This window comes from Solibacillus sp. NPDC093137, from assembly GCF_050280445.1.
Taxonomy (GTDB): domain Bacteria; phylum Bacillota; class Bacilli; order Bacillales_A; family Planococcaceae; genus Solibacillus; species Solibacillus isronensis_B.
Window position 1 is genome coordinate 1 of sequence record NZ_JBNNVH010000008.1, and the last position, 57,671, is coordinate 57,671.

58 protein-coding genes and 8 tRNA genes (1 of these 66 running past the window's edge) are annotated in these 57,671 nt (G+C 37.7%); 10 read left to right on the plus strand and 56 right to left on the minus strand.

The features are described from left to right. Window positions 1–165: 165 nt before the first annotated feature. From ACQKN3_RS18110 to acpS, 20 genes are all read right to left on the minus strand, one after another. Window positions 166–239: transfer RNA gene (locus tag ACQKN3_RS18110), tRNA-Gly, on the minus strand. 19 nt (window positions 240–258) lie between these two features. Next, a tRNA-Arg gene (locus ACQKN3_RS18115) sits at window positions 259–335 on the minus strand. 10 nt (window positions 336–345) lie between these two features. Continuing rightward, a tRNA-Leu gene (locus ACQKN3_RS18120) sits at window positions 346–431 on the minus strand. Window positions 432–485: 54 nt separating this feature from the next. Next, window positions 486–561, minus strand: a tRNA-Lys gene (locus ACQKN3_RS18125). Between the two features lie 4 nt (window positions 562–565). Beyond that, window positions 566–640, minus strand: a tRNA-Gln gene (locus ACQKN3_RS18130). 5 nt (window positions 641–645) lie between these two features. After that, a tRNA-Asp gene (locus ACQKN3_RS18135) sits at window positions 646–721 on the minus strand. 30 nt (window positions 722–751) lie between these two features. Beyond that, window positions 752–826, minus strand: a tRNA-Glu gene (locus tag ACQKN3_RS18140). Window positions 827–831: 5 nt separating this feature from the next. Next, window positions 832–907: transfer RNA gene (locus ACQKN3_RS18145), tRNA-Asn, on the minus strand. Between the two features lie 194 nt (window positions 908–1,101). Then, a complete protein-coding gene (locus tag ACQKN3_RS18150; protein ID WP_427713784.1) occupies window positions 1,102–1,575 on the minus strand; it encodes a SprT family protein in 474 nt (157 codons plus the stop codon). A 75-nt stretch (window positions 1,576–1,650) separates the two neighbouring features. Beyond that, window positions 1,651–3,822 (minus strand): Tex family protein, encoded by a 2,172-nt coding sequence (locus ACQKN3_RS18155; RefSeq protein WP_427713786.1) that lies wholly within the window; start codon window positions 3,820–3,822, stop codon window positions 1,651–1,653. A gap of 127 nt (window positions 3,823–3,949) precedes the next feature. Continuing rightward, on the minus strand, window positions 3,950–4,735 hold the full coding sequence (gene sigB, locus ACQKN3_RS18160) for an RNA polymerase sigma factor SigB (RefSeq protein WP_079523292.1): 786 nt from the start codon (window positions 4,733–4,735) through the stop codon (window positions 3,950–3,952). After that, complete coding sequence (rsbW, locus tag ACQKN3_RS18165) at window positions 4,713–5,183, minus strand: anti-sigma B factor RsbW (protein WP_014822539.1); 471 nt, start codon at window positions 5,181–5,183, stop codon at window positions 4,713–4,715. Before rsbW ends, sigB begins: the two co-directional genes overlap by 23 nt. Then, window positions 5,183–5,515 carry an STAS domain-containing protein gene (locus tag ACQKN3_RS18170; protein ID WP_251691320.1) on the minus strand — a complete coding sequence of 111 codons (333 nt, stop codon included), beginning with the start codon at window positions 5,513–5,515 and terminating at the stop codon, window positions 5,183–5,185. Before ACQKN3_RS18170 ends, rsbW begins: the two co-directional genes overlap by 1 nt. A gap of 68 nt (window positions 5,516–5,583) precedes the next feature. Continuing rightward, complete coding sequence (locus tag ACQKN3_RS18175) at window positions 5,584–6,579, minus strand: PP2C family protein-serine/threonine phosphatase (RefSeq protein WP_251691318.1); 996 nt, start codon at window positions 6,577–6,579, stop codon at window positions 5,584–5,586. A gap of 13 nt (window positions 6,580–6,592) precedes the next feature. Next, on the minus strand, window positions 6,593–6,994 hold the full coding sequence (locus ACQKN3_RS18180; RefSeq protein ID WP_427713791.1) for an anti-sigma regulatory factor: 402 nt from the start codon (window positions 6,992–6,994) through the stop codon (window positions 6,593–6,595). A gap of 272 nt (window positions 6,995–7,266) precedes the next feature. After that, window positions 7,267–7,617 (minus strand): type II toxin-antitoxin system PemK/MazF family toxin, encoded by a 351-nt coding sequence (locus ACQKN3_RS18185; RefSeq protein WP_008405778.1) that lies wholly within the window; start codon window positions 7,615–7,617, stop codon window positions 7,267–7,269. A 4-nt stretch (window positions 7,618–7,621) separates the two neighbouring features. Beyond that, a complete protein-coding gene (locus ACQKN3_RS18190) occupies window positions 7,622–7,909 on the minus strand; it encodes a transcriptional regulator (protein ID WP_251691314.1) in 288 nt (95 codons plus the stop codon). Window positions 7,910–8,075: 166 nt separating this feature from the next. Continuing rightward, window positions 8,076–9,194 carry an alanine racemase gene (alr, locus tag ACQKN3_RS18195; protein WP_427713795.1) on the minus strand — a complete coding sequence of 373 codons (1,119 nt, stop codon included), beginning with the start codon at window positions 9,192–9,194 and terminating at the stop codon, window positions 8,076–8,078. 181 nt (window positions 9,195–9,375) lie between these two features. Next, complete coding sequence (locus tag ACQKN3_RS18200; RefSeq protein ID WP_251691310.1) at window positions 9,376–10,368, minus strand: LolA family protein; 993 nt, start codon at window positions 10,366–10,368, stop codon at window positions 9,376–9,378. 65 nt (window positions 10,369–10,433) lie between these two features. Beyond that, window positions 10,434–10,787, minus strand: a complete 354-nt coding sequence (gene acpS / locus ACQKN3_RS18205) for a holo-ACP synthase (protein ID WP_251691308.1) — start codon at window positions 10,785–10,787, stop codon at window positions 10,434–10,436. A 90-nt stretch (window positions 10,788–10,877) separates the two neighbouring features. Here acpS and ACQKN3_RS18210 point away from each other — a divergent pair, with 90 nt between their 5' ends. After that, the gene (locus tag ACQKN3_RS18210) at window positions 10,878–11,501 is read left to right on the plus strand and encodes a rhomboid family intramembrane serine protease (protein WP_251691306.1); all 624 of its coding nucleotides are present in this window, start codon (window positions 10,878–10,880) and stop codon (window positions 11,499–11,501) included. A 45-nt stretch (window positions 11,502–11,546) separates the two neighbouring features. Here ACQKN3_RS18210 and ACQKN3_RS18215 read toward each other — a convergent pair whose 3' ends face one another. From ACQKN3_RS18215 to ACQKN3_RS18245, 7 genes are all read right to left on the minus strand, one after another. Continuing rightward, complete coding sequence (locus ACQKN3_RS18215) at window positions 11,547–13,025, minus strand: PH domain-containing protein (RefSeq protein ID WP_251691304.1); 1,479 nt, start codon at window positions 13,023–13,025, stop codon at window positions 11,547–11,549. Continuing rightward, window positions 13,018–13,497, minus strand: coding sequence for a PH domain-containing protein (locus tag ACQKN3_RS18220; RefSeq protein ID WP_251691302.1), 480 nt, complete (start codon window positions 13,495–13,497; stop codon window positions 13,018–13,020). The genes ACQKN3_RS18215 and ACQKN3_RS18220 overlap by 8 nt, the downstream gene beginning before the upstream one ends. Before the next feature lie 226 nt (window positions 13,498–13,723). Then, window positions 13,724–15,277 (minus strand): DEAD/DEAH box helicase, encoded by a 1,554-nt coding sequence (locus tag ACQKN3_RS18225; RefSeq protein WP_251691300.1) that lies wholly within the window; start codon window positions 15,275–15,277, stop codon window positions 13,724–13,726. Between the two features lie 365 nt (window positions 15,278–15,642). Next, complete coding sequence (locus ACQKN3_RS18230; protein WP_427713801.1) at window positions 15,643–16,338, minus strand: alpha/beta hydrolase; 696 nt, start codon at window positions 16,336–16,338, stop codon at window positions 15,643–15,645. 92 nt (window positions 16,339–16,430) lie between these two features. Further along, complete coding sequence (locus ACQKN3_RS18235) at window positions 16,431–17,801, minus strand: UDP-N-acetylmuramoyl-tripeptide--D-alanyl-D-alanine ligase (RefSeq protein WP_251691297.1); 1,371 nt, start codon at window positions 17,799–17,801, stop codon at window positions 16,431–16,433. 12 nt (window positions 17,802–17,813) lie between these two features. Next, window positions 17,814–18,887 carry a D-alanine--D-alanine ligase gene (locus ACQKN3_RS18240; protein WP_427713803.1) on the minus strand — a complete coding sequence of 358 codons (1,074 nt, stop codon included), beginning with the start codon at window positions 18,885–18,887 and terminating at the stop codon, window positions 17,814–17,816. Window positions 18,888–18,985: 98 nt separating this feature from the next. Continuing rightward, window positions 18,986–19,735 carry a hypothetical protein gene (locus ACQKN3_RS18245; RefSeq protein WP_427713805.1) on the minus strand — a complete coding sequence of 250 codons (750 nt, stop codon included), beginning with the start codon at window positions 19,733–19,735 and terminating at the stop codon, window positions 18,986–18,988. A 293-nt stretch (window positions 19,736–20,028) separates the two neighbouring features. Here ACQKN3_RS18245 and ACQKN3_RS18250 point away from each other — a divergent pair, with 293 nt between their 5' ends. Further along, window positions 20,029–21,219 (plus strand): FtsW/RodA/SpoVE family cell cycle protein, encoded by a 1,191-nt coding sequence (locus tag ACQKN3_RS18250; RefSeq protein WP_251691291.1) that lies wholly within the window; start codon window positions 20,029–20,031, stop codon window positions 21,217–21,219. Between the two features lie 95 nt (window positions 21,220–21,314). Here the strand turns inward: ACQKN3_RS18250 and ACQKN3_RS18255 are convergent, their stop codons facing one another. Next, window positions 21,315–21,452, minus strand: coding sequence for an Lmo0850 family protein (locus ACQKN3_RS18255; protein WP_176141992.1), 138 nt, complete (start codon window positions 21,450–21,452; stop codon window positions 21,315–21,317). A 484-nt stretch (window positions 21,453–21,936) separates the two neighbouring features. Here ACQKN3_RS18255 and ACQKN3_RS18260 point away from each other — a divergent pair, with 484 nt between their 5' ends. Continuing rightward, entirely contained in the window at window positions 21,937–22,737 is an 801-nt protein-coding gene (locus ACQKN3_RS18260) for a YwqG family protein (protein WP_427713809.1), read from the plus strand. 82 nt (window positions 22,738–22,819) lie between these two features. Then, the gene (gene cls / locus ACQKN3_RS18265; protein WP_427713811.1) at window positions 22,820–24,286 is read left to right on the plus strand and encodes a cardiolipin synthase; all 1,467 of its coding nucleotides are present in this window, start codon (window positions 22,820–22,822) and stop codon (window positions 24,284–24,286) included. Window positions 24,287–24,400: 114 nt separating this feature from the next. On the opposite strand, the gene ACQKN3_RS18270 is transcribed toward cls, so the two are convergent. The 3 genes from ACQKN3_RS18270 to ACQKN3_RS18280 form a co-directional block, all read right to left on the minus strand. Next, window positions 24,401–25,291, minus strand: coding sequence for a M15 family metallopeptidase (locus ACQKN3_RS18270; protein ID WP_427713814.1), 891 nt, complete (start codon window positions 25,289–25,291; stop codon window positions 24,401–24,403). A gap of 25 nt (window positions 25,292–25,316) precedes the next feature. Next, window positions 25,317–25,571 carry a hypothetical protein gene (locus tag ACQKN3_RS18275; RefSeq protein ID WP_079523311.1) on the minus strand — a complete coding sequence of 85 codons (255 nt, stop codon included), beginning with the start codon at window positions 25,569–25,571 and terminating at the stop codon, window positions 25,317–25,319. Between the two features lie 289 nt (window positions 25,572–25,860). Continuing rightward, entirely contained in the window at window positions 25,861–26,655 is a 795-nt protein-coding gene (locus ACQKN3_RS18280; RefSeq protein ID WP_251691284.1) for a helix-turn-helix transcriptional regulator, read from the minus strand. Window positions 26,656–27,242: 587 nt separating this feature from the next. Here ACQKN3_RS18280 and ACQKN3_RS18285 point away from each other — a divergent pair. Beyond that, entirely contained in the window at window positions 27,243–27,893 is a 651-nt protein-coding gene (locus ACQKN3_RS18285) for a LytTR family DNA-binding domain-containing protein (protein WP_008405802.1), read from the plus strand. 334 nt (window positions 27,894–28,227) lie between these two features. Next, window positions 28,228–29,748 (plus strand): succinate CoA transferase, encoded by a 1,521-nt coding sequence (locus ACQKN3_RS18290; protein ID WP_427713817.1) that lies wholly within the window; start codon window positions 28,228–28,230, stop codon window positions 29,746–29,748. A gap of 185 nt (window positions 29,749–29,933) precedes the next feature. Here ACQKN3_RS18290 and ACQKN3_RS18295 read toward each other — a convergent pair whose 3' ends face one another. The 12 genes from ACQKN3_RS18295 to ACQKN3_RS18350 form a co-directional block, all read right to left on the minus strand. After that, on the minus strand, window positions 29,934–30,341 hold the full coding sequence (locus tag ACQKN3_RS18295) for a 3-oxoacyl-ACP reductase (RefSeq protein WP_427713820.1): 408 nt from the start codon (window positions 30,339–30,341) through the stop codon (window positions 29,934–29,936). 348 nt (window positions 30,342–30,689) lie between these two features. After that, window positions 30,690–30,971: a GNAT family N-acetyltransferase gene (locus ACQKN3_RS18300; RefSeq protein WP_008405806.1), complete on the minus strand. Its 282-nt coding sequence runs from the start codon at window positions 30,969–30,971 to the stop codon at window positions 30,690–30,692. 97 nt (window positions 30,972–31,068) lie between these two features. After that, window positions 31,069–31,983 (minus strand): DUF1002 domain-containing protein, encoded by a 915-nt coding sequence (locus tag ACQKN3_RS18305; protein WP_251691278.1) that lies wholly within the window; start codon window positions 31,981–31,983, stop codon window positions 31,069–31,071. Between the two features lie 119 nt (window positions 31,984–32,102). Continuing rightward, the gene (locus ACQKN3_RS18310) at window positions 32,103–32,960 is read right to left on the minus strand and encodes a CvfB family protein (protein WP_427713824.1); all 858 of its coding nucleotides are present in this window, start codon (window positions 32,958–32,960) and stop codon (window positions 32,103–32,105) included. 26 nt (window positions 32,961–32,986) lie between these two features. Next, window positions 32,987–33,406 (minus strand): transcriptional regulator MntR, encoded by a 420-nt coding sequence (gene mntR, locus ACQKN3_RS18315; protein WP_251691274.1) that lies wholly within the window; start codon window positions 33,404–33,406, stop codon window positions 32,987–32,989. Between the two features lie 313 nt (window positions 33,407–33,719). Further along, window positions 33,720–34,007, minus strand: a complete 288-nt coding sequence (locus tag ACQKN3_RS18320; protein WP_427713826.1) for a late competence development ComFB family protein — start codon at window positions 34,005–34,007, stop codon at window positions 33,720–33,722. A gap of 249 nt (window positions 34,008–34,256) precedes the next feature. Beyond that, entirely contained in the window at window positions 34,257–36,668 is a 2,412-nt protein-coding gene (locus ACQKN3_RS18325) for a penicillin acylase family protein (RefSeq protein ID WP_427713828.1), read from the minus strand. Between the two features lie 78 nt (window positions 36,669–36,746). Further along, complete coding sequence (locus ACQKN3_RS18330; RefSeq protein ID WP_427713830.1) at window positions 36,747–37,505, minus strand: exodeoxyribonuclease III; 759 nt, start codon at window positions 37,503–37,505, stop codon at window positions 36,747–36,749. Between the two features lie 102 nt (window positions 37,506–37,607). Then, entirely contained in the window at window positions 37,608–38,519 is a 912-nt protein-coding gene (gene murB / locus ACQKN3_RS18335) for a UDP-N-acetylmuramate dehydrogenase (protein WP_251691267.1), read from the minus strand. An 85-nt stretch (window positions 38,520–38,604) separates the two neighbouring features. After that, on the minus strand, window positions 38,605–38,910 hold the full coding sequence (locus ACQKN3_RS18340) for a winged helix-turn-helix transcriptional regulator (RefSeq protein ID WP_251691265.1): 306 nt from the start codon (window positions 38,908–38,910) through the stop codon (window positions 38,605–38,607). A gap of 200 nt (window positions 38,911–39,110) precedes the next feature. Further along, the gene (locus ACQKN3_RS18345; RefSeq protein ID WP_427713832.1) at window positions 39,111–39,749 is read right to left on the minus strand and encodes an FMN-dependent NADH-azoreductase; all 639 of its coding nucleotides are present in this window, start codon (window positions 39,747–39,749) and stop codon (window positions 39,111–39,113) included. 213 nt (window positions 39,750–39,962) lie between these two features. Beyond that, the gene (locus tag ACQKN3_RS18350) at window positions 39,963–40,667 is read right to left on the minus strand and encodes a DsbA family oxidoreductase (protein WP_427713835.1); all 705 of its coding nucleotides are present in this window, start codon (window positions 40,665–40,667) and stop codon (window positions 39,963–39,965) included. Between the two features lie 165 nt (window positions 40,668–40,832). On the opposite strand from ACQKN3_RS18350, the gene ACQKN3_RS18355 reads away from it, so the two are divergent. After that, the gene (locus ACQKN3_RS18355) at window positions 40,833–42,209 is read left to right on the plus strand and encodes an FAD-dependent oxidoreductase (RefSeq protein ID WP_427713837.1); all 1,377 of its coding nucleotides are present in this window, start codon (window positions 40,833–40,835) and stop codon (window positions 42,207–42,209) included. Between the two features lie 21 nt (window positions 42,210–42,230). Here ACQKN3_RS18355 and ACQKN3_RS18360 read toward each other — a convergent pair whose 3' ends face one another. The 3 genes from ACQKN3_RS18360 to ACQKN3_RS18370 all read right to left on the minus strand — a co-directional run bounded on the left by ACQKN3_RS18360 (window position 42,231) and on the right by ACQKN3_RS18370 (window position 45,724). Continuing rightward, window positions 42,231–43,157: a manganese-dependent inorganic pyrophosphatase gene (locus ACQKN3_RS18360; protein ID WP_427713839.1), complete on the minus strand. Its 927-nt coding sequence runs from the start codon at window positions 43,155–43,157 to the stop codon at window positions 42,231–42,233. Between the two features lie 132 nt (window positions 43,158–43,289). After that, entirely contained in the window at window positions 43,290–44,135 is an 846-nt protein-coding gene (locus tag ACQKN3_RS18365; RefSeq protein ID WP_427713841.1) for a MurR/RpiR family transcriptional regulator, read from the minus strand. Between the two features lie 356 nt (window positions 44,136–44,491). Next, on the minus strand, window positions 44,492–45,724 hold the full coding sequence (locus tag ACQKN3_RS18370) for an MFS transporter (protein ID WP_427713844.1): 1,233 nt from the start codon (window positions 45,722–45,724) through the stop codon (window positions 44,492–44,494). 209 nt (window positions 45,725–45,933) lie between these two features. Between ACQKN3_RS18370 and thrC the strand changes: the two genes are divergently transcribed. From thrC to ACQKN3_RS18385, 3 genes are all read left to right on the plus strand, one after another. After that, on the plus strand, window positions 45,934–46,992 hold the full coding sequence (thrC, locus tag ACQKN3_RS18375) for a threonine synthase (protein WP_251691252.1): 1,059 nt from the start codon (window positions 45,934–45,936) through the stop codon (window positions 46,990–46,992). Further along, on the plus strand, window positions 46,989–47,918 hold the full coding sequence (thrB, locus tag ACQKN3_RS18380) for a homoserine kinase (RefSeq protein WP_251691250.1): 930 nt from the start codon (window positions 46,989–46,991) through the stop codon (window positions 47,916–47,918). The genes thrC and thrB overlap by 4 nt, the downstream gene beginning before the upstream one ends. Before the next feature lie 136 nt (window positions 47,919–48,054). Beyond that, entirely contained in the window at window positions 48,055–48,702 is a 648-nt protein-coding gene (locus tag ACQKN3_RS18385) for an NAD(P)-dependent oxidoreductase (RefSeq protein WP_251691248.1), read from the plus strand. A 117-nt stretch (window positions 48,703–48,819) separates the two neighbouring features. Here the strand turns inward: ACQKN3_RS18385 and zupT are convergent, their stop codons facing one another. The 10 genes from zupT to ACQKN3_RS18435 all read right to left on the minus strand — a co-directional run. After that, window positions 48,820–49,641, minus strand: coding sequence for a zinc transporter ZupT (zupT, locus tag ACQKN3_RS18390; protein WP_251691246.1), 822 nt, complete (start codon window positions 49,639–49,641; stop codon window positions 48,820–48,822). Window positions 49,642–49,788: 147 nt separating this feature from the next. Continuing rightward, the gene (locus ACQKN3_RS18395; protein WP_251691244.1) at window positions 49,789–50,382 is read right to left on the minus strand and encodes a phosphatase PAP2 family protein; all 594 of its coding nucleotides are present in this window, start codon (window positions 50,380–50,382) and stop codon (window positions 49,789–49,791) included. A 119-nt stretch (window positions 50,383–50,501) separates the two neighbouring features. Beyond that, window positions 50,502–50,834 (minus strand): antibiotic biosynthesis monooxygenase family protein, encoded by a 333-nt coding sequence (locus ACQKN3_RS18400; RefSeq protein WP_014822513.1) that lies wholly within the window; start codon window positions 50,832–50,834, stop codon window positions 50,502–50,504. Between the two features lie 64 nt (window positions 50,835–50,898). Beyond that, window positions 50,899–51,936, minus strand: a complete 1,038-nt coding sequence (locus ACQKN3_RS18405) for a siderophore ABC transporter substrate-binding protein (protein ID WP_427713849.1) — start codon at window positions 51,934–51,936, stop codon at window positions 50,899–50,901. Window positions 51,937–52,120: 184 nt separating this feature from the next. Continuing rightward, window positions 52,121–52,888 carry an ABC transporter ATP-binding protein gene (locus ACQKN3_RS18410; protein WP_079523338.1) on the minus strand — a complete coding sequence of 256 codons (768 nt, stop codon included), beginning with the start codon at window positions 52,886–52,888 and terminating at the stop codon, window positions 52,121–52,123. Then, window positions 52,885–53,841 (minus strand): iron chelate uptake ABC transporter family permease subunit, encoded by a 957-nt coding sequence (locus ACQKN3_RS18415; RefSeq protein WP_251691239.1) that lies wholly within the window; start codon window positions 53,839–53,841, stop codon window positions 52,885–52,887. Before ACQKN3_RS18415 ends, ACQKN3_RS18410 begins: the two co-directional genes overlap by 4 nt. Beyond that, window positions 53,828–54,784 (minus strand): ABC transporter permease, encoded by a 957-nt coding sequence (locus tag ACQKN3_RS18420; RefSeq protein ID WP_251691237.1) that lies wholly within the window; start codon window positions 54,782–54,784, stop codon window positions 53,828–53,830. The genes ACQKN3_RS18415 and ACQKN3_RS18420 overlap by 14 nt, the downstream gene beginning before the upstream one ends. Window positions 54,785–55,060: 276 nt before the next feature. After that, a complete protein-coding gene (gene menC, locus ACQKN3_RS18425; RefSeq protein ID WP_251691236.1) occupies window positions 55,061–56,170 on the minus strand; it encodes an o-succinylbenzoate synthase in 1,110 nt (369 codons plus the stop codon). A gap of 48 nt (window positions 56,171–56,218) precedes the next feature. Next, the gene (locus ACQKN3_RS18430) at window positions 56,219–57,052 is read right to left on the minus strand and encodes a GNAT family N-acetyltransferase (protein WP_251691233.1); all 834 of its coding nucleotides are present in this window, start codon (window positions 57,050–57,052) and stop codon (window positions 56,219–56,221) included. A gap of 408 nt (window positions 57,053–57,460) precedes the next feature. Next, window positions 57,461–57,671 carry the 3' portion of a peptide MFS transporter gene (locus ACQKN3_RS18435; protein ID WP_251691231.1) on the minus strand. 1,274 nt of this gene lie beyond the right edge of the window, so the window shows 211 of its 1,485 coding nt (coding positions 1,275–1,485); the start codon falls outside the window, past its right edge — the gene reads right to left on this strand; it ends in the stop codon at window positions 57,461–57,463.

Sequence of the window (57,671 nt, forward strand, 5' to 3'; positions counted from 1 at the left end):
TCCAACTTCGTTAGAAGTTGAAATCTATTGTTTGCTTCATTTAAGAAGCTTGTTTCATTAACGTTGCTTGTTCAGTTTTCAAGGTTCATTGTGTTGCCTTAAGTGACAACTTTTATATCTTATAACATCTTCTTTTAGATGTCAACAGTTTTTTTAAATAAAAACTGGAGCGGGTGATCGGAATCGAACCGACAACATCAGCTTGGAAGGCTGAGGTTTTACCACTAAACTACACCCGCATTATATTATAGTAAATTATGGCGCGCCCGACAGGAGTCGAACCCATAACCTTCTGATCCGTAGTCAGACGCTCTATCCAATTGAGCTACGGACGCCGGGAATTTTTGGTGCGGCCGAGAGGACTTGAACCTCCACGGGGTTGCCCCCACTAGGCCCTCAACCTAGCGCGTCTGCCATTCCGCCACGACCGCTTCATCCGACAATAATTATTATACATCTCTGAAATAATTTGTCAATATGAAAACTGGTGAGCCATGAAGGACTCGAACCTTCGACCCTCTGATTAAAAGTCAGATGCTCTACCAACTGAGCTAATGGCTCTAAATGGCTGGGGTACCTGGATTCGAACCAGGGCATGACGGAATCAAAATCCGTTGCCTTACCGCTTGGCTATACCCCAAAAAATGGCGGTCCCGACCGGGATCGAACCGGCGATCTCCTGCGTGACAGGCAGGCATGTTAACCGCTACACCACGGGACCATTAGTAAATCTTCATTATTAAAATATAAGTGGTGACCCGTACGGGATTCGAACCCGTGTTACCGCCGTGAAAGGGCGGTGTCTTAACCACTTGACCAACGGGCCAATATTGGCTCCGAAGGCAGGACTCGAACCTGCGACCTGCCGGTTAACAGCCGGATGCTCTACCAACTGAGCTACTTCGGAATAATTACTTCGTTGCGACATCATCTTGTCGACTTTTACTATTATAGAGAGCGATTTCCGTTTCGTCAACACTTTTCTTTTAAAAAAATAAAGAAAAAATCTCTTCCTATATATAGGGTAAAAAATTAATTCGTTTTTTTAAAAAACAACATAAATACTGTATACCATTATTCACTTATTTTTAAACATCATTTCTAAAAATATTTTTCACTGTGGAGAAATTTAATTTTCCCTTTGCACATGCTGCAGCAATATTTTTTTACATCCATTTTTCTTTTTCTTTTATATATTTGTCCGCAATTCGTACAGCTATATATATGTATTGTCTTTTGCTTCGGCTTTTCTTTTGGCTGTTCCAATGTAGAACAAAAACGTGGCGCGCCTACTTTTTTCAATAGATTCCGAAAATCCGCATCACCATGCCTATAACCCATCCCTAAAATATGTAGATGATAATGGCAAAGTTCATGTAAAATAATACCCTTTAACTCCTCTATACCGAAATGATCATATAGTTTTTTATTAAGTTCGATATTGTGGCTATTTAACATATACCGACCGCCCGTCGTTTTCAAGCGACTATTAAAATAAGCCTTATGAATAAACGGTCGATTAAAAAAGTCGTTTGATAACTGTTCAACTAATTTTTGTGCCTGTTCGTCCGTCATATGCCAACCCCCTTAAATTAATAAAAAGCGCATATACAGCTATGCGCTTTTTATTATAATTGAAAATCATGCTCTTTACACGCTAAGTTGATTTTCAGGAGTTAACATCGTTAAAGAAATACGACCTTTATTTGCTTCGACTTTTTCTACCCAAACCGTCACGATATCCCCCAAGGAAACAACATCTAATGGATGTTTAACACGACCTTTTTGCAATTTGGAAATATGGACAAGTCCATCCTGCTTTACTCCGATATCGACAAATGCTCCAAAATCAACGACATTTCGAACTGTCCCTTGCAGTTCCATTCCAACTTGCAAGTCATCCATTTGAAGTACATCTGTTTTCAATAGCGGTTGTGGGAAAGCATCACGAGGGTCACGGGTAGGTTTCATTAATGTATCGACAATGTCTTTCAACGTAACTTCCCCTACTTCTAATGACTCACCTAGTGTTGCTAAATTTAACTTGCTAATCGCTTCTTCGGCTTTTGCCGTTCCGACATCCTTTTTCGTTAACCCTGCTGCCTCCAATACTGCTTCGGCTAATTTATAGCTTTCCGGATGGATTCCTGTAGCATCTAACCGATTTTTGGCATCTGCAATACGCAAGAAACCGACAGCCTGCTCGTAAGTTTTAGCACCTAATCGCGGGATTTTTTTCAGTTGTGCCCGTGATGTAAATTGGCCGTTTTCACTACGCATCGACACAATATTTTCCGCAACCGTTTTTGAAAGTCCAGATACATATTGTAAAAGGGAGGCCGAAGCTGTATTTACATCTACCCCAACTTGGTTTACCGCTGTTTCTACAATAAACGTTAGTGATTCCGCGAGTTGTTTTTGTGAAACATCATGCTGATATTGCCCTACTCCGACTGCTTTCGGATCAATTTTCACTAGCTCGGATAACGGGTCTTGTATACGACGGGCAATTGATACAGCACTTCGTTGTTCTACCTGTAAATCCGGAAACTCCGCTCGCGCAACTTCTGAAGCAGAATATACGGAGGCCCCTGCCTCGTTGACAATTACATATGCAATGTTTCCGTCTACTTCTTTCAGCAGTTCCGCAATAAACTGCTCTGTTTCACGGGAGGCTGTCCCGTTTCCAATCGCAATAATACTAATCGGATATTTCTTTAATAATGCCTTCACAGTTGCTTTTGCTTTTGACGGATCCGACGTAGTGTGGGGATATATAACGCCAACTTCAATCATCTTGCCCATTTCATCGACTACCGCTAATTTGCATCCTGTTCTATATGCAGGGTCAACACCAAGAACCATTTTACCGCGCATTGGCGGCTGTAATAATAAGTTCCGTAGATTTTCCGAGAAAATATGAATCGCTTGTGTTTCTGCTTTTGATGAGAGTTCTGCTCGAAGCTCATTTTCAATAGACGGTTTAATTAACCGTTTATAGCTATCCGCAACTGCCATTTTCACTTCATTTACAGAAGGGCCAACAAAATTTCTTGGAATAAAATAATTTTCCATTAATGTTGTCGCTTTATCGATTGGAACTTCAATTGCTGCACGTATCACTTCTTCTTTTTCACCGCGGTTTACCGCCAGTATTCTGTGGGGTGCAATTCGATGAACGGGTTCTTCATATGAATAATACATTTCAAATACTTGTTTTTCATCTTTTTCCGCATTTTTTACCGTTGTTACAAGCTTCCCTTCACGCCAAGATAAGGTACGCAGCTTTTCACGAATTGCAGCATCATCGGCAAATCGCTCCGCTAAAATATCTCGTGCGCCAGCCAATGCATCTTCTATTCCAGTAACACCTTGTTCTTCGTTTATATAAGGCGACGCCATTTCTTCCAACGTACGCTTTTTAAGCTTTAACAGTTCTTCCGCTAACGGTTCCAAACCCCGTTCTTTGGCAATCGTTGCTTTTGTACGGCGCTTTTGTTTAAATGGTCGGTACAAGTCTTCTATGCGTTGAAGAACCGTTGATGCTTGGATAGCTGTTTGTAGTTCTTCCGTTAATTTACCTTGCTCATCGATTAAACGCAGCACTTCTTCCTTTCGTGTTTCTAGCTGTTGTATGTAATGGTAGCGGTCTTCCACTGCCTTTATTTGTACTTCATCAAGTGAACCTGTCATTTCTTTTCGGTAACGTGCGATAAAAGGTACTGTGTTACCTTCTTCCAGTAGTCCAATAACCGCTTGAGCTTGCTTTGGTTCCACTTTCGCGTCTTTCGCGATTATTTGTAACATTTTTTGTTGATCCATCATGCCACTCCTTTAAATTTCGAACTTTCTTTTAGTGTACCATTCCATTTGTATTGTTTCCCAAAAAAGCTTCGAATTTATGCATGAAAAAAGAGCCTACTAATTTATGCTAGTAGACTCTTAAACTTTATAATGAGACGCCGCCACTTGCTGTAATGGCGTCTTGTAATTTTTTAATTGCTTTACGTTGAATTCGCGAAACGTGCATTTGGGATATACCGAGTCTTTCTCCGGCTTCCTTTTGACTAAGCTGTTCCAAATAAGTTAATTGGATAATCTGTCGCTCACGTTCATTTAATACATTCATCGCATCTGCTACAATCATGCGGCGGTTTGTTACTTCATAGCCTGTGTCTTCTCGACCGACTACATCAAATAACGTTACCGTACTGCCATCAGAATCCGATTCGATCGAATGGTCCATCGACAATGCCTGATAGCTTCGACCCATCTCCATCGCTTCCAGTACGTCCTCATCCTGTACTTCTAAATATGTTGCAATTTCGGTAATGGAAGGGGAACGTTGTAGCGATGTCGTTAATGCTTCGACAGCCGCCTTGATTCTAGGTCCTAATTCTTTAATACGTCTTGGAACATGCACGTCCCAAGTCTTATCACGTAAAAAGCGTTTTATTTCTCCGACGATTGTCGGAACAGCAAACGCCTCAAAGCTTCTGCCAAAAGAAGGGTCAAATCGTCGGATCGCACCTAATAAGCCAAGCATCCCTACTTGTACAATATCATCATAATAAGATTTACCATGTGAATATTTGCGTGCAATCGACTCGACTAATTGCTGGTAATGGAGCACAAGATTTGTTTGTGAATCTTCACAGCCGCTCGCCTGATATTCTGCAATCCAATTTAGCACTTCTTCTTTTGATGTATTCTTAGGTAGTGATTCTTTCGACATTCCCTTTCACCTGCTCTCTCGAGACATACTTTGTCATGAAAACAGTGACGCCACCTTCGTTATTTAATTTCACTTCATCCATTAAAGTCTCCATTAAATAAATCCCTAATCCACCTTCACGTAATAATGCTACGTTTTCATTTTCATGATATGGACCAACTTTTGATTTGATCTCTTCAAAGTTAAAGCTTACACCGTAATCTGCGACCATTATTTCAATCTTGTCTTCAAATAATGCACAACCGATTACAACTTCGCCTTCCTCGTTTGCTTTATAAGCATGGTGAACAACATTTGTCACCGCTTCACTTGTAGCTATTTTTAAGTCTTCAATTTCATCATAAGTAAACCCAACTCGCATCGCTAATCCTGAAATTGTTAGCCGTATAACACTTACATATTGCGATTTGGCAGGCACTCGAATTTCAATATAGTCAAATGCTCTCATCATTTCAACTCCAATTCCTCATCAATCTCAATACTCATTAATTCACTTAATCCTGTAATTTCAAACAATCTTACTAAACGATTTGATAAATTCACTAATTTTAATGATGCATTTTCCTTCGTAACTTTTTTATAAAATGCTACAAATATCCCTAAACCCGTACTGTCCATATAATTTACTTTTGATAAATCCAATTCGATTTCTCGGCCTTCTACAATTTGAACAGTCTCTAGCTCTTCACGTAAAATCGGGGCTGTGTAAGTATCGATTTCACCCTCGATATAACCTTTTAATACGTTTCCATCTTCTCTAAATTGAACATTAACATTCATTATTAGACACCTCCATTATAAGCCTAATTACTTTTCCCGAATCCGCGGGAGCTCAAACATAAATTTTTTTATTTTTTAAAAATAACAACCGTAAAATCATCTTCCAATTCAAAATCAGACATGTTTTTCAAATAGGCGTACATTTCCTCACACATTTCCTGCGCCGAAAGATGGCTACAACTTAATGCCAAATTCTTAATCACATCCCGAGGATCCAACTCTCCTTGCTTACGAAAATCCGTTACACCATCTGTAATCATAATGATAAAATCACTTTCTTCCAAACAGATGTCGTACTGCGGGTATGTCACTTCCGGCATAACACCTAATAGTAAACCTTTCGATTCCAAATCAAAGAAAGTTTTTTTACGAGCATTATAATATATAGCAGGCTCATGCCCAGCCGACCCATATGTAAATTTGCTTTCTTCAATATTGTATGTCCCGTAAAACATCGAGACAAACATACTATCATCAACACTTTTTTCGATAATACGATTTAACACTTCTAAAATGTAAGATGGATCTTTCGTTGCGTACTCAAGTGTATCAAGCCCATATTTGACCATAGACATACAAAGGGCTGCTGGCACACCTTTTCCAACAACATCTGTCACAGCTACACTGACAACTGAATCATTGTTGTTTAAGAAGTGAACATAATCACCATTCATTTTGCGGATTGGTACAGATAGCATCCCAATATCAATCTGATCAAGCCTAGGTACTGTTGTTCTGAGAATCATATTCTGGATCTTTGTAGCGACATTCATCTCCATACGCAGTTCTTCTTGCTGTTCCAGTAAACTTTGATGCTCCTTTAAAGTTAAACCAAAGTGTACCATAATCTCAATTAAAAAATCATAGCTATGCGAAATATCTTCTGGTAGATCTGGATAAATTTGCTCTATCGCATACTTGTGGATATTGATGACTTCTTCTGGAGCTACTTTTTTTTGAATTAACTGTCGAATAAAGTTTTGTCCTATATATAAATTTCGCTCAGTTTGGTTTGCCAAAAAATCAGATAAGATTTTTTGATATTGTGTTTGCAGCTCTTTCAAATTTTACCACATCCTACTTTACCCATTTTTCGATAACTATCGTCGTCCCACTTCCTACTGTGGATTGGATGTCCATTTTATCCATTAGTCTTCTGACTCCCGGCAAGCCCGCTCCAAGGCCGCCAGAAGTTGAATAGCCGTCTTCCATCACTTTTTTCAAATTGCTTATTCCCGGTCCTTTATCTGCCGCTATTATGCGAAGGCCAACTTTCTCTTCATTACTAATACGCTCTATTGTCACTTCCCCGGCACGGGCATATAAATATATATTTCGAGCCAGTTCACTTATCGCCGTCGTAATTCGAGCTTGATCTACCGCGCCAAAGCCAATTGCTTTCGCCTCGTTACGTCCAAGTTGGCGTGCAGCTACAATATCCCATTCTGTCACAATCTCTACGGTAGATTTCGTATTCATCATAGTGCCCCCAATTTCCTACTTTTTCTTTCTATGGAGTTAACGTACAGTATCAGTTTTTTGAATTATTAATTTATATATTATACCATATGTTATCCTTGTAGTTTAGTTGGATATAAGTTTTCAGCCATATTTTTGCTATATTTATAATTTTAAGTAAAATATCACAATTTTGCATGATTACAGTTTACTATTCACCTAAAATTTACAGGGGACTTTGATTCATAATAATAAAAAACACCGAAACGGTTGTTTCGATGTTTTTTTATGTATTAAAATTTTACGAGTCCTAAACTAATATTTAGAGCAATATCTACTTCTTGCATTAGTTTTGCATCTAGCTGAGTAATACGATCTGTTAATCGTGATTTATCAATTGTACGCAATTGTTCAAGCAAAATTACCGAATCACGCTCAAAACCATACTTTTTTGCATCGATTTCAACATGTGTAGGCAACTTTGCTTTTTGAATTTGCGCAGTTATTGCAGCTATTATGACAGTTGGACTAAAGCGATTTCCAATATCATTTTGAATAATAAGAACGGGTCTAGTCCCGCCCTGTTCTGACCCTACCACCGGTGATAGGTCAGCAAAAAAAACGTCTCCACGTTTTACAATCAAATTGTCATCCCCCGCTTACGAGACGCTCCACCATATGTTCCGCTTCATACTCTGCATGCAAGCACTCACTGCAAATTGTCAGATTAATTTGCGACATTTCCACATAGCCCTTTATTAAAGCTTCCCGTATTTGATTTGGTTGCATATGCTTTGTATAATTTTGAGTCGCCAAATACGCCATCATATAACCATTCTCAGTATTACGCCCAAACGTTCTTTCGAATTGCGTTACTAGCTCATTTGGTATGTCAATTACTACTTCTTCTACTTCTGCTAATTCCTTCGCGTACAAAACAAGCACCTCCACCGAACATCCCATTTCCCATTCATTCTATCATTGATTGACTACAATGAAAAGACAGGAAAATTAAAAAACTGACAATTCTCGCAATAAAGGAATAAATATGGACACACTTGTTTTGTATATTTGAAGTTATTTACAGTAATATTACATCGATTTATTTATATACCCTAGGAACTCTGGCCGTTATTACACATGGCACTTCGTAATTGATTGTTTGGAGTTTATGAGCCCAATCATCTATTGTGATTTCCTCTTGCTGTTGGCAGCCTATCAGTACAACTTCTTCCCCAATATTATATGCTTCCGGAAGTAAAATCATACTTTGATCCATACAAATTCTGCCGACAATTTTCGCTCTTTTTCCTCCAACAAGCACTTCTTGGCCTGAAAGCTTACGAATCATACCATCTGCGTAGCCAATCGGTACTGTACCGATATAGCAGTCCTCTTCTGCTGTATATGTTGCACCATAGCCTACCGATTGACCAGCTTTCATTTTTTTAATATGTACAAGTTCTGTCTGTAGAGAAAATGCCGGCTTAATCGGAAAAGGCAATTTTGTACCTACATAACCTGAAGGCAGCAATCCGTACATGGAAATACCGAAACGTACCGCATCATAACGCAAAGAAGGATCTTTTACTAATGCGGTAGCTGTATTGGCAACATGAACAAGACGAGGCTTTTGTGGCAGTGCGCCTAAAAAGTCCTTGAATAGGGTAGCTTGATTGTCAAAGTACATTGAATCTTCTTCATCTGCAGTAGCAAAATGCGTAAAAATTCCATCCACTAAAAAATCATCTGAAGAATTAATCATTGTATATAATTCCAATAGTTCTTCTTTAGTAGATACACCGATACGCCCCATACCCGAATCAACTTTAATATGAAGTCTTAACTGATTCAGCAGCGGTGTATACTGCTGTGCTTCTTTCAGCCATTCTGTCGAAAAGGCAGTAAGGATAATATTTTCTGCTGATGCATACGGAATAAAAGCGTGCGGTGAAGCACCTAACACTAAAATATCGATATCCTTAAAATTCTCTCTAATATGTACTGCTTCGTCAGGTGTTGCGACAGCAAGCATTGTTGCACCGGCCTCAATTGCCGTTTTTGCAACTTCCACATCTCCATGACCATATGCATTTGCTTTTACGACAGCAATAACTTGGATATTCGGTCCTATATAATTTCGCAATGAAGTAATGTTATGTGTGATTGCTTGCAGATCAATTACTGCTTTTGTTGATCTGTAATAAATTGGAGTATCCATTTCGATTTTTACCCTCTTTTTATAAGTTTAAACTTACTGTTATATATGTAATTTTCAGTCAACCATTTTTAAATCTGTATACGAAAGAAATCATCTTGCGCTAGTATGCGCAAGATGTCTCTTCTTAAATATAACCATAAAATATAAGTTAAAAACAAGTTTAGAAAGACATAATTATAATTTATTTTATACTACTTTCCTGCACACTTGCAGCTACTTCCAGTAATTCATCTTTTGTTAATTTCGTGGAAGCGATAAAGAAGGTCATGCCATCTTTGTCCCATTGAATTGAGTTGTCAGTAATAGCGCCTATTGTATACCCTAAATCCGCCGGGTCCCCGGATACAGGTAATATTGTTTCATCAGATTGGATCGGCTGCTGCATTAATGTAAATGGCTTTTCCCCTTCGAATGTCAAAATAACCCGTGTGTTTCCATCTTCCTGCACTTCAAACTCATCTGTCAGCTTAGTATGTGCCCAGTCAATTGTAGGGTAATATACACTAAATTCTGTGTCTGCGACTTCTGCTGATGCGGCTTTCTTTTCTTCTTTTTCAGTGAATTTCTCTACTGCATATTCTTCCGCAGTATGCTTCACACCTAATTTAATGTCGGCAAATGTAATCACAACTTGTTCTTGTAAAGATTCATCCATCACACTTACTTTTGTCGGAAGCATCGTTTTCTTATCAATTACAATTTGCTGTACCGGCAGTGCTGTTTGATCTACATTTCGTGTTGCTACTTCAAAAGTATAGCTCGCATCATCTTCAGTCATTACCGCTTTTGAATCTGACACCAAATCATCAGCCAATGCACCAATTATATACGCCTGACTGTTTTGCTTTGGCCATTCACTTTGGAACTTATGCGTTTTACGTAATGATGGCGTGACAACAAAGACACCTTCTTCATTTCGAACGATTAACTGCTGTTCTGACTCACCTTTTGGATTAACTGCCACTCGGTAAAAATCCGGTTTTGTGTGCCAAACTTTTACATCGTAAACACGTGGCTCTGCGCCTGTCCGAACTTCCATCGAAGCACTTAATTCATAACCTTTTGCGTCATTCCACTTCTTGTTAACATCCTCAATCACTTCATCCTTTGTAGCTTTTCCACACGCCGCCAAAAAGAGACAACAAACGACAACTACTAGCAGTCGGAGTTTCAAAGATTCACCCTTTCGATTATCTATTTCGATAAATTACTATATGAGCCAAGGTGTCCATGTATGTATTATTGCATTAAGATTACTTGGGCAGCTGCTGTTGTCCGGGTATGAGTAATGGAAATAAACCCGTTCACCCGTTCACCATCAAAGTATAATTCAGGTTTTCCTTGCTCCGTTTTTAAAATTTCTATTTGGTGGAGTTCACAGCCTTTACCGATTCCTGTGCCGTTTGCTTTTGAATAGGCTTCCTTTGCAGCAAAGCGACCTGCCAGAAACTCAACTTTGCGCATATCCGATAATGTATTAAAAATGGCAAGTTCCCTATCCGTTAAAATTCGTTGAGCAAATTTTGCTGAACGGCCTATCATTTTTTCAATTCGGTCCAATTCTACTAAATCTAAACCAATCCCTTTTATCATTTAATAGCTCTCCCTTTCTTTTAATCATTACTCCAATGTATAATGAATAAAAATACGTTTTATTTTGTATCGACATAATTGAGGTGGAACATGTTTATTCGTAGAGAAAATTTTAAACAGTACATTACGTTATATCCGGTCGTATCGTCAATTATAGCAATTAATTTAATTGTTTTCGTCCTAACATTATTACCGGGATTCGGCGAAGATTTGCTTTATGCCGGGATGAGCGTCAATGGACTCATTGCAGCCGGTGAATGGTGGCGTATTATTACGTCCATGTTTTTACATGCAGGTTTTATGCATGTTCTTTTTAATATGTTCTCTCTATTTTTATTTGGCCCGGAACTTGAGAAAATCGCCGGCAAAATGCGCTTTTTAACAATTTACTTTTTAGCCGGAATTTTTGGTGTTGCTGCTACTTACGCAACACAAGATGCCTATTATGCAAGCGTTGGTGCAAGTGGAGCACTGTACGGAATTTTCGGGGCGTTCGGGGCCCTTGTTTATTACACAAGACATTTATTCCCGCAGTTACGACAAATAATATTGCCATTAATAGTGATTAGTATTATTATGACATTTTTAACACCAAATATTAATATTGCTGCACATTTAGGCGGTTTGGTTACAGGCTTTATTTTAGGGGTTGTTTACTTTAACCCTAAAAATATGGGACGCTGGCGTAAACAGCCCATTAGACGGGTAAAATAAAAACAGGATTCGCGAAAAGTAAAAAATTTTCGCGGACCCTGTTTTTTAATGTTCATACCAAGACAGTACGCTTTCGATTTCCTGTTGCTCCATATGACGCGCTGTCGCTGAAGCCCCGTGCATACCTGACATCACTACAATCTTAACAGACCCTATATCCCGTCGCTTCTGGAAATAGGTTTGACTACCTTGCGTAATTTGTACACGCTTTTTCAATGCATAAAATGTCACACGGCTTACAAGACGCGAGACAATCGTAATTTGCTGATCTTTCACCGTATACCCAGTCGTCTTAAATTGCCATCTTCCAAGTAGAATGATTGGAACGATTAGCAATATTGACAACAGTCCATATGGATAGAAAAAGTACGAAATAGCGCCGATTAACGGGACTAGCCATACAAAATCAATCCGGTAGAAAAAAGGCTGTGCTTTTCTTGGCGGCTGAACAAGTTGCGTAATTTGAAAATCATATTCAGGAAACAGTTCTGCCAAAGGTGCAAACAATTCTTTTTTTGCAATTAACGGAAATAAAATGATTTTCTTATCATTCTCTCCGCTAAATCCTCCACCAGCACTTTCTACCGCAACAGATGCTAAGCCAAGCATTTGCTGGAAAGGGTTTTCCGCCAGTTTAATTGCCTGCACCCGGTTTAACGGAATTGTCACACGTTTTTTTTCGATTAATCCTCGCGTAATAATCAGCCGGTCATGTTGCTTGCTGACCGTAAAGTTATAATAATTTAAAAACGTCAAGCCGACAGAGACTCCCCATGCCAGTATTAGCGCAAGCGCAATTAAAATCATGACCACGATAAAGCCGTATTCCACTAAAAATGCCAATTCATCATAAATCAAATCAAACGGGATAAACTCCGCAAATTGTGAAAGGACAGCAAAAACTCCGGCAAGTACTACTCCCACACCGCTTGAAGTCGTCGCTAACAGTAACAGCTCCGGGATTTTCATTTTGTGTAAAACTACTGATGCCGGTTCTTGTTTTTCATCTTCAGCCGTTTGCCCTAGTTCACTTTCAATCGGCAGTTTCTGTTTCGCTTTTTTCATTTGAATTTCCACTTCGTCTGCCGCAGCTTTTGTTACTGCTGTCAATTCCGCTTCCGGTTTACCATCTTTACTTCCCGCCGTTTCCACTTGTACTTGTACAAGCTTGAACAACCGGTGAAAAATACCTTCTTTATAATTCAAGTTTTGAATACGATCAAATGGAATGTAGCGTTTTTTCTTTATAAACAGACCGTATTCCACACGGAGTTCACTATCTTCAAACCAATATACAAATGTCCACCACTTAATCAAACTGCTCACTACCGTTACCGATAAGACGATTACTAAAATAAAGAGTGGAATCATTTCGCTGAAAAATGTTTCGCTTCGATAATCCAAATTAATATTAAAGCCGTTCGCCGCCACAATGATAATGATTGGGATAAGGAGATCTTTTAATGCTTTTACAACATTGATGATTGCCGTTACAGGATGAAGTTTATATTTCTCTTTAGACATCATCTTCCGCCACCCTTGCAAGTTCAGAGATTTTTGTCCTCAATTCATCAGCATCTTCAACTTTCAACATAGGAATCGTATGTACTGTTGCCGCCGATGAAATCGATATATTCGCTAACATGTATTTTTTTAATATCGGTCCCTGCTCTGTATCAACATGTTGAACACGTACCATCGGTATTAATGTCCGTTTTACGACAAACAGGCCACTTTGAATTTCAATTTCCTGTTCTCGTACTTCATAACGCCAAATTCCCCAACGGATGCTCGGGAATACGATAACTGAAAATGCAATGGATAACAATACGAGCGCGATGGCAATCCACATAATCCACTGCGGCCAATCAAATCGAACTGTTAAAAATACGATGCCGCCTGTTATAAGTGCGATAATAAAAGTTTGAATGATTCCATATAATCGCCACACTGTTTGCGCTTTTTTTGGTAACTGAAACTTTGGTTGTTCTCTCACTAGCCCTACACCTCTTTCTCTATACTATGCTATACGTATTAACAGCTTAAATGTTTCGTTCTGTTCTAACTAGGATGATAAACTAATCCCCTTCCCTCATAGTATAGTTATTTAGTAAATTTGTTAAATAATTTATAAAAATTTTATTTCCCGGAAAATATATTTATATAAAATTCCCCATAAAAAAACACACCAACGAGAAAATCGTTGATGTGTTGAAATAGTATTAGTCTTCGCGACGTGGACGTGGACGACGATCACGAGAGCCTTCACGACGAGCACCGCCTTCACGACGACCTCCATCACGGCTTCCGCTACCAGAACGGCTTCCGCCTCCGCCACCTTCACGACGACGATCTCCTCCGCGACGGTCACCACCGCCACGGTTGCCACCACCACGGTTACGGTCATTACCGCCACGGCCGCGGCCTCCGCCACCTTGTGAACGGTCACGACGCATTGGTAATGGACGTTCTTCAGATAATGATACTGGTGTAGCATCAGGTTCTTTAGTAATTGATTTAAGAGCAGCTGCTACTAAGTCAAGCGCTTCATTATTTTCCAATAACTTAGCTGCTAACTCACGGTAAGTACCTAAATCATTATTTTGAACTAATTCCACCAATGATTGCATTGCATCTTCTTGTAAGCCTACTAATGCTTCTTCAGATGAAGGTGGACGTAAAGGAGTCATACGTTTTTTCGTAGTTTCTTCTACGATGCGTAAGTAACCCATTTCACGAGGTGTTACGAAAGTTACTGCAACACCAGATTTACCTGCACGGCCTGTACGACCAATACGGTGAACGTATGATTCTGGATCTTGTGGAATGTCAAAGTTGTAAACATGCGTTACACCTGAAATATCCAATCCACGAGCTGCAACGTCTGTTGCGATTAAAATATCGATTTTACCTTCTTTAAACTGACGTAAAACAGAAATACGTTTCGCTTGAGATAAATCACCATGGATACCTTCTGCTAAGAAGCCACGTAAACCTAAAGCTTGGCTTAACTCATCAACACGGCGTTTCGTACGACCGAAGATGATTGCTAATTCTGGTTTTTGTGAATCCAATAGACGAGATAAAGCATCGAATTTTTCACGCTCTGTTGCTTTTACAAAGAACTGTTCAATGTTTTCCATTGTTAATTCTTTCGCTTTAATTTTTACGATTTCAGGATCTTTCATGAATGTCTCTGCAATTTTACGGATTGCTGGAGGCATTGTCGCTGAGAATAGTAATGTTTGGCGGTTTGATGGCACGTTTTCTAAAATCGCATTAATATCATCGATGAAGCCCATGTTTAACATTTCGTCCGCTTCGTCTAAAACTAAAGTTTGCACTTCGTCTAAACGTAATGTACGACGGTTAATATGGTCTTGAATACGACCCGGTGTACCCACAATAATTTGTGGTTTGTTTTTTAATGCGCGGATTTGACGGCCAATTTCTTGACCTCCGTATACTGATAATAATTTTACGCGCTTATCATAACCTAATTTATAAAGTTCTTCTGAAACTTGGATTGCTAATTCGCGAGTCGGAGCAATTACCAAAGCCTGGATATTTGGATTTTTTGGATCGATTTTCTCGATTAAAGGAATACCAAATGCAGCTGTTTTACCAGTACCTGTTTGTGCTTGGCCTAAAACGTCACGGCCAGCCATTGCAAACGTTACTGTTCCTTCTTGGATTGGTGTTGCTTCTTCAAACCCCATACGCTTAATAGAACGTAATGTCGATTCACTAATGTTTAATTCTGAAAAATTTGTCAAACTCTTCATTCTCCTTTTTCCTGTATAAGTTGACAAATGGTTACATTTTCAGATGAAATGGCGGCAAATTTCGAGCCATTGTATGTGGAACGTTTCCGTTACTTAAAAATTCTCTCTGCTTCATATGCAGAGTCTCTTATATGAAAAGGAAAGCCCGGTCATTGCCGAGCGGTTCAATTCTACCGTTTCTAATTGGTTGTTACATTTGTAAAAAATAGAATAAAACCGTTTATCAAAAAAAAGCACTCTTCACCAATAAGTCTGAAGAGTCTTCGCACAAAATGTATCCATTGCTTTTATTAGTCTAACATGGGTTGTAACGGTATGCAATGATATTGCTTTGTATCAAAATAGTCAGATATTTATTACTCCATTAAAAATTGATACACTTGATCAAACCATTGCTCACAATCATCACTGTAACAAATATGATGTTTTCCACAATCTGAAATATACATTTGCTTTTGTTGCGACTGAATTTGTTCAAATAAAATCTGGGCGGTTGCACTTGGCACAATTCCATCCAGCTCCCCTTGTACAATAAAGGTAGGACACTGAATGTTTTTTATATAAGGCTCCGTTTTTTTAACGACCTTCATAAATTCAATCGTTGCAGTTAACGGGACATTTTTAAATTTAAATTTGTACCGTGCAAACAATTCGTTTTCTTCCAACTTTTTATGCACCATATCTTGGGCAATTGCTCGAACATCTTTTACTAACTGCGTAGGACTCACATACTTTGCTGCAGCACTTAGGAGTACCAACTTTTTTACTGGGTAACGTATAGATAAGTACATCGCAATGACACCACCCATTGAAAAACCGACGACTATGACTTCATCGACTTGCTTTTTCAACTGCCGATATTCGATTTCCGCTTCCATCATCCAATGCTCCGCTTTATAGCCTTTCATTGCCAAATGCTCTGCATCACCGTGACCGGAGAACGTCGGAATGCTTACGACCCAATCTATTCGTTGCTTTATATAATGCGCAAAAGGCTCTACTTCATACGGTCCGCCTGAAAATCCATGTAAAAATAGGACGCCGATTTTCATCCAATCACCTGCTTCCATTAAGCTGTTAGTATCTATAATAAGCGACATTTAGAGTCGAAAAAAGTTTTTGCGCTAAAAAAAACGAGCTAGCACTAGGCTAGCTCGATAGAATGGATAACTTTCTCCAACTGCATTCCACGAGAACCTTTTACTAACAGGATGGACTCGTTTGTTGCATGAGATTGAATTTTTTCGATAATCGGTGCGTACTCATTTTCGGAATACACTAAATGCTCAGCATCAAATGTTTCTTGCAGTTTATTATAGAGCCACTTCATGCGCGGGCCATACAAGCAAACATAGCGTATTTCTTCAGGATGAATATGTGCGGCAATTCCTTCATGCATCTGCATTTCATCGTTTCCAAGCTCCAGCATATCACCAAGTACAAGCCACTTTTCATTGCGGATTGTCGTTTGCTCGACAAATTGGATCGCTGCATGCATCGATGTTGGTGCAGCATTGTACGCATCGTTAATAAATAATAAATCACCTACCGGAACAAGCTGCATCCGCATATCAGTTAAAACTACTTTCTTTAATGCTTCGCGGATTTGTTCGTCAGACAAACCTAATGCTTTACTTACCAGCATTGCACTTAATGTATTCTTCACTTGGTGCTCGCCTAAGACCGAAATGAAGAACTCCCCTTGGATTACTCCATCTACATGGAAACTGCTTCCTTGTGCTGTCGCTTCTATTTTGGAAGCCGCTAAACTCTGCGCTTGGCTAAAGCCAAATGGCTGTGTTTTTAACTGCGGTGTTTTTGCAACTAAGTTTTGAAGTAACGGTTCATCACCATCATAGAAAAGAATTCCTTCTTCAGATAATCCTTTTACAATTTCAAACTTCGCCTTCGCAATCCCTTCCCGTGATCCTAAATCTTGCATATGGGCTTCACCAATATTCGTAATAATGGCATAATGCGGTCGTGCAAGCTTCGTTAAAAATTCAATTTCACCGAAACCGCTCATTCCCATTTCCAATACGGAAACTTCTGTATCCTCATCAAGCTGTAAAATCGTAATTGGCAAACCAAGCTGATTATTAAAGTTCCCAATCGTTTTTTGTACTTTAAAGTATGGAGAAAGAGCTCCCGCCAAAATATCCTTTGAAGACGTTTTCCCGTTTGAGCCGGTAATCCCGATAAATGTCGCTTGATGCTCATTACGGTAACACTCTGCCATTTTTTGAAGTGCAAGCTCTGGGTCTTCCACGAAAATTAATGGCAAATGTTCCGGGGGATTTGGCTCATCGATCATCCATAAAGAAGCTGCCGCGCCTTTTTCAAATGCCTGCTCAACAAAACGGTGCCCATTTACGGCTTCTCCACGGAAAGGAATAAATAAATCCCCTTTAGCAATTGTCCGTGTATCAATGGAAATACCTGTGACAATCGTTTCAGGAAATGACTGATTTTCTATCGTTAACCATTCTGAAATCTGCTGTAAACTTTTTTTCACTTTTTATCCCACTCAATCTCTGTTGTATTGAAGCTGTTGTTTTTCTGTATAACGTTCCAGTGCAAAACCAATCAGCTCTTTAATAAGCTGTGGATACGTTACATCTGTATGCTGCCACAATAAAGGATACATGCTTACCGGTGTAAATCCGGGCATTGTATTTACTTCATTGATGAAGATCTCGTTGTTTTCAGTTACAAAGAAATCAGCGCGCACTAATCCGGCTCCGTCTATCGCTTTAAACGCTCTTTTCGCCATATCTACTAAGTCTGTATAAACATCGTTTTGCAATGGTGCCGGAATAATTAATGCTGTCGAGCCATCTTTATATTTTGAATCATAATCATAAAACTCAGTCATTGGCTTAATCTCACCTGCTACTGAAACGTTAGGTGTATCATTCCCTAACACAGCAAGCTCAATTTCTCGAGCCGTTACACCTTGTTCAATCACAATTTTGCGGTCATATTGCAGCGCAAATTGGACAGCTTTTTCTAGTTCCGGCGCATTCGTCGCTTTGCTAATTCCTACACTTGATCCTAAGTTAGCCGGTTTAACAAACATCGGATAGCCTAAAGACTGTTCGCATCTTTTGATCCAAGCTTCTTTTTCCCGTTCCCATTCACTTCGAATAAAATATTCATAAGGTAGTTGCGGCAATTTTGCCATTTCAAACAACTGCTTCATAACTACCTTATCCATGCCTGCCGCTGAACCAAGCACACCGTTACCTACATAAGGAATGTTCAGCACTTCCAAAAAGCCCTGTACAGTACCATCTTCACCGTTCGTGCCATGCAGTAAAGGGAAGATTACATCAAATGGGCTTTCCATATGTTTTGCAATAAATTGCGTAATATTATTTTCAGACTGGTCTGATGCCATTGTAAATTGCAATTGTTCAATCGTTTGAGCGGGTTCTGTTAACTGAGGTCCAACACGCCATTCACCCTTTAATGTTATAAAAATCGGGAAAACGTCAAACTCATTAAAATCCATTGCTTGTGTTACTGCCTTTGCAGTTGAGAGTGATACTTCATGCTCGGCTGACTTACCACCATATAATAAACCAATTCTTTTTTTCATTTTTTTGACCTCCAGTTTTCACTAACCTTATTTTATCACGAATACACTAAACGCTGAAATCGGATAAAAAACACCCACTGCCCTGTTCGCTGTGAGTGTCAACTAATTTGTATTAATTCATCATAGCCTTGTTTTAATATTTCATCTAAATCATCCCAAACTTCATCCGGATAATCATAATCACTCAGCACTCGGATTTCGACTGCATAATGGGAATTTGGCTTTTCTAGTTTATATAATGAAAGCAATGCACCTTCCTTAACAAAAGGCCGATATTGTCTTAATGTAGAAGGATCGATTGTCGGTGAGTTGTTTTTATTCTTTCTTCTCCAAAAGCTTCCAACACCTTCTTTATCTCTTATCATTCGATTAAATAGATTTGAAACAAGTAATTCAGAATCGCCTATAAAACGATAATATACTTTTGTCATTTTGTCAGTTACAGATGAGTAATAAGCATAGCGATTTTGTAATTTGTTGAAAAATGGCGATGCAAGCGGTTCACGCTTATGACTTAAATACAAGAGCTCTGCCTGTTCAAGGGGAGTTAACGTATTAATGTTTTTCTCTGTCGTAAAATCTACCCAGCATAAATCTTTCTTTAAGTCGCTTTCCTTTTTGAGAAAATCGCGCATATCTTCATTTGTTACAAAATCAAATTGTGTATGCATATTAAAAGAGCCGTTGTCGTACGCGTGCTTTAATAACAGAACATTTTTTACGGGCTCGACCGAAACCATAAATTCCTTCAGTGTAAGACCACTATAAATAACAAAATGTTCGACATCGTTCATATGAATATATAAATGATGCATAAAATCTTCAGCAGATTTCATTTTCTTCGCCACGTTTTGCACGCCCCTTTAATATGAATAATATGATTATTATATGACTTCTCATTCAAATTTGAAACATTTTCTCACCTGTTTCGTCCAACTTTTAAATTAGTCTTACTAAAGTAATTTTTATAAGAATATGATAAAGTAAATAAAGCTTAAAACATTACAGCAATTTCCGCGAAAACTTTCCTATATCTGCAATTCTTTTACCGGGAAATGTTGTGCCCATATTAAGAACCTTCAATTTGTTGGTATCTTCTGGCCCTTTAACGGGTTAAATTTAATAATTTAAGGTGAATCGAATGGATACAAACAATTATAATTTTAATAAACGGTTCGACTGGCCGCTTACAATAATCTTAATTTTATTTTTAGGAGTAAGTTTACTTGCCATCGCTTCTGCCCAGACATCTGGGCAATACGGCCAAAACTACGTACCTAAACAAGTCTTAAACTATGCAATCTTTGCCTTTATCGTTGCATTTGTCATGTACTTTGACCCAGATCAATATAAAAAATTAGCATGGCCACTTTTTGGTTTTGGGATTTTGTTATTAATCGCACTTGTCATTATTCCAACTTCAACTGGCATAACAGTTGAGAGAAACGGGGCAAAAAGCTGGTTCCAAACACCAATTGGTAATATTCAGCCTGCCGAATTTATGAAAACATTTTATATTTTGGCCGCTGCCTATTTAATCAGTAAGCACAATGAAAATTACCAAATTAAAACGGTCAAAACCGATTTATTGCTACTCGGCAAAATTGCTTTAACTTTGGCAGTACCGCTTGGCTTCATTATGCTCCAGCCCGATTTAGGATCTTCTTTAGTATTTATCGCCATTACTGCTGCACTTGTAATCGTGGCAGGTGTAACTTGGAAAATTATTTTACCGTTATTCGGCGGAGCTTTCCTTGTAGGCGGATCGTTATTATGGATGGCCCTTTATATGCAGGATTTCCTTGAAAAGACATTTGGTTTCCAGCCATACCAATTCGCTCGTATTTACTCATGGCTTGATCCCTATTCGTATGCAACATCAGACGGCTATCATTTAATTACTTCTCTAAATGCGATTGGCTCCGGTGAGGTTTTCGGGAAAGGATTCCTGGCGCGTGAAGTATATGTGGCGGAAAACCATACAGACTTTATCTTTGCTGTAATTGGCGAAGAATGGGGTTTTATCGGCGCAAGCGCTGTTATTTGTCTATACTTCCTGTTAATCTATCACTTAACGAAAATGACATTATTATTAAAAGATCCGTTCTGTACTTATGTATGTGCAGGAATTATCGCCATGATTACATTCCATGTATTTGAAAACATCGGCATGACGATACAATTACTGCCAATTACCGGTATTCCGTTACCTTTCATTAGCTATGGGGGTAGTTCGATGATGGGGAATGCCTTAGCAATCGGTCTTGTCTATAGTATGAAGTTTCATTACCGAACATATATGTTTACAACAAATGATCCTGACGATGAATAAAACAAAAAGGACCCGTGCATTCCGCGGGTCCTTTTTCTATTGCTTCAGATGAAAATAAGGTATGAAAAACAGGGTTTCATCACACCTGATTTTCATTAATTTTGCGTTTGTGGAGTTTGTGTTGGTGGTGTTAAAACTTTTAAAAGCTCAAGACGAGATTTCGTAACTGTCGCCGTAACACCTAATTTTGATAAGTTTGTAACAATACGCTTTAAATCAATCTCTTTCGCCATTTGATTACACCTCAAACTTTCCTTTGTTAATATATATAACGATTTTTCATGTTAAAAGTTTCAAATTAATAAGGTCAGACCTTCTAATACTTCATATATTACCACGTAAAATCTTATTTTTCTTTCCTGTTTTGTGACAAATCTAAAACATAATTAAACTTAACCGTTTATTAACAATAATAAACCTGGATAGATTTATTTTAGAGAAAAAATTTTTTCTTGTAAATTTTATAATTACTTTTGAATTAGTTTACATAATCTTCTCAAATACATGTTATTTAATAATTTTATTTTTCGCGTGTAGTTAAATTGAATTGCATTATATTTCCCCACTACGTTTAACAAAAATTACAAGTGGAAATATTGAAAATATCATAACCATTTTTGTGAAGTAATTCCGATTAGGAATAAACAAATTTTCGTCCTTACGGGCCTTTTAGTTCATCATTTCAAATAGATGTTACTTCAGTAGGAGGAACTTCAAATGTCACATATAGAAAAAAATATTTATATCCCAAAAGAATTGATCCATTTTCATACAAGTTTAAGTCATTCTGCTGAACAAGTAGCAATTTTAAAACCGGTGAAACAACCTGCGTTTTTACACGAAAGTAAATTTGCCGGCCTTCCTTTTCTAACAAATAAAATGGAACACCCTAAAGACAATCAAAATCGCTATATGCTATTTTTGGCACAGCTTAACTTTGCGGAGATTCAGCTTGACCATCCATTTCCACAAGATGGTATATTGCAATTTTATATTCCACAACAATGTTATGAAAGGGAAAAATTACATTCGGAATGTCGTTATTTTAAAGTCCAATATATACCTGATCAAGTTCACTATAATGAATTTATTCATGATTTCACGTATTTAGAAGACGTAAACATCGGCAGTTTCCCGATTCAGCAGGAGATGAAGCTCATTTCAAAAACAGAGTTTGAACCGGTGTCAGCAATGGATTACCGTTTAAATAATTATTTTAAACCTGAAATAATGGATGCACCCATTACATTGGATGACCGTTCATTTCAGGATGTATATTTGGAAAGTTATTTAGCGGCAGAACATAAAATTGGCGGCTATCCATATTTTATACATCAGGACTTCAGAAAAACGTCGCCCTATTTACAGCACTACGACACATTATTACTGCAAATCATTTCAAACGATGAGCAAAATATTATGTGGGGAGATAGTGGGATTATCAGCTTCTTCATTAACTCAAAAAAATTAGCACAATGTGATTTCTCGGATATTTACTTCCATGTTGAGGAATATTAAAACAGTAAGAAGCACTCGCTTGAAGTGTTTCTTTTTTTGTTTTGCTTCCATAGGCTATAATGAAAAGAAAGAAGGAAAGTAGGTGAATCTTTTGGGCGCAATTATTCAAAGTTCCATTCTGGTACCACTTATTATGTTTATAAATATTCTATTTGCCCTGACCGTCATCTTTCTTGAGCGCAAAAAGCCTTCATCGACTTGGGCATGGTTGCTCGTTCTTTTTTTCTTACCGTTTGTTGGATTTTTCCTCTATTTACTATTAGGAAGACAATTGAGAAGAAAGCACTTATTCCGGTGGGATGGCAGAAAAGATATCGGTATTGAACAACTGATTAGTTATCAGATTGAAGCAATTGAGAATAATGAACTGGAACTACGTGCAGAACATATTAAAAGTTATAATCATCTCATTTATATGAATTTAAAAACAAATAACGCTGTCCTGACACAGGATAACGATGTGAAGATTTTCGATGATGGCAGTGACAAGTTCGAAGCACTTATAAATGATATTCAACATGCGAAAAACCATATTCATATTCAATACTATATTTTCAAACTGGATAACTTGGGGCAACGCATTGTAAATGCTTTAATAAAAAAAGCGAAACAAGGTGTAAAAGTAAGAGTACTATTTGATGAAATGGGCTCGCGCGGAGTGCGGAAGCGGCATTTTAAAGACCTGATCGAAGCTGGCGGTGAAGTAGAAGTATTTTTCCCTTCGATTTTACCACTCATCAATCCACGCTTAAACTTTAGAAATCATAGAAAAATTTCCATAATAGACGGTCGTATCGGCTATATCGGAGGATTTAACGTTGGGGACGAATATTTAAGTTTATCGGATCGATTCGGCTACTGGCGCGATACACACTTACGTATTGAAGGAAGCGCAGTCCACCCCTTACAGACTCGCTTCATTTTGGACTGGAATCAAGCAAGTGCAAAAAATGATATTTGCTATGCAGAGCGTTATTTTCCGATTATCCCTCAAAAAGGAACGGCAGCTCTCCAAATTATTTCAAGTGGTCCTGACACAGAATGGGAAGTAATTAAAAACAACTATTTGCATTTAATTACGAATGCAAAAAAATACGTGTACATACAGTCCCCGTATTTCATTCCAGATGAATCTTTCTTTGACGCTATTCGAATCGCAGCCCTATCCGGCCTCGATGTGCGGATTATGATTCCAAATAAACCTGACCATATGTTTGTCTATTGGGCGACTTATTCATACGTAGGGCCACTCGTTGAAGCAGGTGCAAAAGTGTATCATTATGAGAAAGGCTTTATTCACGCCAAAATGATTGTTGTGGATGATGAAATTGCATCAGTCGGTACTGCAAACATTGATGTGCGGAGCTTTAGTTTAAACTTTGAAGTGAACGCCCTTCTTTATGACAGAGTATTGGCACACCGTCTTGCCGAGATATTCGAAAGTGATATATTAGACTGCTCAGAGCTCACATTTGAACTGTACAAAAATCGTTCCAGTTTTATTAAGTTCAAAGAATCCATTTCCCGTTTATTATCACCGATACTATAGGGAAATGAAATTGAGCTGAAAGTATATCAGGTGAATTGAAAGCCCTTTTGCACACAATAAAAAACCAATTTTCTCTAGGGAGAAAATTGGTTTTTTTATTTATAAATCAGTTTATTATTGTATCCCTAAGTATTCTTCCAACGTTACGCCTGCTTCAAATACCTTTGTCGCAAGTTCGCCTTCCAAATAGCGGAAATGCCATGATTCATGCATGAATCCTGTAATTTCTTCTTTTCCTTTTGGATATCGTAAAATGAACCCGTACTTATGGGCATTTTGTGCCAACCACTGCCCTGCTTCAGTGTCGCCGAACTCATTTGTCAGCCACAAATCTTCACGACCCTTTTCCCCAATATCAAAAGCGAGTCCAGTTTGATGCTCGGAATACCCTGGTCTCGCACTATAGCGATCTGCCGCTTCCTTCCCATCTCGCTTCACATACCGATCGTATAGTGTTTGTTGATATTCGTAAGAACGGAAACCACTAAAAGCAACGAGCTCTATTCCATTTTCCATCGCAGCTTTTGCCATCTTTTCAAAAGCGGCACGCGCCTTTGGATTTTCCCCTTTATTGTACGTAGCAGGAAGGGGGTTTTTCTTATTCGCAATTAAAACCCCTTTTACAAAAGTAGGTTCTGTTGCAGGCTTTTGGCCAACAATGTATCCATTTTCCAGCGCTACTTCTTCCGTAGCGGGTGGTGTTTCTTGAGCAGGTTGTTTAATTGGCTGCTCCCCGGAATTTGCCGAAGGATTTTCACCGTTTTGTTCTGAAGAAGCCAGATCATCAACATTTTCATCTTGTGGCTTCACCGGTTCTTCCGTTTCGTTTGTTTTATTTTGCGTCTCTTCATTTTCCAGTTCAGTTGGTTCAACAGATTTTTCTTCTGTAGCAGATTGTGCTACTTCAAATTTATAATAAATAGACCCTAAGATCGCGATTAAAATAACAATTGAAATGGATACAATCATTGCGATCGGACTTTTTCTGTTTGCTTTTCTGTTCATTCCATTTCGCCTTCTTTTTCTATTTTTATCCTGTGACAATAATAAATAAAACAATAATTGATAAAACCGCAAAAATCATCGACATCTTCTGCATCCATTTTGCTTCTTTTTCATGACCCTTTTCTTTAAAGGTACGTGAACGGAAAAAATTCGTAAACGTAAACATAATCGTCATAGCTAAAATGGCCGCTTCCATATTTTGTTTCACAATGAAAAATAATGCGGTTAAACTAGCTCCTGCAACTAAAACGAGTGAGATCGCTCTCTCATATTTTTTCATTTTTCTCTCCTTACATACTGATTGCATGTTCTCATTAAATGCAATCTATTTTCCAACCTTTGTTTAGTATAAAACTAGCTTAATTGATAATGCAATTTTGAAAATCTTAAAGGCACAAACTAGTTATAAAATAAAAAACTCTACATGTAATAATATATACCATGCAGAGTTTTCATATATTATTCTTTTTTTTCTGAAACTTTCAGCTGAACGAAGAATAAAGAATTTAAATTAACTAATCTGCCCTACATTCAAGGGATTATTATACGCACTATTAGGCTTGCAAGTATTAAATACTTTGGTACTCTACTTCAGGAATTTCAAATCGGAAAAACTCATGATGCAGTTCATCACGGAAATGTTTAGGTGTTACACCTGTGTATTTCTTGAAAATTCTAGTGAAATAACTCTGATTGCAGAAATGGAATTGATCTGAAATTGACGTAATACTTTTATTCGTATGGCGTAAATAATATTGAGATTCCTCTACACGGCGGACATTTAAATATTCAACTAAAGTGATACCTACATGCTCACGGAAAATACGCGATAAATGACTCGTACTAATATGGAAGTTTGCTGCAATACTTTCAACTGTTAAATCATTTTCCAGCTCATCATTTATGTACATAATTACTTTGTTTACTGTTTGGTGACGGAACGTAGGCTGCTTTCGGTCCGCAATAAAGTACACATAAAAATCGATTAAGTCATCTGCAAATTGCAGAAACTCGGCATCCTTCATCTTGTTTTCAATCATATCTGCACATGCTAAATTGAAGGCAAATGCTTTTTTAGAAGGGACTTGATTATCTAAAAGCTTACGCGCAACAATTGAGGATAACGTAACAAAATACGAGCGCACTACTTTAATGACCTGTTTTCCGAAGCGTGCGGATAATATGTCTATAATTTCGTGTAATGTCTTCTTTGCTTTTGCTACTTCTAAATGATAAACTTCAAAAATTAATCGAGATTCCAGAACAAAAAAATCTTCGATACCAGCATATTGATTGATATTGTCAATCTCTTGAAAATACCGTTTTGAAATTGTTTCCGAGATTGAATATTGATGTAGTTGCATAAGTTACCCCATCTTTCTTCAGAATGACCTTCTATTACTTATCAGAAAAACAAGCCTAATACAAATGTACAAGAAATTGTCATAATTCTGCAGATTGGTTATATTCCTTACATCTGCCAGACTGCATTTCATAATAAGTAATAACATTATATTAATCATAAGAAATTTCTATAGTAGAAATTCTTTTATTAAGCAAAGTAAATATTTATTCATTTTTATATTTATACTATTATAGTATGCATTGTTTTCCGCATATTAGTACATTTTATTAGTAACTATAGTGAATATTACCATATTACAAGTTTTGCTTTCAACCTAATTTTAACAATTAACCTAGGACAAAATTATTAGGTTACTTCCAATTATAGAAATAAAGGAATTTAAAAAATGCTTATTTCACCTAATCATACTCTTTTACCATAGTAATTTTCACGCTATTTTTTCATTATATTTCCCATAAAAAAAAGCCCTTTTTAAATCCACAAAAAATATTTTTCATTTTAAAAAATCTTCCCAACCCAATTTCTTTAAATATGTAGTAAAATAGTTCATAATTGTATAAAATGCTTATAAAGAGGTGTTATAAAGTGGATCCAAGACAAATAGAAGAAATTATGGAAGTCATTAAAGAATTTTTCCCTGAGAATACATCAATTGCTATTTCAGATACAAATGAGTATTTATATTATCAGCCAAGCAAAAAAGTAGACTTAAAAATCAAACCAGGTGACCCGATTAAAGAAGGTTCAGCTGCATACAAAGCTTTAACGTATGGTCAAAAAATCAATTCATACATTGAATCGGATGTATTCGGAGTTCCTTATTACGGAATGAGTATTCCTCTCATTGAAGAAGGTGAAACAAAAGGTGCTATTACAGCTATCTTCCCTCAAAAACCTTCTCCATTTTTAACTAATTATATTACAGTAAAAATTGATGACTGCTGGTACCCAATTAAACACAATCAAGTAATTTATCTTGAGACACAATTGCGTAAAACATTTGTAAAAACGATGCACCGTGAAGGATATCACCGTTTGAACTTAAGTGACTTAGAGTTATTTTTAGCTCCTGATTCGTTCATCCGTTGCCACCGTTCTTATATTGTTAATATCGATTACATTGATGAAATCCAACCAGATTCACATTCAACTTTCCTATTAATTATGAAAGACGGCACACGTATTCCTGTAAGCCAACGCTATGCTAGCTACTTCCGCCGTTCTTTAGGATTCTAAAATCATTTAAAAGCGACTCGTACATATGAGTCGCTTTTTTACTTCCTGCCTCTCCACCTGGCCTTTTGACCTATTCTCCCTTCCTTAATTGTGTATATTTGCTAAACGAGTAACTAGGTGACTTCACACGCAATCTACTTTTTATCTCTTTTTTACGTTAAATTTCTCTAATAATCACCTTTTAAGCGCTTTTATGTTGGGCGTGAAGTAAATGTGACAATTTGATGATAATATTAGCATAAATGCCGGTTTACTACCTGGTGAAAAACACAGAAAATTACAAAATTTTCTGTTTATCAAACGATTAAATAACTTATTAGGGGAGGATTTATTCATGGATCCACGAGTTGAGAAACGTTTAGGTTTAAAACAATTAGTAGATAAAGTTGTATCTGCTGAAGAAGCTGCTGCTTTAATCCAAGATGGCACAGTTGTAGGGATGTCAGGATTTACTCGCGCAGGTGATGCTAAAGTTGTACCAATGGCATTAGTAGAGCGCGCTAAAAACGAAAAATTTAAAATTGATGTATATACAGGGGCTTCATTAGGTCCTGAAGTTGATAACTACTTAGCTGCTGCTGGTGTTATTAACAAACGCGGTCCTTTCCAAGGGGATGCGGTAATGCGCGGTTTAGTAAACAAAGGCGAAATTTCTTATGTAGACGCACACCTTTCTCACAATGCTGAGTTAGTACGTCAAGGAATTATCGGTCCTATTAAACACTTAATTTTAGAAGCAGTTGCAATTACAGAAGACGGCTTAATTATCCCATCAAACTCTGTAGGTAACTCACCAATCTTCGCTGAATATGCTGAGAACATTATTATCGAATTAAATATCTCTCATCCAGAAGCATTGATCGGTATTCATGATATCTATGTTCCAGGTGAACAAGGTAAGCGTGACGCGATTCCAATGACAAATGCTGAGCAACGTATCGGTGAAATCGGTATTAAAGTAGATCCAGCTAAAATTAAAGCAATCGTTATCTCTGAAGAGCCAGACGCTCCTTCATTAATCGTTCCTCCAGATGAGGAAACACAAACAATGGCAAACATTTTATTAGATTTCTTCCGTTCTGAAATCAAAGCGGGTCGTTTAACAAATGAATTAATGCCATTACAATCAGGTGTAGGTTCTGTGGCAAACGCAGTATTAGACGGCTTTGCTGATGCAGAATTCGAAAACTTGGTAGTTGCTTCTGAAGTATTACAAGATGCAGTATTCAACTTAATTGATGCTGGTAAAGTACGCTTTGCTGCTGCAACTTCTATTACACTTACAGAAGAATTACAGAAAAAAGTTTACGGCAACTTAGAAAAGTATGCTGATAAAATTTGCTTACGTCCACAAGAAATCTCTAACCACCCAGAGCTTATCCGTCGTTTGGGCTTAATCTCAATCAACACTGCTCTTGAGTTGGATATTTATGGTAACGTAAACTCTACACACGTTTCAGGAACTAAAATGATGAATGGTATCGGCGGTTCTGGTGACTTCGCACGTAACGCTCGTCTTGGTATCTTCGTAACGAAATCATACGCAAAAGGCGGCGCGATTTCTTCAATCGTACCAATGGTTTCTCACGTAGACCACACTGAGCACGATGTAGACGTAATCGTAACTGAACAAGGTATCGCTGATTTACGCGGACTTGCTCCAAAAGAGCGCGTAAAATTAATCATCGAAAACTGTGCTCACCCAGATTTCAAAGATCAGTTATGGGATTACTATAACCGCGCTTACGAAGCAACTGGCGGCGCGCACACTCCTCATATCTTAGAGGAAGCTCTATCTTGGCACGTTAACCTTGCTAAAAACAAAACAATGAAAAAAGAAACAGCTAACGCTTAATCTTTATACATGTTAAAGGATTTGTCTGAAACGATTTAAAAACGTTTCAGACAAACCCTTTTTTTATCGTTTTGAAGTTTAATTCCTTATTCAAAGTGTTTTCTAGACATTACCAAGCCCCAACATCATAAAAAAAGGAGGCTAATTTCCCGCCTACCTTGTTTTTATAACACTCATCGGTTTGCTTATGCTCTTTTATCCTGTTCATGATTATAATAATCAGTTGTTGTTTGAGCGCCTTCTTCGACCATTTGGTTACCTTCTAACGTATGGTCTGCAACCTCTCCTGCTGTCACTGCAACATCTTCCAATGATTCTTCTTTGTAATCATCTTTTCCGACAGAAGCCGATTTCGCCATATTTGTATCTAAATCTCCTGTCGATGATGGATGCGCATTTTCGTTACTGTAACCAGCTGATTTGTCTTGTACTTTTTGCATCAAGCCCTGAACTCCACCGCTTTCATTTACTTTACCTTTTGCTTTATTAAAATAGTCCATTGCTTTATCACGGTTTTCCTTTTTACTTAAAAATGAAGCGGCACCTGCTAATAATCCTGCAACTACAACGCCTTTACCTTTTAATTTAGCCATAATAATATTACCTCCTAATTCCGAATTTATTTTACCTTTTCATATAAATTAATATACCCTGCGAAATTCTTTTAAAACATTGGCTGTTATAGGAGTAAAAACTACCTGAACTGGGTAAATATATATAAATAAGGGAAATAAAGGAGTGTTTAACATGTTCCAAAACAAAGAAATTACATATAAAGGTACGGAAATTCTTACTCTTCTCGGTGTTTCAGGAGTTATTACTGCTTTGATTTTATTATTGGTAGGATTTTAAATAAACATGACAATAAATCAAAAGAAAATTATAATTCCATAATAAAACACGATTTTCTAAAAAATGAAAATCGTGTTTTTTGTATATTGCTATACTTTTACATCGTCATACGCGTCACTTTTTTGGAATGAAGAAACGACATATGAACAAATGGCATTCATTTTGTAATTGTTTTCTCGAGCGTAATCCGCAGCGGCATCTAAAAGCTTTTTAGCTACCCCTTGACCGCGTAACACATCAGATACATACGTATGATCCATATTCATGACCCCGTCACGTAAAACCCAAGTAATCTCAGCAACACGCTGACCGTTCAATTCGTATTCCAGAGCACCATAGTTGTTCCCTTTGTCTTTATAAATAAATTCCATATTTCTCCCTCCTTCTATACTTCACAATATACCATAATTTGAATTTTCAATAAAAATAAAAGCACCCGATTATGAGTGCTTTCATTGAATGACTATTTTATTTAAACCAAGATGAAATTGTATCGATTAAATTATTGAAGAAGTTTTTGACGCTTTGCCAAAATCCTTCATCCTCTAATATTGCACCGAACTTCTCATCGAACTTTGCAGTCAAATCTGAAAGCTGTGAAGATAATTTACTGAAGTCGATATTCAAATTACTGATTCGGTCCATTAAATCCACTAAAAGCTGACGGTCTGTTTCACTTAAATTGATTTGCAGTTTGTTCAACTGTTCTTCAACAATTTGCTGAACTTCTTCTTTTGTTGCCGGTTTATTTTCAGCAATTGCTTTCTTAATTTCTGTTAATAATTCCGAAACTTGTGCATCTGAAACTCCTGCCGATTCAGCAATTGATGTTGCAACAGATAATTCGTCATTCGCTACATCTGTACGCTCAATATCTAATGTCTCACCTGTTTTTGCTTCATATGCTTTATATATCCCAACTAATGCCGAGTGACCTGTTACCGGTTTAGGTGCTGCAATTTCCACAATCGCATCTTCAATACCTGCTGTTAACATGGCATTTGCATACATTTCCGATGTTACCTGTGTAATATTATCTGGTGTTACAATACTAATTGTAAGTCCCTTGCCTGCATCTTGACGTGTAATTTTAGCAGATGAGAACATGCGTGAACTTGGGTTACTATCTTTTATATATTTTGCTAAATCCTGTCCTGAAATTGTAATTTCATCTATTTCTGTTTCCTGATCCACACGCAAAGCAGTTTTTACTGTTTCTTTTTCATCAGCAGATAAATTACCTCCGTAAACAACGATTGGTACGCCGAGCTTTTCATTGATTGGATTTTTTTGTTCTGTAGTTGCCGCAGAAGCGCTCATTGGTAAAACAAAAGAAATCAATAACGCGAATGCTGCAATAACACCCATCCATTTTTGTCTCATTTATAAATCCCCCTTTACGAATGTATATGTTGTCCAATTCTACTATACATTCTCTAATTAATACGAATAAAAAAAGTAAAAGGTTTCATATACATTTCCCCTTTTACTTATAGTTGTATCTAAACGATTTCTGTCCAGCCGTCTTTTTGCGTAATTTTGCGCGCTTTCATTAAAGTACCTAGTGCACGCTTAAACGAACCTTTACTCATCTTGAACATTTCAGAAATTTCCTCTGGCGTTGATTTATCGCCAAACGGCATTTTTCCGCCGACACTTTCCAAATATGCAAAGATTCTCTCAGCATCATCACCTAAACGCTCATGTTTTCGAGGTAAAAACGAGCCGTTTAACGAGCCATCTTCCTTCACATCAATAATGCGCACTTGCAATTCTTGTCCTAAACGCGGCTCAGCTTTCATTTCCGATTCGTGGACGAAAATACGATAAGGATTTTCAACCCCTAATAAAAACGATCCTACCGGTAATAGACGGTATGGTCGAGCTGTAATGTTTTTATTGAACATGTCTTCCGCTGCGCCTTCATACATGTCATTAACTTTTTCTTCTGTAATTAAACGACCGAATAAATCTCCGTTGCGATCTGTACGTAATGTAATATACAAATGATCTCCTGCTTCCGGCCATACCTCTTCAATCACCGGCAAGTCTTCAGCACGTACTAATACTTCGCGGGATGTACCAATATCACAGAAGGCACCTTCTTTTGTTACTTTCAATACACGTGCCCAACCGTAATCCGCTTCTGTAATATGCGGAATGGCTGTCGTTGCCTGCAGGTCTCCACGGCGATCCGTATAAAGGAATACTTTTAAAACATCGCCTATCGCAATTGTTTCAGCTACATCTGATGCATTTAAGGGAATTTCCAACTCACCATTTGTTAAAATATAACGTGACCCTTGTTCTTCCAATACCGTTAATTCCACTACTTGTCCTGATTTTATTAATTGATTCATCATATTCTCCTTTTTCTTGTCAATCATTACATACTATGATTTGATTTCATTTCTTCCAGCTTCTTCGTCATTTGAGGCTGTTCTTCTAAAAGCTGTACAAGATCCGCAATGCGATCAATGGAATTCCAGCTCAAGTGATGTTCAATACCTTCAACGTCTTCATATATACGTTCTTCATCAACCCCTATTAAACGCAAAAATTGCTCCAGCAAATCATGTCGCTGAACAAGTCTCTTTCCTAACTTTTGCCCTTTTGGCGTTAATGTTAAGCCTCTATATTTTTCATATATTAAATAGCCGTCTTTATCTAATTTCTGCACCATTTTTGTAACGGAGGAAGGTAGAACAGATAAAGCTTCCGCAATATCGGACACACGTGCATACCCTTTATGTTCAATTAGTAGATAAATTTGTTCAATGTGGTCCTCCATGCTAGGTGTTGGCATAGCTGTTCCCTCTCTTTCCAATTGCTTCTTTCAGTTTACTACAATTTCACGCAAAAAGTTAACTGAAAACAGTAAACGCTTAAATTACATAGGCTCAGTTTCATAACAATTCGGCTATGGTTACACAGGAAGCAATTTAGTCAGCCATCTACGTGAATAGTGGCAATTTTAAAGTCTCCCTACGTTAAAAGGCATTAAAAGAAAAAGGCTATTGCAATTAGTATGCCCCTAATTGAATAACCTCTTCATTTTATCTTTTACAAAACTTGATCATGACTGCTTATATACATAATGAACGCATTGAAATCATTTCTTATGGATGCTTAGGATATTGTTTTACGATGTGAAGTGCATGGATAATTTGTTTATTGATTTCCTCAAGATATTCCGGGGTGCTCATTTGTTTAAATACAGCATCTCTCGTCTCATCCGATGTAACATAACGAGCAGGCAATACATTTAAAACAATTGCATTCACATCCATCTCACATTGTTCACAATGGCAAAATGTTTGATATTCAACGCCATGCAGCAGAAAACTAACAAGCCCTTTTACAATTTCTTCTGTTACATTTATTAATTTAATACCTGACATTGTCATCTTTCGCCCCATTTATAAAACCAGATTATCTTCTCTAATCATATAACGCCAAGTAATTTAACTCAAACATTTCGATTAGCATATGTGACTTTTTTACTTTAAATTAGTAATTTTCACCTCTGCATTTTAACTCATTTTATTAATATTTACTGCACTACTATTCTCCTTATATCAAAACTTAAACGTCAAAGTAACATTTAAATATAAAAAATCCCCCCTTTTTAAAAAGGGAGGACTGATTCAATTTTATTACTCAGCTTTTAATATCAATTCATAACCATGATCGATATCGCCATTGATTTTCGTTTTATGATAGCGCCCGTAAACCCAGTTTGAAGTCTGGTTGTCATACCATTTAGACTTCACATGTCCGCTCTGTCCTGGACCGACAATATGATATGCTGATTTTAAATTATCCAAGTCAGCTACAAAGCGCCACGATGCACCGTGATTTACATTTCCGTTGCCATCTTCAGAAGCTGCTTGCACGGTAACACTAGAACCGCCAACCGGTAGCTTTTCAGGGTTGACATAGTCCGCTAAAAAGTCCGATGCGCTTGCTAATGGATGATCAAATGTCAGCTGATTATAGCTGCCCCATTTCCATTTTGAAACAGACGTCCCAAATTCACCTTTAATCTTTGTTACAGCATCCTCGAATGCAGTATAAACAAACTTATCCAGTCCGCCTTCTTCTGTAATCCAGACACCCGGATTGCCTGCATATGCATCACGCAGCATTTGGTCTGTAATTTGCGATTTGCCAGGCATTAATTTGTAAACATCTTCCGGCATTGCATCTTGGAATAATGCTTTTTCCATATTTTCAATTAAGAAGTGGTACACAAGTGGTGCACCTTGATCTTTGTCATCATAATACTCCCATTCTTCCAGGAGAGTAATGACACTCTTATACTTGTCTTCTTTATCTTGAGCTTTAATCGTTTCAAGCAAGCCCGGTAAAAATTCTGCGGCATGCAAATTCTTTTTATCCATTTGCATACCTTTCATTTCTGCAACAGAAAGCTTTAATAATTCACCTGTTTCCTCATCATACATCGGTGTTTTAATCATTTCTACGATTCGCTCAAATCGATAAGGCTGTGCCCAAAGATTTGAAATATGGTAAGGGTATTCATCACCTACAACTTGATTGTTCGCTGTTGCAATATAGCCTTCTTCCGGATTAATAACAGTTGGCAGCTCATCAAATGGGATATAGCTTTCCCAGCCGTATTCCGACGAATTACCTGGCACCGGTAATGAACCTGTACCTTGTTTACGGATTGGTACTAGGCCATTTGCTTTGTAAGCAATTGTTCCATCAGTTGAAGCAAACACAAAGTTTTGTGCCGGTGCTTTAAAGTCCTCTAGCGCAACTTCAAACTCTTCCCAATTTGTCGCTTTATTGAAGCCTAATACTGCTTTTAATTCTTGTGTTGATTGCAGTGCTGTCCACTGCATAGAGAACTGCTCTTTCATTTTTGTATCTTTTAACATAATGTTAGAAATGATTGGACCATGGCGTGTTTCCACAACTTCAAAGTCCACCGTTTCACCGTCTTTTACTTTGATCGGCTCTTGTCGGACAGTTGCCTCTTCCCATTCACCGTCATATTCAAATTCATATGGGTTTTCAGGGTTTGGTTTTTCAATATATAAATCTTGTACATCCGGGTTCACATTCGTTACGCCCCATGCAATTTGTTCGTTATGCCCAAGAATAATTCCAGGGATCCCTGCAAAAATTACACCACTAACATTTTGTTCAGGTGATTCCAGATGCATTTGATACCATACAGATGGCGTGCTTAATCCTAGATGTGGATCATCTGCAAGTAATGGCTTACCCGATTTTGTCAGCTCGCCACTTACAACCCAGTTATTACTGCCGTTATGTTCTGACGGTAAGTAATCTGTCGGAATGGCACTTGCAATATCCGTTTCCAGATTTAAATTTGCTTCAATAATTGATTGAGCATTTTCTGGGTACTCTACAAATAATTCTTCAGCTTGTTCTTGTGTATAGTTTTGCATTGCCCATGATCGGAAAGCTTGCTGATTCCAGTTTCCGCCTAAGTCATATGCCATATATTTACCAATTGTCAATGAATCAATCGGTGTCCAAGCTTCAGGCGTATACCCTAGTAGTTTGAATTCATATGAAAGTTTGCTCGTACCTTTTACTTCATCGATAAAAGCATTTACACCTTCCGCATACCATTCAAGAATTTGTTTTGACTGTGCATCATAATCATCCCATGATAACTCTGCAGCATGTCGTAAACTGAATGTACGGAAAAACTTATCTGTATTTACTGCAGATTCCCCTACCACTTCAGCTAACATACCACTTGCTTGGCGGCGCGCTAAATCCATTTGGAATAAACGATCCTGTGCCTGCACATAGCCTTGTGCACGGTAAAGATCCGCATCAGACTTGGCCACAATGTGTGGAACCCCTACACCATCTCTCGTAACTTCAACATCATCATCTAAAATTGATACCGCGAGTTCACCTTCAATGACAGGTTTAGAATTTGCTACGTATAAGTGCAATCCTGCTACCGCTGCACCACCTACAATAATTAAAATCCCAACTGCCCAAATGACGATGTTTATAAATTTGCGCCCTTTTGACTTTTTCGCCTGTTGTGCCATAAATTCCACCTCTTTTTTTTCTGTTTTTACAAAGCTTTATTATGCTGTAAAAGTTCTGTTTCTATTAGTCTATTCATCTTACACCGTTTTTAATTTTAATACGATAGGGCAATGATCGCTACCTAAAATTTCTGAATGTATAGATGCTTCCTCTACTTTTTCAACAAGTCGGTCAGATATAATAAAATAATCGATGCGCCAGCCGATATTTCGCTCACGTACTTTGGCCATATAACTCCACCATGTAAAATGGTCGGTTAAGTCCGGATGGAAATGACGAAACGTATCCGTAAATCCACTTGAAAGTAATTCTGTCATCTTTCCGCGCTCTTCATATGTAAATCCGGAGTTCCCGATATTGGATTTCACATTTTTAATATCCAGTTCACTATGTGCAACATTTAAATCTCCACAATAAATGACGGGCTTTTTCGCATCAAGTTCCTTCAAATATAGTGTCATCCGGTCTTCCCATTGCAGCCGCTCTTCCAGACGAGTTAAATCTCTCTTAGCATTCGGTGTGTACGTGTTTACTAAATAAAAGTTTTCATACTCCAATGTAAGGATGCGGCCTTCATCTGCCGCAATTTCATTTTCAATTCCGTAGTACACTGCTAACGGTTCATGTTTCGTAAATACAGCTGTACCGGAGTAACCTTTTTTCACTGCTGAATGCCAATATTGATAATATCCTTCCAGTTGAAGATCAATCTGTCCTACCTGGCATTTCGTTTCCTGGATACAGAAAAAGTCCGCATCCATTTCACGGAAATAATCCAAAAATCCTTTATTTACACAAGCACGAATCCCGTTCACATTCCACGAAATAAATTTCATCTTTCTTACTCCTTTTATGTAATCTCATATTAATTATCATTAAAAAAAAAGAGAACTCGCGCTAAATTAGCACGAGTTGAAGTCATTTTATATCATCCAAGATTAGTCTTCACCGACGATTTTTACTTCCATTTCCAAGTCGATATCGTACTTCTCTTTTACAACACGCTGTACCATTTGAATTGTATCGATATAGTCCTTTGCCGTAGCATTGTTTTTATTGACGATAAATCCTGCATGCTTTGTAGAAACTTCTGCCCCTCCGACACCTTTACCTTGCAATTCACTATCCTGAATAAGCTTACCTGCAAAATAACCTGGTGGACGTTTGAATACACTGCCCGCCGAAGGGTATTCTAGCGGCTGCTTCGATTCACGCTGGAACGTTAAATCGGCAATCTTCTCATCTATTTGCTTTTGATCACCATGTGCTAACTGAAACGTAGCAGACAGTACGAAATAGCCTTTTTTTGCAATGATACTTTTCCGGTAAGAAAGCTCCAGTTGCTCGTTGTTCAGCTCAAGAAGCTCTCCTTTCGGTGTTAGTACTTTACAAGTTGTAACGATGTCTTTAACCTCACCACCGTAAGCCCCGGCATTCATTGCCATTGCTCCACCGATTGAACCTGGAATTCCGCATGCAAACTCAAAACCGGTTAAGCTCTGAGCTGCGACTTGCTTTGATACTTCTTTAATCAATGCGCCACTTTGCGCATAAACCGTATCACCTTCAATACGAATTTCGTCCAATAAAGCAAAATGCAGGACAATACCACGTACTCCACCATCACGTACGACCATATTGGAGCCGTTCCCCAGCATGAGTAGCGGTACATTATTTTCATATGCATACTTAACGACAGCTGCTGCTTGTTCTTCTGTATTCGGCAGCACTAAAATATCTGCCTTACCGCCAAGCTTTGTCATCGTATATTTTTTTAGTGTTTCATTTATTTTTATATTAGTTGAAGGGATCCATTGTGATAAATCATTTTCCCACTGTTGAATTGTCATAAAAAACATTTTCCTTTCCTGTAAAGCTGACGTACTTTTTAAGTATCTGTTTTTATAACGCTTTTTACAAGTAAAACAGCATGATTTATAACCAAGTTTTCGCCCATATTTCAATTTCTCTCACAGTTTGTTCAAGTGAATGCCCTTTATCCGTTAAATTATACTCAACACGAACCGGTACTTCTGAATACACTTTACGTTCAACAATACCTTCTTTTTCTAGTTCCTTTAAACGCTCTGACAGTAAGCGTCCACTAATCGGTAATGCTGATTCGATCGCATTGAAACGTTGAGGTCCTTCCAACAATTGATAAATAATTAAAGCTGTCCAGCGTTTCCCGACTAGCTCCATTGCTTTTGATAGACGCGGACATAGTGCTGATTCTTTCATTTTCTTCACCTCATATTCACTACTCTAAAACTAAATTTATTTAACTGCTACTTATTATATTACCACTTCTTATTAATTACAAAAAGTAAGTAGCTTACTACCAAGTGAATTTTACATTAATAAATGCCGTTGTCCGATTAAAAAAAGAAGGGAGCCCACAACTTTGTGAGCAACCCTTCTCTACTATATGAATAATTTAATTAAGCTGTTACTTTTGCCAAATTTTGCGCTGCAGCTTTTACTTTTTCTAAGCCTTCAGCAATAATCTGTTCAGCTCCAGCTGGATTTGATGCATGACCTTCGATAATAACTTCATCAATTTTTTCCATACCATATACGCCACCAATAACCGCATTAATATAGTTTACTGACATTTCTGATGCAGATGCTTGTGGTGTTGAGTAAATACCGCCACGTGCGTTTAATACGATATATTTTTTGTCAGTCATTAAGCTTACTAATTGACCTTGTTCATTGTATTTGAATGAATAGCCAGCGCCATAAGTATAATCGATGAATGATTGTAATGCTGCTGGAATTGTTAAGTTCCATAATGGGAATGCAAATACTACTACATCTGCAGCTGTTAAAGCTTCACGAGATTTGTTGAAAGCAGCTAAAGAACCTGCTTCGATTGCTGATAATTCTTCGCCTGCTTGTGCTTTACCGAAAGCGTTGAATAATTCTTGACCGAAATATGGCATATTTTCTTCAAATACGTCAAAAGTTGTTACGTTTAAACCTTCATTGTTCGCAACTTCAGCCATGAATGTTTCATACATTTTTGTTGATACGCCATCTGGGCGGTTATTTGCTTTTACTACTAATACGTTTGTCATTTTCATTTCTCCCTACTATTTTCAATATTATTTATTTTTAAATTATTATCTTGTTTTAAAGTATCTCAAATTCGAGGTACTTTTATATAATAAAAGAACAACCTAAAAAAATCAATTAGATTGCTCTCATACTTTAGTCTGAATTTCTATTTCGATTTTATATAAAAATATGAATCTAGGTAAAATTCCCTGTTTAACTCCTATTAACTCCAGTTAAATATCACAAGAATCATCGGTACATGCAGCACCGTCTACCCCTTGCATTTTCAAAGGTTTACGTAAACCAATTTCCTGTGCTGCCTTTTCAATCGTTTGTTCAAACACTTCCTGTGGCTGTGCACCTGAAATGCCGTACTTATTATCAATGACAAAGAAAGGTACACCACGTACACCAAGATTTTGAGCGACTGCAATATCTTGCTGCACCTGTTCCATATACTCATCGCTTTCAATAACTTGACTAGCTTTTTCTGCAGATAACCCGACTTCTTTTGCTAATGTCAGTAATACCTCAGTTTGTCCGATTGCTTCGCCTTCTAAAAAGTAAGCTTTTAAAACGCGCTCGGTAAACTCTTTTTCTTTTCCTTCTGTTTCAGCCCATTTTGCTAAACGGTGCGCTTTTACAGTGTTTGCACTTTTCATTTCATCAAAATTGTACTCAAGCCCTACTTCTTTGGCACGTGATGTAACATTTGCTGTCATCTTCTTCACTTCATCTAATGAAATCTGATATTTTCGTGACAGTTCTTCATATACAGAGCTTGTCGTATCAACTGGTGTGGAAGGATCCAATAAATAGCTTTTATAGGCTACTTCAATTGAATCTCCGTACCCAAGTTCATCTAATGCGATTTCTAATTGTTTCTTGCCAATATAGCAAAAAGGACATACATAGTCAGACCATACTTCGATTTTCATGCTAATCACTCTCCTTGTCTTGTATTGTAGCGAGCAACTATTCAAAAGTACAATGTTTGAAACTAGCCTCCCCCCACATAAAGGTCCGAGGAATTTTTATTATGTGACGTTAGCTGAATAAATTCTGGTCAATTACCCTATGCTGAAAAATAAAAAGGTGATATTTTGAAACAATCTCTCTGGCTTCCAACACATTCAGATTTTGCTGCCCCTACTCTGCAAGAATCGATTAACTGCGACATATGTATAATTGGAGGGGGAATCAGTGGTATTTATACTGCGTATTCACTGGCTAAAGAGGGGCTTAGTGTCGCGCTAATCGAAGCAATGCCTCAGTTTGCACAAGGAACAACAGGCTATTCTACAGGAAAATTGACAGTACAGCATAATCTCATTTACTCAAAACTCAATGAAGAAGACGGTAAAATTTACTACGAGGCGAATAAACAAGCTATTGAACAAGCTGTTTCCGAAAGTAGCACCAGCTTTTCTCGTGCTACTTCGTACGTTTATACAGCTACCCCTCAAGGAAAAGAGCAGCTTTTAAACGAGGCGGAAAGCTATAAAAAAATCGGTATTCCCTTTCTTGCAACAAAGGACATCGAGCTTTCGGTTCCTGTAGAACTTGCGCTCGGTATCAAAAATGAAGGTCAGATAAATCCTGTCGAGTTTACGAATACGTATGTTCATTTAGCTAGAAAACATGGGGCACAACTTTATTTAAATACGCGAGTGACTAAATTAGAAATGTCCAAAAATTGTCTTCATACAAGCAATGACCATACTGTTCAATATAAAAAGCTAATTTTATGTACACATTACCCGATTGAATCAATTCGACAACTTTATTCGATGAAACTGCAGATTAAACGGTCTTACCTAACAGCAACAAAATATTCACAGCTATTAGAAGGCCAATACTTAAGCGTTGATGCTCAAAGTCGTACAATCCGAACGGCACTTATCGATAATCAGCCCTACTTCATCTATGGCGGACAATCGCATACAGCTGGATCGACAAGCGATACAGACCCGTTTTATGAAACATTGCAGCATGAACTAACAACAGATTTTGAACTTCCGCCATATGAATACGGCTGGAGTGCACAGGATGTCATGACGGCAGACCAAATTCCTTATATCGGCCAGCTGTCACCGGGCGATGACAGTTTGTATATTGCAACAGGCTTTAATAAATGGGGGCTTTCTTCTTCACTTGTTGCAGGAACATTGCTTACAGATCTTATTAAAAGAATTGCAAACCCGGCAGCCGCTTTATTCTCACCGAATCGTTCAAATTTCGGGAAGACATTTTACTTCATGCTGCAAACGGGCGGGATGATTGGAAAAGAGCTTGTAAAAGGCTATATCGACAGACCGGATGCGCCTAAGTGTACACACCTTGGCTGTAAAACAAGATGGAATGTTGCAGATGATACATGGGATTGTCCATGTCATGGATCTCGCTACAACGCAAAAGGCGAAGTTATCGAAGGCCCTGCAGTCTATCCGTTAAAAATGAAAAAATCCGGTAACTCTTAAATGAGTTGCCGGATTTACTTTTTATTTTAAGTTTTCTGTTAAAACTGGAACGATTTGTTTTTTACGTGATACAACGCCTGGTAAGCTGATGCGACCATTAACAATTGTTGCACCAAACGCTTTTGCTGCTTCTTCGGCAACTTGTCCAGCCGCTACTGCTGTTGAATCATTGTTTAAAATATCTGTTACAACGAAGAAGAATAAATCTAGGCCATTATCCGCAATATTTTTGTTCAATAAGTTTTCAAGCTCTTCTTGGCGACCAAGAACGTCTTCAATATCCACTGCATTTACTTGGGCAACTGTCGCTTTATATTCACCAAATTCAAAGCCTTTTGCATCCAATGACAATAAATCTTCCAGTGACTTATCTGAAAGGTCCGCACCTGCTTTTAGCATAGCTAAACCATATTGTGCAGTATCAACATTTGCAATTGCTGCCAATTCTTCGCCAGCTTTCACATCTTGCTCTGTGCATGTTGGCGATTTGAATAATAATGTATCCGAAATAATAGCAGAAAGCATTAAACCTGCGATGTTAGCCGGAATTTCTACATTATTTTCTTTATATAATTTATTTAAGATTGTCGCTGTACAACCTACAGGCTCAGCACGGAAATATACTGGATCAGCTGTTACAAAATTCGCAATACGGTGATGATCGATTACTTCAGTGATTTGTACTTCTTCGATTCCATCTGCTGATTGCTGGAACTCATTATGGTCTACTAAAATTACTTGTGCTCCTTCATCTTTTACGTTAGCAATTAGACGTGGTGCTTCAAAGTTGAATTTTTCTAGTGCATACTTTGTTTCGTTATTTAATTCTCCAAGTCGAACTGCTTCTGCATCTACACCTAATTGTTGTTTTAAGTATGCATAAACAATTGCTGAAGTAATTGTATCTGTATCTGGATTTTTATGTCCGAAAACTAATGTTTTACTCATGAGTGAGCCTCCTATTAAATGCTTTTCGCTCTTCATTTTAACATAACGTAAAGAAAGTGAAAAACAGAAGATTCTTCAATATTACTTAGCAAAAAGGAAAACTGTAATGGCTATGAGTTAGCCTTTACAGTTTTAGCTGATTGCTATTAAATTCGGCGTATTGAGCGCGCCATTTGTCTTTTTATTATATTGCTCATATTGTTGTGGGCTTTGGCTTACCATTGATTCCACTAATATATGTAATAGAGAGAATATAGCAATTGTACATGTGGCTCCGGCTTCTTTTGTATTGGGAACAATAAGTACGGGGTTAGCCGGTTCTTGAGATGTAAGCTCTTTGTTGCGGATTGCGACAATTTTAACATTTTTTCTTTTAGCGATTTCTACTGTTGTTGCCATATCTTCATACTCTTCATCAAGCGATATAACGAAAAGCAATGAATCTTCATCCATATACGCAAGTTGTTGTGCAATTTTATCTGCCTCATGAGGAATAAAATGAACATGGTCACGTAACCTGTTGACATTGCTGTACATCCAAAAAGCAACTGGTGTCGATTGTCTGAAACCTAAAAAATGGATTTTCTTTGATGTATGTAACAATTGCACAACTTCTTCAACATCCTGTTCTTTTAACTGGTTGAATGTTTTAGATATATTGGCGATATCTTTTTTTACAATGTCCGCTCCAATGTGATTTCGGATTTTTTTAACAGGCATCGCTTGTTTAACTTCCGTTACTTCACCTTTATCCATTAAATATTCCTTCAGTTTATCTTGGAGCTCACTAAAACCTGCTAAATCCATTGAATAGCAAAATCTGATTACAGTCGATTCACTTACATCTGCTAACCTTCCTACTTCGGAGGCGGTATGTGTCCCCACTATATTCGGATTATCCATAACAAACTGAGCAACTTTTCGCTGCCCCTTAGAAAGACGAATATACTTCTTCTTAATATTTTCGCAAATAGTCAAATTCTCCATCTCCCTTTCTAATATTTTTTTAAAATAATATCTCACTTATTCATGTAACTTTACGAGCGCTAAATTCTTAATAATAAAAAATACATTAACATGAATAATAATAGAATTCAACGAGTTTTCTGAAAAAACTTTAGCCTACTAAAGAATATAAAAATTTGAATAGGAAATTGACATACTTTTGTAAAATTTATAATTTATAAATAAACTATTATTAAAAACCTGTTATGGACATTTATCTATTAGGTATTTTTTTACAGCTCACAAATGTAAAAAGGACTTGCGCTATTTTATTAGCACAAGTCCCTATTCATTATCAAAAAAAACATTTTAATACTAATAGTTTACAACTATAGTAATTCTGTTTGCTTTGTTTCTTTCCCTAAAAAAATAACAGACAATACTCCAATGACGATGGCCACACAGAAAATCGCGAAAATATAGCTAATATCATAGCCTTTTGTCAGGAGTGTCCCAACTAATAACGGACCGAAAATACCTCCAACACGACCTATTGCTGCCGCCATCCCCGCTCCCGTTCCACGTACAATTGCCGGATATTGCTCAGGTGTATACGCATATAAGGCACCCCATGCTCCTAAGTTAAAGAACGAAAGCAACATACCGGAAATCAACAATGTTTCGATCGTTTCTGCACCACCGAATATAAAGGCACTTGCTGCAGTCCCTAATAAATATGTAACTAATACAAATTTGCGCCCAAATTTCTCGATGAACCAAGCAGCTGTAAAATAACCCGGTAATTGGGCTAACGTCATGATTAATACATATTTAAAACTTGATATTAAATCAAATCCCTTGCCAACCATTACACTTGGTAACCATAAAAACATGCCATAGTAAGAAAATACAACTGCAAACCATAAAATCCAAAGCATTAGTGTAGAACGTGCATATTTCTTCTCCCATAACGTTGCGATATTTTGGAACACCGAACGTTTTTTCGACTCTTCTTTTACCCTGAACTGTGGAGAGTCCGGTAATTTCATTCTTATATAAATTGCATAAATTGCAGGGATTGCCGTAATTAATAGTGCAACTCGCCATCCTTCAATTGGCCAAAATTCAGCCGGTATAACGAAATAGGCAATAAGCGCGGCGATTAGCCAGCCTCCAGCCCAAAAACTTTCAAGTAAAACGACAACTCTTCCGCGTTCTTCAGCTTTTACACTTTCAGATACAAGCGTTGAAGCAACAGGTAATTCCCCGCCAAGCCCCATGCCGACAAAAAAGCGTAAAATTAAAAAGAGCGTCAAAGTTGTTGTAAATGCGGATAAACCACTCGCAACTGAGAATAGTATTAGTGTCCACATAAAGATTTGCTTACGTCCTACTTTGTCTGCAAGTACACCAAAAAACAGCGCACCAACTGCCATACCAATCGAGTTTACACTTGCAATCCAACCCATTTGACTACTATTTAATCCCCAGTCAACTGCAAGCGCTGCAATGATAAAAGATAGTATTCCGACATCCATTGCATCGAACATCCATCCAACCCCAGCTATACGTAGAAGTTTATTACGTGATAGGGGCTTTTGTTCATTTGTTTCCACCGACATTACTTTTCCACCTTCCATGTGTCTTTACACTTGACTTAACAACATTACTATCATACATTTCTTTCTTAAAAGTGACAACATTTTTTTAACTTAACGAATTGTTCCGACAATTTAACAATTCCTATTGAAATAAGGGACACATAGGTATAAAATGTCTTGTATACAAAAACAAATGTTCACCTAGCGAGAACAGAAGGAGTTTATTATCTATGTGGAAAGGTCTTATCGAAGAATATAAACAGTACCTACCTGTTACTGAAAATACACCTGCTTTATCACTAAATGAAGGAAATACGCCACTAATTCCATTAGTAAATTTATCTAAAGAGCTTGGAATTGAGTTATACGGGAAAATTGAAGGCGCTAACCCAACAGGTTCGTTTAAAGACCGTGGTATGGTATTTGCTGTTGCAAAAGCAATTGAAGAAGGCTCTAAAGTTGTCATTTGTGCTTCTACAGGCAATACATCTGCGGCAGCTGCAGCATATGCGGCACGTGCCGGTATTCAGTCAATCGTTGTCATTCCTAAAGGCAAAGTAGCACTTGGTAAATTGGCACAAGCTTGCATGTACGGTGCGAAAATTATTGAAATTGACGGCAACTTTGATGATGCATTAAATATTGTGCGCAAAATCGGGGAAAATACTCCAATCGCACTTGTTAACTCTGTAAACCCATATCGTATTGAAGGCCAAAAAACAGCGGCGTTTGAAATTGTAGATCAACTTGGCCAAGCCCCAGACTACTTATGTATTCCTGTAGGAAACGCAGGGAATATTACAGCTTACTGGAAAGGCTTTAAAGAATATAATGAAGCAAAACAAAGCGGTCTTCCTAAAATGTACGGTTTTGAAGCAGAAGGTTCCGCTGCAATCGTGCAAGGAGCACCAATTGCAAATCCGGAAACTGTAGCAACAGCGATTCGTATCGGGAACCCAGCAAGCTGGAAGTTCGCTGAAACAGCTCGTGATGAATCAGGCGGTTTAATTGATTCAGTAACAGATGATGAAATTTTAGACGCTTATAAACTAATCGCCAACAAAGAAGGTATCTTTGTCGAACCTGGTTCAGCTGCTTCATTAGCTGGTGTCATCAAGTCAGTGAAAACCGGCGAAATCGCTGCAGGCAGTCGTGTTGTTACAGTCTTTACTGGTAACGGCTTAAAAGATCCGGATACAGCTATGAATGTTTCGACTGTAGACCTCGTCTCACTTCAAAATGATGAGCAGGAAATCCGTAATTATATCGAGGGCGTATTTAGTCTATGAGTAAAAAGTGGCAAATCAAAGTTCCTGGCAGTACAGCAAATTTAGGTCCTGGATTTGACTCCATTGGTCTTGGATTATCGCTCTATCTAACATTGGATGTCACATTACAAGATGAGTGGGAATTTGTGCATATTGGTGACAATGTGCCATCTGATACGTCAGTCGAATCGCATTTAATTTATACAATCGCACAGCAGGTAGCAAAGCAATATAATGCAACGCTGCCACCATGTAAAATTGAGATGACTAGTGAGCTTCCCCTTGCACGTGGTATCGGCAGCAGTGCGGCTGCTATTGTAGCTGCTATTGAATTAGCCGATATTTTAGGGGATTTAAAATTATCGCAACAGAATAAGCTGAACATTTCATCTCAAATTGAAGGCCATCCTGATAATGCAACAGCTTCGGTATTAGGGGGATTGACGATTTCTTCAATGGATGAAGCAGGAATTGTCGACACACTGCATATTCAGGAGATGGATGCGGCATTCGTAGTATTTATTCCGAATATCGAACTTAAAACAGCAGCATCACGCGGTGTTTTACCGGAAGAGCTGAAAAGAAGCTATGCAGTACGTGCAAGTGCCAATGCGAATATGCTCGCTGCTTCCCTTATTGCAAAGGATTATGAGCGAATTGGACGATATATGGAAGCGGATCTTTTCCATGAGCCTTTCCGTGCAAACCTTATTCCCGCATATAATGAAATTCGCGAAGCTGCAAAAAAGGCTGGAGCGTATGGTACTGCATTAAGTGGTGCCGGTCCAACATTAATCTCGATGATTCCGCTCGCTTTATCCGAACAATTTGTCGAATCAATGCAGCAACAATTTCCGGACCATCAAGTCGTAGTGACAACCGCTTCACCATCCGGCTCAACTGTCACACTTATTAATAATAAAATGATAGATAAAACTCTTCGTTAAATGTTTAATGTACGTTATTCTCATAATAGAATAACGTACATTTTTTGTTTTTTTCTAATCTATTTTGTCTTTTATGCATAATTCCCCTTAAATTTGGGTATATTAATAAATCTACTGTTAGAAAGGGGTAATGTTTATGAAAATTGCAGTTATTGGAGCTGCAGGTAAGGCAGGAACTCATATTTTAAGAGAAGCCATCATGAGAAACTTTGATGTGACAGCGATCGTAAAAAATAAGGCAACAGTACAAGAAGAAAATATCAATATTATTGAAAGCGACCTGTTTAATTTAACAAAGGAACAAATTGCTCCTTTCGATATTTTAATTAATGCTTTTGCTCCGCTACCAGGGGAAGAACATTTACATGTTGATGCCGGTGAACATTTAATTTCCTTACTTGAAGGAACAGAGAAAAAATTGTTCGTGATTGGTAGTTCAGGCTGCCTTTTTGTTGATCGTGAAAAAACAGTTCGACTTATGGATCTTGAAGATTATCCTGAAGATCTGGCTATCGCGGCAAAGGCTCAATTGCAAAACCTACGTGATTTGGAAAGCTCTTCAATCCAATGGTCCTTTGCGATTCCATCGGCTATGTTCGATTCGGATGGACCACGTACCGGCCATTACATTAAAGGCGAAGAGAAGATTCTAGTAAACTCGCAATTTAACAGTTATATCAGTTATGCTGATTTTGCTGTCGCATTGCTTGATGAAATCGAAAAAAATGAATACCCTAATACAACATTTACTGTTGCATCTGAAAATGTAACAGCCGCATCTTAATAAAAAAGGGCTAAAGCTTCTATTCGGCTAATATGCACCGAAGCTTTAGTCTCAATACATGAAAAAGCCAGCATACTCCGTGAAGGAGATGCTGGCTTTTTCATGAAGTAATTAAAATTAAGTTAACATCACTAAGCTGATGGCCATAACTGCCATACCTGCTATTAATCCGTAAATAGAGGAATGAGCTTCATCATATTTTTTAGCAGCCGGCAACAGTTCATCAATCGAAATAAATACCATAATCCCTGCAACACCAGCAAAAACAATACCGAACAATGTATCTGTCATAAATTGCATTAGTACTAAGTAGGCAATAAGCGCACCGAACGGCTCTGACAAACCAGAGGCGAACGACCATTTAAATGCCTTCATACGCTTCCCTGTTGCATAAAAAATAGGAATGGCTACCGCAATACCTTCAGGGATATTATGAATTGCTACCGCAATTGCTATCGCAAATCCGACATTCGGATCTTGCAGTACCGCCATAAATGTCGCAATACCTTCAGGAAAGTTATGAATCGCGATTGCCAGCGCTGTAAATAATCCCATTTTCATCAGGCGGTCTGCTTCTACATCTTCATTCCCAATCAATTGAGCTTTTTGAACATCTTCTACAGACTTTACTTCATGCGGATTTTTCCCTTTCGGAATAAAGCGGTCAATTAAGGCAATTACGAGCATCCCTCCGAAAAAGCCGATGATGGTGTACCAATACCCTATTGTTTCCCCATGAACGTTTACTAATGCGTCTTTCGCTTTTACAAAAATCTCAACAAGTGATACATAAATCATAACACCTGCCGAAAAGCCTAATGCAACCGAAAGAAACTTCTTATTTGTGCGTGTTGTAAAAAATGCGATCAAACTACCAATACCCGTAGCAAGCCCTGCAAACAATGTTAAGCCTAACGCTAATAATACATTCTCATCCATACTATTCTCCTTCTTTATAATTCTTTTCTCATATTATACGCACAATGTTTCCTTTGTGCAACTTTTTTCAATCAGGAAACATCTTATGCCGCTAACCAAATCAAGTGTTAAAAAAGGGATTCCTAAATATCAGGAATCCCATAACTTCTATTTGTGCTTTTTTGACTCATACCATAATACGCATATGATAAACCAAGTATACCCGATACTCCACCCTGCTAAAACATCCGTTGCATAGTGACGACCTTCCGCTATACGTGATAAACCTATGAAAAAAATAAGGACTAGCATTACACTGTATGTAATAAATTTCCAACTTTTATTTTTCAGCCATTTCGAAATCATATATGCGAGCGTTAAAAAGAACATTACACTGATTTGCGCATGTCCTGAAGGAAAGCTAAATGAAGTAAGCTGATCTTCAATTTCCGGACGTGGTCGTGAAAAAATACGCTTTAAAAGCTGATTCAGCCCATTTCCAACCCCAACTGTAAGAAGCACAAAGAGCACACCGCGAAAATCTTTTTTAAAGATTGCCAAATACAGCAAGATAATAACAGTTGCAACTATGACAAACTTTATTTCTCCTAAATAATGAAATAAAATAATGAAATTATTACCAAATAATAAAGAGCGGATTTTCATATCAAATGCCTCGAAGCTTGGTATATCAAAATTCAGTGCAATAATAATAAACACCAGCAATGTAACGAATGCAAAAATCGAAACTTTCTTTTTCAAACGATAACCTACTTTCCTTATACGAACTGTTACTTCACTATTATTATATGTAGTATACAAAAAATAAAAATCCACTTCGCTAAAAAACTCTGCAAAGTAGATTCCCTCTTAAACATTCATTATTCTACAACTGTGTAATTTCCGTGCTCCATTGAAATAACGAAATCCGGTTTAGGTGGTTTACCGCCATGCTCTTTGATTTTCGCTTTGTGGCCCGCAATATGCTCAGGGCTCTTCTCCCAGGCTTTCCATGCATCTTCCGATTCCCAACGAATAATCATTACAACTTCCTCTTCACCACGTCGCACATTTTTTACAAGCAGTTCACGGCCAATAAATCCTTCGCGTTGTTCAAGCATCGATGGACCTTGACCAGTTTTTTTGCTAAAGCGCTCGATAATTTTAAGCGAGTTGCCTTCTGTTACGATCCATTTGCGAATTTGTACGAACATTTTAATTCCCCTCTCTTTTAAAAAGGCATGCCTCTACTTGAGAGACATGCCATCTTTAATTATATTATTTTAATTCATTTAAGATTTCATCTAATTTTTCTGCTTCAGTTGTTACACCATTAGAAGAGAAGTACCAGTTTACGCCATCAAGGTAAACGATTTTGCCTTCTTTGTAAGCACGCGTTTTTTTGATGATATCGTTTTCGATGTCAGCTTTGATTGTTTCTACATCAGATGCTGTACGGTCGATGATTAATAATACTTCTGGGTCTACAGAAAGAATTGACTCATACGAGAAGTCAGAACCGTGTGATGAAGCTTTGATATCAGTTGTTGATGGTTTGAAACCAAAGTCATTGTATACATATGCGAAACGAGAATCTTCACCGTTGTCGAAACCAGAGATTTTTTTGTCGTTGTACATTGCTACTAATGCATTTTCATAGCCAGCTGCTTTTTCTTTTACAGCGTCAACTTTTTCTTGTAATGCAGCTTTTAACTCTTCAGCTTTTTCTTGTTGGCCGAAGATTTCAGCAGCTAAATCAACCGTTTCAAATACGCCATCAACATAGTTTGAGTTATCAGAACCGATGAATACTACGTTTGGAGTAATTTCTTTTAATTCTTCATAGAATGTACCTTGACGACCTGAGATGAAAATTGCATCCGGATTAGCAGCTGCTACTTTTTCGAAGTCGATTTGTTTTAATGAACCAACATCAGTAACTGAATCAGTTAAATATTTTTCTTTTAAATGCTCAGGGAAGTTACCTTTACCGCCGTTTGCAGCGATACCAACGATACCTTCAACACCTAATGCATCAAGTGTATCTAAGAAACCGTAGTCAAATACTACGATGTTTTTTGGCATTTCTTCAAATGTTACATCTTCGAAAGTAAGAGACTTACCATCTTCTGTTTCACTGCCTGCTGATAATGGAGATACTGTCATTGGGAAAGCTGAAGCTTCTGTAGATGAAGTTGTTTCTTCTGTTTTAGCAGTTTCGTTCGCTTCATCCTTTGTTGATGTTTCTTCATCAGAACCACATGCTGCTAACATTAATGTTAATGCTGCTGCCGTTAAAAATTTCCACTTTTTCATTATTACTTTTCCTCCTAGTATACCCTCAAGCGAGAGTGATAATCGTTTTCAATTAACTAACGTTAGTGTAAATCAACTGCCTATAGTTGTCAACGAATATTCTGAAACTAATATTCATTCTCAATTAAATTCATAAAATAAATGCATAAGCGAGCAAAACCTATGCATTTATCCTCATTTTTATTTAACTATGTGAATTAAAGTATACGCAAATTCGACATCCATCTTGTTCTTGCACAGGAATATGCATATCATATACTTCTCGTAATGCTTCTGAGTTAATAATCTCATTTGTTGGGCCATCTTTTACAAGGCGACCATCTTTTAATGCGACGATGCGATCTGAATACACGGAAGCAAAGTTAATATCATGCAAAACAATTACTACTGTTTTGCCTAATTCATCAACAAGCTTGCGTAAAATTTTCATAATCTGAACAGAATGCTTCATATCTAAGTTGTTTAATGGCTCATCCAATAAAATATATTCCGTATCCTGAGCAATTACCATCGAGATAAAGGCACGCTGCTTTTGACCACCAGATAGTTCATCCAAAAACTTATGCTCCATATCACCTAATGTCATATATTCAATCGCACGGTCAATATGCTGTTCATCTTCCGGAGTCAAACGACCTTTTGAGTATGGATAACGACCAAATGATACAAGCTCACGAACTGTTAAACGCACATTTAAATGATTTGACTGACGTAAAATTGCAACACGTTTCGCAAAATCATTGGACTTCATTTTTTTAACATCACTTTGATCTAAAAATACTTCACCTGTATCTGCATCAAGCAATCGACTTACCATTGATAATAATGTTGATTTACCTGCTCCATTCGGTCCGATAAATGAAGTGATTGCTTTTGGCTGTATAGTTAATGAGACATCCTCAACGACCGGTTTTTTTCCAAAGCTTTTAGAAAGCCCTTTAATTTCAATCATCCTGCTTTCCTACTTTCCCTCAGTATTAGGTAAATAAAGTAAAGTCCACCGACAAAGTTAATAATAACGCTGATCGTTGTACTTAACTGGAATACATGCAGTACTAAGAACTGCCCACCGACAAGTGCAATAATACTAATTAAACTCGCACCCACTATTAAAACGGAATGCTTGTACGTAGCAAAAAACTGATAGGCTAAGTTTGAAACGATTAAACCTAAAAATGTAATCGGACCAACTAGCGCAGTAGATGTTGCAATTAAAACTGAAGATAAAATTAATACTTTCAATACTATTCTATCATAATTTACACCTAAGTTTATTGCGTTCTCTCGACCTAGTGACATGACATCCAAATCACGCAATAATCGGTAACCGTATATAAATGAAGCCCCTAATATAATGACCGCAATGAGTAGCAGCTCTGTTTTCACATTCATGAAACTAGCAAACAAACGCGACTGTAAGCTTTCATATTCTACCGGGTCGATTATTACTTGTAAAAATGTTACAAAACTGCCGAGCAATGTCCCGATAATCATTCCGGCAAGTAAAAGCAGGAAGATCGGATGTTTATCTGCACGGAACAAGAATCGATATAAAATCAGGGCGAAAATTACCATCGCCACAATTGATAAACCAAAGTTTAAATAACGACTTACTACAAAGATTGATGCTGAGCCTGCAAAGAAGAAAATAATCGTTTGCACTACTTCATACATCGAATCGACACCCATCATTGAAGGTGTCAGTAAACGGTTATGTGTAACCGTCTGGAATGTAACGGTCGCATAAGCAATCGCCGTACCAGTTATAATCATTGCCGCAATACGTTCTAATCGCTTTGGAAAGGCATAACTGAATCCGCCTTGAATATTGTAAAAAGCAAATAACGCTATACACACTAATGCGATAATTGCTAAGAAGATTAGCTTCGTACTATTTTTTCGCATATGCTTTCCCCCTAAACAACATTACTAAGAAGATTGCACTGCCGATTACCGCAACAGTTGTGTTTACTGGTATTTCAAACGGGTATACTATTAAACGACTTAAAATATCACACATTAATAGGAATGCTGCACCTAAGAAAATAGTATGTGGAATTGTTTTACGTAAATTGTCCCCCATATATAATGAAACCAAGTTCGGTACGATTAACCCGAGGAAAGGTATAATTCCTACCGTCAAGACAACTGTAGTGGATATAATCGCTACCAGTACTAAACCAAGATTCAATACGGTACGATAGCTTAAGCCAAGATTTTTGGCAAAATCTTCACCCATACCAGCCACTGTAAACTTATTGGCATATAAGTACGCTAGGAAAATTGCAGGTACTGCTACATAAAGCAATTCATAGCGACCTGATACAACAAGCGTAAAGCTCCCTAGAAAGAATGTATCCACACTTTGTAACACATCTGCTTCATACGCAAGAAATGTTGAAATGGCACCAATAATATTTCCATACATAATCCCGATAAGGGGCACAAAAATAACGTCCTTGAATTTAATGCTTTCAAGAAGACGCATGAAAACCATCATACCGATGAGTGCAAATGTAAAACTGAAGAGAATCTTCTCCATATATCCTACACTTGTGAAAAATATCATTGATACAACGATACCTAGCTTTGCCGCATCGAGCGTACCAGATGTTGTCGGCGATACGAATTTGTTACGGCTTAAGCTTTGCATAATTAATCCAGAAATACCCATCCCTGCCCCGGCAAGTATAATTGCCATTAATCGCGGTACTCGACTCATTAAGAAAATTTGCATTTTATCTGAATCCCAATCTAATAAATCAGATGGCTTAATGTCGATAGCTCCGATAAACAATGATAAAAAGGACAGGACGATGGTCGCTACTACGAGCATCCAAAGTCTCATTACATTCTCCCACTATTCTATATATATTTTAACTTTATTTAAATTGCGTAAATTCTAAATGAAAATGAGAATCAACTCTTTCCCTACATCATTATATAATTGCTAATAATGAAAATCAAACAGACAATTTACATTAACTTGTATTAAAAGAGGAATATATTGAAAAATGTATTTTTAGAGCGATTCTTCGTTTTATATACAACATCCCGTATGTATTCTAATAGAAAAAAATTGAATAGAAAAAAGACCACAATTATTAAAATTGTGGCCTTACATTTACATGCGATATGTTTTTTTATTTATACTGTACTTATTTATTGCTTCGCGGTTTACATTATAGCCAAGCCCCTTTGTTTTTGGAACGGTAATGTATCCATCTGTAACGGTTACTTCCGGTTGAATAATATCTTCATGCCAATAGCGTTCAGAAGCAGCCGTATCCCCAGGCATTATAAAATTTGCAAGACTTGTCAGTGCTACATTTTGCGCACGGCCAATACCCGCTTCCAGCATTCCCCCGCACCACACAGGAATATGGTGTTCCATACAGTAGTCATGGATACGCTTCGCCTCGCTAATACCGCCAACTCGCGCAATTTTAATATTTATCACCTGACAGCTTCCTAGTTGAATCGCTTTTCTCGTATCCTCTAAAGAAGTAATACTCTCATCCAAACAAATCGGTGTTTTTATCTGCTTTTGCAATATGGCATGATCGATAAGGTCGTCATGCGCTAATGGCTGCTCGATCATCATTAAATTGAATGCATCCAGCTCTTTTAATCGATCGATGTCACCCAATGTATACGCAGAGTTTGCATCTGCCATTAAAGGAATTGCCGGGAATGCTTGCCGTATTGTTCGGATCAGCTCAATATCTTTTCCCGGTTTGATTTTTACTTTAATACGCTTATAACCTTCATCCAAAAACTGCTGAATTGTATGGACCAGCTGTTCATCTGTAGGTTGTAAACCGATGCTGATTCCTACTTCAATTTTTTCCTGGACACCGCCAACAGCCGTTGCCAACGATCGGTTCGTCAATTGAGCATAAATATCCCACACCGCGCCTTCAATCGACGCTTTCGCCATGTTATTGCGTCGGATCGTACGGAATCGCTCATACACATCATCCGGATGCATTAATTCTTTCCCGAGTAATGAAGGGATCAAAAAATCCTCCAATACATGAAGTGAAGTTTTAAATGTTTCTTCTGTGTAGGAAGGCTCTTCAAATGCAACCCCCTCACCCCAGCCGACTACACCACTTTCATCCGTCGCTTCCACAACTATAAAACGCTTGTCTTGCATAGTCCCTAAACTTGTCGTAAACGGAGTTTTCATTCGCATCACTAGCTCATGTATTGTCACTTCTACTAATTTCATCTTTATTGCTCCTAATAATATTTAGCTGCGACATCATTCACTGATAAATTAAAGAGCAAATAATGAACGCTTTACAAGTAAGTAATGGCTAATATTATCATTTATTTTGTGTAAATAAATTATTTTATAATTTTGATCAAACATTGCCTGTAAAATATTTCTCGTTTTATAGCGCCAATCTTCTGCCAACGCAACACTTTCCACTTTGATTTTCTGGAAATTCGTAGGGATAGGTAACAGATAGGCATCATGAATAAGCGCCTCTTCTTTATTAAACTTTTGCTCCGGATCCAATGTCGGAAGGCCTACCATATTCTCTTCCCAATTCACTACCGGCTTTGCTTCATCCAGTAATTCTTCCACTTTCGCATCCCAGCGCAAGTAATCATTATCAACAAGTTGCCACTCTACACAAAGACGATCTGTAGGCAATACCCGATTGAACGGGTCTTCCATTTCACCGTAGCAATTTTCTATATAAGTATCGCTATAACTACGCAACTTTGAGAAGTTCAAAAATCCGCTGCGCGCTTCAAGTGGATCAAACGTCCAGCGGCAAGTTCTGTAACCGCGCTCTATTGCGATATCCTTTAAGTAATTTTTAAGCAATTCTCCAACGCCTTGCTCACGATAATTACGCTTCACACCAATCATATGGGAATATAAGTATATATTCTCATCCATATATCCAGGGCAACTATAGTTAAAACCAATTATTTCATCATTTAAATATGCACCGAGTACAATCCCGCCATTGCGAATCGTCGCAATTGTTTGATGTACTGGAATGCTGCCGACAGCCCAAATTTCATGCTCTAGCTTTCGTGCCTCTTCAATTTGTTCAATTGTCGTTAATTCTTTAATCGTCACTGATTCTAACATAATTCTGCCTCCCCTATAGTTACTTTTCTTCATACTTAAAAACGCCTTGCTTTACTTAGTGTCTCTCCGCAATCATGCTTTGTCGCATGATTTTTGAAAAAGATGTGTAACCATCGGGAATGTTCTACATATATCGGTTACCCCGGTTATTTTCGACCAAATGTAGCGAAATTAACCCAAATGGGTCTCTTTCGGCAAAAGTTTTTGACAATCGCTGAAAGAAGTTCATGTGAAGAATCGATACTTCCTTACTGAAAGAATTTATAGCGCTTCTTTAAGTATCATCCCAATCCCATTATATACCACAGACTACCTTTTTAAGTAGTTAACTTTTATTATTCCTTATTGACCAAAAGAAAAAACCTTTATTTACAGAAATTCTGTAAATAAAGGTTTGATGATTATTAATTATTTAATACCGCGCATTGCTTTAGAGATGATTGGCGAAATCAGGAGGATAATAACACCTAATACAACCGATAAACCACCTAATACACCGAAGTAAGTTGTTTCAGATACGATTCCGTAAACTCGAACTAACTGTGCATTAATTGCTTGTGCAGCAGCTGATGCCAGGAACCATAACGCCATTGTTTGGCCTGCGAATGCAGCTGGTGCC

Bases quoted from the DNA above. Each gene is read 5' to 3' on its own strand.
- ACQKN3_RS18150 (WP_427713784.1), bottom strand. From the start codon at position 1,575: ATGACGGACGAACAGGCACAAAAATTAGTTGAACAGTTATCAAACGAC.
- ACQKN3_RS18155 (WP_427713786.1), bottom strand. From the start codon at position 3,822: ATGGATCAACAAAAAATGTTACAAATAATCGCGAAAGACGCGAAAGTG.
- sigB (WP_079523292.1), bottom strand. From the start codon at position 4,735: ATGTCGAAAGAATCACTACCTAAGAATACATCAAAAGAAGAAGTGCTA.
- rsbW (WP_014822539.1), bottom strand. From the start codon at position 5,183: ATGAGAGCATTTGACTATATTGAAATTCGAGTGCCTGCCAAATCGCAA.
- ACQKN3_RS18170 (WP_251691320.1), bottom strand. From the start codon at position 5,515: ATGAATGTTAATGTTCAATTTAGAGAAGATGGAAACGTATTAAAAGGT.
- ACQKN3_RS18180 (WP_427713791.1), bottom strand. From the start codon at position 6,994: ATGAATACGAAATCTACCGTAGAGATTGTGACAGAATGGGATATTGTA.
- alr (WP_427713795.1), bottom strand. From the start codon at position 9,194: ATGGATACTCCAATTTATTACAGATCAACAAAAGCAGTAATTGATCTG.
- acpS (WP_251691308.1), bottom strand. From the start codon at position 10,787: ATGATAAAAGGGATTGGTTTAGATTTAGTAGAATTGGACCGAATTGAA.
- ACQKN3_RS18210 (WP_251691306.1), top strand. From the start codon at position 10,878: ATGTTTATTCGTAGAGAAAATTTTAAACAGTACATTACGTTATATCCG.
- ACQKN3_RS18215 (WP_251691304.1), bottom strand. From the start codon at position 13,025: ATGTCTAAAGAGAAATATAAACTTCATCCTGTAACGGCAATCATCAAT.
- ACQKN3_RS18230 (WP_427713801.1), bottom strand. From the start codon at position 16,338: ATGAAAATCGGCGTCCTATTTTTACATGGATTTTCAGGCGGACCGTAT.
- ACQKN3_RS18240 (WP_427713803.1), bottom strand. From the start codon at position 18,887: ATGAAAAAAAGAATTGGTTTATTATATGGTGGTAAGTCAGCCGAGCAT.
- ACQKN3_RS18250 (WP_251691291.1), top strand. From the start codon at position 20,029: ATGGATACAAACAATTATAATTTTAATAAACGGTTCGACTGGCCGCTT.
- ACQKN3_RS18255 (WP_176141992.1), bottom strand. From the start codon at position 21,452: ATGGCGAAAGAGATTGATTTAAAGCGTATTGTTACAAACTTATCAAAA.
- ACQKN3_RS18260 (WP_427713809.1), top strand. From the start codon at position 21,937: ATGTCACATATAGAAAAAAATATTTATATCCCAAAAGAATTGATCCAT.
- ACQKN3_RS18270 (WP_427713814.1), bottom strand. From the start codon at position 25,291: ATGAACAGAAAAGCAAACAGAAAAAGTCCGATCGCAATGATTGTATCC.
- ACQKN3_RS18275 (WP_079523311.1), bottom strand. From the start codon at position 25,571: ATGAAAAAATATGAGAGAGCGATCTCACTCGTTTTAGTTGCAGGAGCT.
- ACQKN3_RS18280 (WP_251691284.1), bottom strand. From the start codon at position 26,655: ATGCAACTACATCAATATTCAATCTCGGAAACAATTTCAAAACGGTAT.
- ACQKN3_RS18290 (WP_427713817.1), top strand. From the start codon at position 28,228: ATGGATCCACGAGTTGAGAAACGTTTAGGTTTAAAACAATTAGTAGAT.
- ACQKN3_RS18295 (WP_427713820.1), bottom strand. From the start codon at position 30,341: ATGGCTAAATTAAAAGGTAAAGGCGTTGTAGTTGCAGGATTATTAGCA.
- ACQKN3_RS18300 (WP_008405806.1), bottom strand. From the start codon at position 30,971: ATGGAATTTATTTATAAAGACAAAGGGAACAACTATGGTGCTCTGGAA.
- ACQKN3_RS18305 (WP_251691278.1), bottom strand. From the start codon at position 31,983: ATGAGACAAAAATGGATGGGTGTTATTGCAGCATTCGCGTTATTGATT.
- ACQKN3_RS18310 (WP_427713824.1), bottom strand. From the start codon at position 32,960: ATGAATCAATTAATAAAATCAGGACAAGTAGTGGAATTAACGGTATTG.
- mntR (WP_251691274.1), bottom strand. From the start codon at position 33,406: ATGCCAACACCTAGCATGGAGGACCACATTGAACAAATTTATCTACTA.
- ACQKN3_RS18320 (WP_427713826.1), bottom strand. From the start codon at position 34,007: ATGACAATGTCAGGTATTAAATTAATAAATGTAACAGAAGAAATTGTA.
- ACQKN3_RS18325 (WP_427713828.1), bottom strand. From the start codon at position 36,668: ATGGCACAACAGGCGAAAAAGTCAAAAGGGCGCAAATTTATAAACATC.
- ACQKN3_RS18330 (WP_427713830.1), bottom strand. From the start codon at position 37,505: ATGAAATTTATTTCGTGGAATGTGAACGGGATTCGTGCTTGTGTAAAT.
- murB (WP_251691267.1), bottom strand. From the start codon at position 38,519: ATGACAATTCAACAGTGGGAAAATGATTTATCACAATGGATCCCTTCA.
- ACQKN3_RS18340 (WP_251691265.1), bottom strand. From the start codon at position 38,910: ATGAAAGAATCAGCACTATGTCCGCGTCTATCAAAAGCAATGGAGCTA.
- ACQKN3_RS18345 (WP_427713832.1), bottom strand. From the start codon at position 39,749: ATGACAAACGTATTAGTAGTAAAAGCAAATAACCGCCCAGATGGCGTA.
- ACQKN3_RS18350 (WP_427713835.1), bottom strand. From the start codon at position 40,667: ATGAAAATCGAAGTATGGTCTGACTATGTATGTCCTTTTTGCTATATT.
- ACQKN3_RS18360 (WP_427713839.1), bottom strand. From the start codon at position 43,157: ATGAGTAAAACATTAGTTTTCGGACATAAAAATCCAGATACAGATACA.
- ACQKN3_RS18370 (WP_427713844.1), bottom strand. From the start codon at position 45,724: ATGTCGGTGGAAACAAATGAACAAAAGCCCCTATCACGTAATAAACTT.
- thrC (WP_251691252.1), top strand. From the start codon at position 45,934: ATGTGGAAAGGTCTTATCGAAGAATATAAACAGTACCTACCTGTTACT.
- thrB (WP_251691250.1), top strand. From the start codon at position 46,989: ATGAGTAAAAAGTGGCAAATCAAAGTTCCTGGCAGTACAGCAAATTTA.
- ACQKN3_RS18385 (WP_251691248.1), top strand. From the start codon at position 48,055: ATGAAAATTGCAGTTATTGGAGCTGCAGGTAAGGCAGGAACTCATATT.
- zupT (WP_251691246.1), bottom strand. From the start codon at position 49,641: ATGGATGAGAATGTATTATTAGCGTTAGGCTTAACATTGTTTGCAGGG.
- ACQKN3_RS18400 (WP_014822513.1), bottom strand. From the start codon at position 50,834: ATGTTCGTACAAATTCGCAAATGGATCGTAACAGAAGGCAACTCGCTT.
- ACQKN3_RS18405 (WP_427713849.1), bottom strand. From the start codon at position 51,936: ATGAAAAAGTGGAAATTTTTAACGGCAGCAGCATTAACATTAATGTTA.
- ACQKN3_RS18410 (WP_079523338.1), bottom strand. From the start codon at position 52,888: ATGATTGAAATTAAAGGGCTTTCTAAAAGCTTTGGAAAAAAACCGGTC.
- ACQKN3_RS18415 (WP_251691239.1), bottom strand. From the start codon at position 53,841: ATGCGAAAAAATAGTACGAAGCTAATCTTCTTAGCAATTATCGCATTA.
- ACQKN3_RS18420 (WP_251691237.1), bottom strand. From the start codon at position 54,784: ATGAGACTTTGGATGCTCGTAGTAGCGACCATCGTCCTGTCCTTTTTA.
- menC (WP_251691236.1), bottom strand. From the start codon at position 56,170: ATGAAATTAGTAGAAGTGACAATACATGAGCTAGTGATGCGAATGAAA.
- ACQKN3_RS18430 (WP_251691233.1), bottom strand. From the start codon at position 57,052: ATGTTAGAATCAGTGACGATTAAAGAATTAACGACAATTGAACAAATT.